The following is a 57,671-nucleotide window of genomic DNA, read 5'->3' as shown; positions in this document are numbered from 1 at the left end:
GTAGTACTTCCACTCGCCGCGGCGCAGCGCACGCTCCCCACGCACCCGCCAGAACAGGTCCCGTTCCTTCGGCTGCTCGCCACGCAGCAGGTACCCGGCCAGGCTGACGCCGTCCAGCGGGTATGCCGGATCTGGCCGGGCACCACCGAGCTCCAGCAGTGTCGCCGTCCAGTCGGGCGAGAACAGCGGCAGACCGCTCACCTGGTGCGGATTGATCCTGGCCGGCCAGCGCAACACGGCCGGGACCCGGATGCCGCCCTCCTGGAGGGAGCTCTTGTTGCCGGTGAGCGGCCACTGGTACGAGAAGCGCTCACCGCCGTTGTCGCTGGCGAAGAAGACCAGGGTGTCCTCCTCCTGCCCGGAGCGCTTCAGCGCCTTCAGCACCTCGCCGACCGAGCGGTCCAGGTCCTCGACCATCTCCTTGTACTTGGCGACCGAGCCCCCGTCGGCATGGAACAGCCCTCCGAGCCCGCCCTCCTTGATCCTCCGGACGATCTCGGCGCTCTCGGCCGTGTCGCCCTCCGCGATCCAGGGCCAGTGCGGGGTGGTGAAGTTGAGGTTCAGCAGCCACGGCTTGTCGTGGTCGCGCTGTACGTATTCGCTCGCCCGCTCGGTGAGGATGCGGGTGTAGTACCGAAGGTCCTTGTACTCGGCATCGCCCTCGTAGAGGTCGTACTCGCCGCCGAGGCCGAGCTTGGAGTAGTACTCCAGTGCCCCGCCGAAGTTGCCGAAGAACTCGTCCCAGCCCGACTTGGTGGGGCTGTAGTCCGGCAGATAGCCGCAGTGCCACTTGCCGATCAGCGCGGTCGCGTACCCCGCACCGCGCAGCAGCGATGCGAGGGTCGGGTGGGTGGGTTCGAGGCCGACCGAGCGGTCTGCGATGGGTTCGGCGAGCCCGCCCTTCGTGCGCCCGGGGTAGCGGCCCGTGTACAGGCTGAACCGGGTCGGCGAGCAGGTCGCGGACCCGGCGTAGGCGTCGGTGAACCGGACGCCCTGCCGGCCGAGCCGGTCCAGGTTCGGGGTGTGGATGTCCGGCGAACCGTAGGAGGAGAGGTCGGCCCAGCCGAGGTCGTCCCCGAGGATGAAGAGGATGTTGGGCCGCCGAGCGTGCCGGCCCCGGGCGGCCCGGAAGGGTTGCTCCTGCGCGGCCGAATCCGCCGGTGAGGCAACGGCGGGCGCGGCGGGCAGCCCTACCGCGGCGGTGGCGGCCGTGGCGCCGACCGCGACTCCGAAGGCGCGTCGCGTCAAAGGAGTACTGGAACTGTTGTTCGTGTCGGAAAGGGGCGTATCTGCTGACATGACTGCTCCAGGACGGGGTCGGCCGTGCAGGGTGACGGAGGCGAGGAGGACCGTCACGCCTGTCGGCAGCTGAGGAAGGACGCGGATGTGGATGTGGAGCGGATGCGGAGACGTACGGGACCGGCTGCCGGGTCCGGAGACGTACGGGAACGGATGCCTGGTCCGGAGACGTGCGGGACCGGCTACCGCCCCCGGACGCTCACTGGGCCGGACTCCTGCTGGCCGGCCGGACGGTTACGGACGTGCGCGAGGCGCAAGGGCGCGAGGGGATGCCGGGTGGCACGGCGGACGCAAGGGGCGCCGAGCGCACCTGGGCGAGGAGGCCGCGGTGCCGCTGAGGGCCGGGCGCCGGAGGACGGGCCGGATGTCGGATGACGAAGCCGGACGGCCGAGTACGGAGCCGGGCTGCCTCGGAGACGGCCGGGGCGGCGGGGAAGGGGGTCGGAAGAAGCGGAACCCTCGCGTGGCGCCGAAGAAATCAGGCGCAGCGACAGATGGCGCTCGAGACACGTCCCAGATCGACGTGACGGCGCTCCACGAGCGTGACCGTGTGATCACCGAGGGGCTGCATGGGGCAGGAGCCTGCCAACGAGTCATGCGCCTGTCAACGCCGGTCTCGCACTCCGGACGGACCCGCGCCGCCGGGCGACGACTGCACCCGACGCCGCAGGGGCGCCGCCCGGTGGCCCACGGTCTTCGCCCGGCGGCGTAGGGGCCCAGCCCGGTGTCCCGCGGTCATGCCCGCCGCCAGGCCGCACCCCCACGCCGCAGGATCCCGCCCGGCACCTCAAGGCCTCCCGGCACCGCCAGGTCTCGGCAGGCCCCCAAGGCTTCGCCCGCCCCCGGTCTCACCCAGCACCGCACGCATCTCACCCGGCACCGCCGCATCTCGCCCGACGAGCACCGCACGGGCTTCGCCCGGCGGTCGCAAGTGGTTCAGCCAGGCGTCACAAGAGGTCTCATACCGGTCCTCCCGTCGCCCGCCCGGTGTGAGGCTCACCACGAAACGAGCGTTCGGCCACCCCGTGCGAGGTCGCGAGGAGGCACCTCACGGAGTGCCACGAACCGGCCCGGTCGCCCCACCCTTCCGTGGCCGGAACCCGTCGGTAACCAGCCGGTGATCCGGGCGACGACTGCCCCGACGCGGCTGCGGCCGGTCGTTCGGCACCGACCGGTGTTCACTCCGTGTCACCGGTCGGTCCGGCTGAGGAGGGGGCTGCGGGGCCGCTTCTTCCGCAGTCCGGCGGGGCGTCCCCAATTCGGACCAGTGGTCGATCTCGCCTACACTCGGTGGCGTGCCTCGTGGTGATGGACGACTCAACCACGACCTGCTCCCCGGAGAGAAAGGCCCCCAGGACGCTTGCGGCGTCTTCGGTGTCTGGGCTCCGGGCGAAGAGGTCGCCAAGCTCACCTATTTCGGACTGTATGCCCTGCAGCACCGTGGACAGGAGTCCGCGGGCATCGCAGTGAGCAACGGGTCCCAGATCCTGGTCTTCAAGGACATGGGACTGGTCTCGCAGGTCTTCGACGAAACGTCTCTGGGATCGCTCCAGGGCCATATCGCGGTCGGTCATGCCCGCTACTCCACCACCGGTGCCTCGGTGTGGGAGAACGCGCAGCCGACGTTCCGTGCGACCGCGCACGGCTCGATCGCCCTGGGTCACAACGGCAATCTGGTCAACACGGCCCAGCTCGCCGAGATGGTCGCCGACCTTCCTCGCAAGGACGGCCGCGCCACCCAGGTCGCCGCGACCAACGACACCGATCTGGTGACCGCGCTGCTCGCCGGCCAGACCGATGCGGACGGCAAGCCGCTCACCATCGAGGAGGCGGCCACCAAGGTGCTTCCCGAGGTCAGGGGCGCCTTCTCCCTCGTCTTCATGGATGAGCACACCCTCTACGCGGCCCGCGACCCGCAGGGCATCCGCCCGCTGGTCCTCGGCCGGCTGGAGCGTGGCTGGGTGGTGGCCTCCGAGTCCGCCGCCCTCGACATCTGCGGTGCCAGCTTCGTCCGCGAGATCGAGCCGGGCGAACTCGTCGCCATCGACGAGAACGGCCTGCGCACCTCCCGATTCGCAGAAGCGAAGCCGAAGGGCTGTGTCTTCGAGTACGTCTACCTGGCCCGCCCCGACACCGACATCGCCGGGCGGAACGTCTACCTCTCCCGCGTGGAGATGGGACGCAGGCTGGCGGCAGAGGCCCCGGTCGAGGCCGATCTGGTCATAGCGACACCGGAATCCGGCACCCCCGCCGCGATCGGTTACGCGGAGGCCAGCGGAATCCCGTTCGGCGCCGGACTCGTCAAGAACGCCTACGTCGGCCGGACCTTCATCCAGCCTTCCCAGACCATCCGGCAGCTGGGCATCCGCCTCAAGCTGAACCCGCTCAAGGAAGTCATCAAGGGCAAGCGACTGGTGGTCGTCGACGACTCGATCGTCCGCGGCAACACCCAGCGCGCACTCGTCCGGATGCTCCGCGAGGCCGGTGCCGCCGAGATCCACATCCGGATCTCGTCCCCGCCGGTGAAGTGGCCCTGCTTCTTCGGTATCGACTTCGCCACCCGCGCCGAGCTGATCGCCAACGGCATGTCCGTCGACGAGATCGCCACGTCGATGGGGGCCGACTCGCTCTCGTACATCTCGATCGACGCGATGATCGAGGCGACGACGATCGACAAGCCGAATCTGTGCCGCGCCTGCTTCGACGGTGAGTACCCGATGGAGCTTCCGGACCCGGAGCTGCTCGGCAAGCAGCTGCTGGAGACCGAGCTGGCGGCAGGCCCTGCGGCGACCGCGGCGGCCGACGCGCTGCGCCGTCCGTGATCCGGACCGTTCGGCAGCCTTCCCACCAGCCCCGTATTTCCACACGAAAGATCCCAGGCAATGTCTGAGACAACAGGTGCTTCCTACGCGGCAGCGGGCGTCGACATCGAGGCCGGCGACCGCGCCGTAGAGCTGATGAAGCAGTGGGTGAAGAAGACGCAGCGCCCCGAGGTCGCAGGCCTTGGCGGCCTCGGCGGGTTCGCCGGACTCTTCGACGCCTCGGCCCTCAAGCGCTTCGAGCGTCCGCTGCTCGCCTCCGCCACGGACGGGGTCGGCACGAAGGTCGACCTCGCCCGCCAGATGGGCGTGTACGACACCATCGGCCACGACCTCGTCGGCATGGTCGTGGACGACCTCGTCGTCTGCGGTGCCGAGCCGCTCTTCATGACCGACTACATCTGTGTCGGCAAGGTGCATCCCGAGCGTGTCGCGGCCATCGTGAAGGGCATCGCCGAAGGCTGTGTGCTGGCAGGCTGCGCCCTGGTCGGCGGCGAGACCGCCGAACACCCCGGCCTGCTCGGCCCGGACGACTTCGATGTCGCCGGCGCCGGTACGGGCGTGGTCGAGGCCGACCGGCTGCTGGGCCCGGACCGTATTCGCAAGGGTGACGCCGTCATCGCGATGGCGTCGTCCGGCCTTCACTCCAACGGGTACTCGCTCGTCCGCCACGTCGTCTTCGACCGGGCCGGCTGGACGCTGGACCGCCAGGTCGAGGAGTTCGGCCGGACACTCGGGGAGGAGCTCCTGGAGCCCACCCGGATCTACTCCCTGGACTGCCTGGCCCTGACCCGCACGACCGAGGTGCACGGCTTCAGCCACGTCACGGGCGGCGGTCTGGCCAACAACCTGGCGCGGGTCGTCCCGGACTCCCTCCACGCGACGGTGGACCGTTCCTCCTGGACGCCCGGCGCGGTCTTCGACCTCGTGGGCAAGGCCGGCCAGGTCGAGCAGCTGGAGCTGGAGAAGACGCTCAACATGGGCGTCGGCATGATCGCGATCGTCCCCGCCGAATCGGTGGACGCCGCACTGACCACCCTGGCCGACCGCGGGGTCGACTCCTGGGTGGCGGGCGAGATCACGGACCGTGGCGCGCACACGACGGGTGCGGAGCTCGTGGGCACGTACGCGCGCTGAGCGCGGGAGCGGTCCGGCGGACGCGCTCTCCGCGACGGCGAGCGAGCCGCGTGAAGTCGAACGGAATGCCGGGCGGGCCGAAGGGTCCGTCCGGCGGCCGGAACCCTCGTCGGCTCCGGACCGGGACAGCACAGAACCCGGTCCGGGACAGGCCCGGACCGGGTTGTTGTGTCAGCGCGAGGTCAAGCGCCGCGGCGCTGTGACGACGGACCGGACTGGTCGTCCTCGTCCTCGTCATCGTCGTCGTTGTACTGATCCGCGTACTGTGCGTACGGGTCATCTTCCTCGTCGTCGTCCTCGAACGGCTCTGCGTTCGGTGGCTGACTCGAAGGTGATGCGCCCAGCTCATTGGCCAGACGCGACAGGTCAGTCCCGCCGCTGCTGTACTTCAGCTGACGGGCGACCTTTGTCTGCTTGGCCTTTGCCCGGCCGCGCCCCATGGCTCGACCCCCTCGGTGACGGGGCTCGACGGCCCCAGAGTCTTGACACGCGTTCATGTTTCAGAACGGACTCTCGGCAGAGAGACCGTGCCTGTAGTGCTTTAACGGTACCTGCTTCCGCGGCCATACGGTACGCCGCCCGCATCACGTGCCCCGGAAGAGGACCCGCGAGGAGCATGTCCTCGCTGGTCAACTGCGATTTTAACCTCTTATTGGCATGCGACCCGCCGACCGGAGTGAGTCTTGTCTCGCCGGTCGGCGGGTGGGCAGGCCGTGCGCCGGTACGACGCCCCGCAGGGCTGTCGGCGCACGCGGCCGGAGCTGCCGGTGGCGTCCGGCCGGGCCGTCGGCGCGTTCGGCCGGCGGGAGCGCTCAGCGGCGGCGGGCTTCCGCCATCCGGTGCTCGGCGATCCGGTCGGCGGCGGCGGCCGGCGGGATGCCATCGTCGTTCGCACGCGCAAAGATTGCCAGGGTTGTGTCGAAGATCTTCGACGCCTTCGCCTTGCACCGGTCGAAGTCGAAGCCGTGCAGCTCGTCCGCGACCTGGATGACACCGCCCGCGTTCACCACGTAGTCGGGTGCGTACAGGATCGAACGGTCCGCCAGGTCCTTCTCGACGCCGGGGTGCGCGAGCTGGTTGTTGGCCGCGCCGCACACCACCGACGCGGTGAGCACCGGAACGGTGTCGTCGTTCAGGGCGCCGCCGAGTGCGCACGGCGCGTAGATGTCCAGACCCTCGGTACGGATCAGCGCCGCGGTGTCGGCCGCGACGGCGACCTCGGGGTGCTTGTCGGTGATGCGGCGCACGGACTCGTCCCGTACATCCGTGATCACGACCTCGGCGCCGTCCGACAGCAGGTGCTCGACGAGGTGGTGGCCCACCTTGCCGACACCCGCGACCCCCACTTTCCGGCCACGCAGCGTCGGGTCGCCCCAGAGGTGCTGGGCCGAGGCCCGCATGCCCTGGAAGACGCCGAACGCGGTGAGCACGGAGGAGTCGCCGGCGCCGCCGTTCTCGGGGGAGCGGCCGGTGGTCCACCGGCACTCGCGCGCCACGACGTCCATGTCGGCGACGTACGTGCCGACATCGCAGGCCGTCACGTAGCGACCGCCGAGCGAAGCCACGAAGCGTCCGTAGGCCAGGAGGAGTTCGTCGGTCTTGATCTGCTCGGGGTCACCGATGATGACCGCCTTGCCGCCGCCGTGGTCGAGACCGGCCATGGCGTTCTTGTACGACATGCCGCGCGCCAGATTCAGGGCGTCCGCGACGGCCTCGGCCTCGGAGGCGTACGGGTAGAAACGGGTACCGCCCAGGGCCGGGCCCAGAGCGGTGGAGTGGATGGCGATGACGGCCTTGAGGCCGCTGGCAAGGTCCTGGCAGAGCACGACTTGTTCGTGGCCCCCCTGATCCGAATGGAACAGGGTGTGCAGTACATCGACAGGCGCGCCGGTCACATCGGTCACTGTGGTGACTCCCAAGTACGAAGCGGCGGAGGGCCCTACTGAAGGTGGGGAGGGCCCGGACCGACCGGCTCGCCCGGTCCGTCCGGGCAAGAGCGTAATTCCTCGGAGCACGCAGATCTGTTCCAGTGCCGAGGATCACCCCCTGCGGGAGTACAGGCGTGACACGATCGCTGCATGTCGGTGGTGTCTTCAGTGCTCGTCCCTTACGCGTCCTACCTCCGGGTGTACGAGCCACTGGCGGCCTTCCCGGAGGCCGAACGTGCCCATTGGGCCCGCTATGCGGGGCGCGGGCGGATCCCGACGGCCCAGGACGAACTGCGCCGTTCCCTGGCCGACTTGGCGGCGACCCCGCCGGTCGGCGTGCCGGCGCACGAGAGCGCCGACGCGTTCGTCGCCGAGGTGGACGGCGTGGTGTGCGTCTGCCCGTGGCGGACCCGGCTGCGCGGCTGGCTGGCGCTGGACGGGCTGGCGGAGATGTTTCCCGGCGCGGTGCTCGACGCGGTGCTGCCGCCGGTGGTGCGCGGGCAGGCCGTGGCCGACCACGAACGGTGGGCGGAGCGCAATCCGGATGCCCGGCCGTGGATCAGGACGGCGGTCTGGCAGGTCCCGGTGCGCTGGTTCGTCCTGTTCTCGGACGAGGAGCGCGAGTACCGGGAGGCGGGGGAGGACGGCGAGCCGCCCCTGATGCGTTACCGGACGCCGATGGTCCAGGCGCGGCGCAGGCTGGCCCGGGGGCTGAAGACGCTGCGGGACTCCATGGACGACGGTCCGCTGACCGAGGGGCTGGTGGACGTCGGGCGGTGGCTGGAGGAGTTCCACCCGCGCGCGCTCGTGGAGCTGGACTACGGCGGGCTGGTGCACGCACTGCCGGCGGAGCAGCTCGCGGGGGACCGGAGCGCCGCGGATGTGGCGCAGGGCATCGCGGCGCTGGGTGCCGGGGACGCCGAGGGGGCGAGCGAGGCGTATGCCCGTCTTGCGGAGCGTTGGAGGGCCGTGAGGGACCGCCAGTTCGCGAACTGATGATCGATGAACCTGTGACCCGCGTGACACGTGAGAGTGAAGAGGCGGAACCGTACCTCAGTGGTCGCGGGACCTACGTCCCGAACCGGGCCTTTGCCTCAAGCGTGATGGATTGCACTTACGGGGCTCTTGCGTCCTTCCCTACTCCTCGTGCCAAAATAGGACAAGGAGTCCGGGGAGGGCTCCATCCGTCCAAGTAAGGGCGGAATGCTCAGCATTGCACTCTATGGGGGGTCTGATGACTCCTGATCGCTCTGTGACTGATCGTCACGGTGGTGTGACTGTCCGCTATGGCATGGTCCATCGGCTTCCGTCGCTGATGAACACCTGGGAGGGCAATTCCATCGGTTTGGCCGACGTGGCTGGACGGATGGTGTAGTTGTAGTGCCGAGGACAAGCCGTTCGTCCTATAACCGACTCGGCCCGCGTCCGCCATTTCGGGCAACGCGGGTCAAGGTGCAGAATTTAGAGGAAAGAACCGAGATGGTTCGGTTCTCCCGAGGAGGCCGCTCATGACCGCTCGCACCCCTGATGCCGAGCCGCTGCTGACCCCGGCTGAGGTTGCCACGATGTTCCGCGTGGACCCGAAGACGGTTACCCGTTGGGCCAAGGCAGGCAAGCTCACGTCCATCCGCACGCTCGGTGGACATCGCCGGTACCGCGAGGCAGAGGTCCGCGCACTGCTTGCGGGTATTCCGCAGCAGCGCAGCGAGGCCTGACATACCCCTGTCGCCGCGTCACAACTGGGCTTTTGGGTCCCCCAACCCGCATAGCCCACCCATAGCTCCATATGACGGGCGCCCGCCCCAACGGGCGCCATACCTGTGCCATACGGGTGCCGTCATGAGATCGCGCTGGACTCCGCCGGGTCCAGCGCGATCTTTTTTGTGCGCGCGGCCGGCTTCGATGCGGGCCGCCTCCCTGGCGTCCGTCCGTATTGCGCCACTGGAAACCGGGCGTCCGGTCGGCTCCGGACCGGTCCTGTGAGGGTGCGGCGGTCTTCCTGAGAGGGGTGCACACCGGCTCCGTGGAGGGCGGATCGGGGTGGGTCGGAGGGTTCCCGGGGGCGCCCTTGCACAGGGGTGCAATTGCACATATTAAATTCGCCAGTTGTAGGAAGGGTGTAAAGCCACACCTTCTGAAAACTGATTCGGTGACACCCGTCACATGGCATGAGTCTTGCCAAGTACGAGCCTGCCACTGCGGCGGAGCGGAACGTCAAGCCATTGGTCACGTGGCGGGAGGACTTTCGTCCTGCGCCCATGTGGGGTCGCGCCGGTCACCGGAGCCCGTTCCGGCACCGCCGGGGGGCGCCGGGGAGGGTGCGGGGATGTGACGGGCCGGCATCTGCGGGCGGTCGGACCGGCTTACGGGGACCGCATCCGACGGCTCAGCGGCCCCGTGCGGGGATCCGGGGCCCGTCACGGGCTCTGCCGTCCGCCCGAGTCGCTCTGTCGCCGGTCCGGACGGCGTGGGGGCGGACACGGGCTCCACGGTCTGTTCCGGCGGCCCGGGGGTGATCGCGGGCCCCACGGCCGCCCCCGGCCGAGTGGAGGCGGTCGTGTGCCCAGCGGCCCGCGCCGGCCGAGTGGAGGCGGACGCGGGCCCCACGCTCTGTTCCGGCGCCCCGGGGGTCTTCACGGGTCGTGCGGTCTGTTCCAGGGCTTCGGGGGCCGCCATGGGCTCCACCGCCCGTTCCGGCGCCCCCGGGGCCACCGGGGGCTCCATGGCGAGCCGCAGTAACCGTGCGCAGACCGCGCAGTGCCGAGTGAGGTGGCGGTAGCCCGAAGCCGCCGCCAGGTGGGCGCGCAGCAGGGCGCGGATCTCGTGCCGGGGCGTCCGCCTGCGAATCGGCGCCGGGACGGGTGCGACGAAGGCCCCGGCCGGCTCGTGGGTGCCGGACCGGTCCGGCTGCAGGTCCTCGCCCGTGGATACCGCCATCCGCGCCACCTCCCGGTGGATGCGCCCCCCACCCGGGAAAACCGGGGGCAGCCCTTGGTTTCTGAGTACTCGTCGGCGGATGCCGGAGTCAAGACGCGCGAAAGCCCGGATCCAGAGGATCCGGGCTTTCGTTACTGCGGTCCTGACGGGATTTGAACCCGCGGCCTCCACCTTGACAGGGTGGCGAGCACTCCAAACTGCTCCACAGGACCAGGTTTTCGCGGCTGCCTTGCGGCTGGCTGCGAAGACAGACTCTACAGGAGGTCAGAGGGTGCGGTCGACCTCACTCCTGGTGGTGGGTCCGTTACGCACCCACCACCGGGCGCTCTACGGGGCGGCGGCGTCGATCGCCTTCACGATCCGCTTGTCGGAGACGGGGAACGCGGTGCCCAGCGCGTGCGCGAAGTAGCTGACCCGCAGCTCCTCGATCATCCAGCGGATGTCCAGGACCTCCTGCGGAACGGGCCTGCCCTGCGGCAGTTGCTCCAGCAGCCAGGCGTACTCGTCCTGCATCTCGTGGACCTTCTCCATGCGCGTGGTGTCGCGCTGGACGTTCGTCGGCATCTGCTGGAGCCGGCGGTCCTCGGCGACCAGATAGCGCATCAGGTCGGGCAGCCTGCGCAGCCCGGTCAGGGTGACGAACCCGGGCGGCACGAGGCGGGCGAGGTGGTCCCGTACGTCCGTGACGTTGTTGATCAGGACCAGGCTGTTGGTGGCCTTCAGCCGGCGCTCGCAGGCCTGCCAGGCCGCCAGGATCTGCTGGACCTGGCCGATCGTGCGGACGGTCAGGTCCACCAGGTCGGCGCGCACCTTGTCGTACAGCTTCCGGAACGACGCCTCGTCCCAGGCGGGACCGCCGTGGGCGGCGATCAGGCGGTCGGCGGCCGCCGTCGCGCAGTCGTCGAAGAGCGCCTGGATGGAGCCGTGCGGATTGCGGGACAGGGCCAGCTTCTGCTGGTTCGTCAGCTTGTCCGAGGCGAACTTCGCCGGATTCACCGGGATGTTCAGCAGGATCAGCTTCCGGGTACCGCGCCACATGGCCTGCTGCTGTTCCGCCTCGGTGTCGAAGAGCCGTACGGCCACCGTGTCGCCCTGGTCGACCAGGGCCGGGAAGGCCTTGACCGGCTGCCCCGCCCTCCGCGTCTCGAAGACCCGGTCCAGCGTGCCGATCGTCCAGTCCGTGAGCTTCGAGCGCTCGACGGACTCCCCGGACGGCCCCGCGGTCGCCGCGGCGGCCTGGGAGAGCGCCTGACGGGCCTTGGGGCGCAGCTGGACCCGCAGCGCCTCCAGGTCCTTGTCCTCGGCGACCTTGCGGCGCCGCTCGTCGACGACCCGGAAGGTGATCTTCAGGTGGTCCGGGACCCGGCTCAGGTCGAAGTCGTCCGCGGTGACCGGGACACCGACCATCCGCTGGAGCTCCCGGGCGAGCGTCACCGGCAACGGCTCCTGCAGCGGTACGGCCCGGTCCAGGAACTTGTCCGCGTAGTTCGGTGCGGGGACGTAGTGCCGGCGGATCGGCTTCGGCAGGGAACGGATCAGCTCGGTGACCACTTCCTCGCGCAGGCCCGGGATCTGCCAGTCGAAGCCCTCGGACGTGACCTGGTTGAGCACCTGGAGCGGGATGTGGACGGTCACGCCGTCGGCGTCCGCACCGGGCTCGAACTGGTACGTCACCCGGAACTTGAGCTTCCCCTGCCGCCAGGAGTCCGGGTAGTCGTCCTTGGTGACGGCGCCGGCCTTCTCGTTGATGAGCATGGAGCGCTCGAAGTCCAGCGCGTCCGGCTCGTCCTTGCGCTTGTGCTTCCACCACGAGTCGAAGTGCGCGCCCGAGACGACGTGTTCGGGAATCCGCTGGTCGTAGAAGTCGAAGAGCGTCTCGTCGTCCACGAGGATGTCGCGGCGTCGGGCACGGTGCTCCAACTCCTCGACCTCGCCCAGGAGTTTGCGGTTGTCATGGAAGAACTGGTGGTGCGTGCGCCAGTCGCCCTCGACCAGGGCGTTGCGGATGAAGAGGTCCCGCGAGGCCTCCTGGTCGATCCGGCCGAAATTGACCTTGCGCTGGGCCACGATCGGTACGCCGTACAGCGTGACCCGCTCGTACGCCATCACCGCCGCCTGGTCCTTCTCCCAGTGCGGCTCGCTGTAGGTGCGCTTCAGCAGGTGCCCGGCCAGCGGCTCGATCCACTCCGGCTCGACCCGGGCGTTGACCCGCGCCCACAGCCGGGACGTCTCCACCAGCTCGGCCGACATCACGAACCGGGGCTGCTTCTTGAAGAGCGCCGACCCGGGGAAGATCGCGAACTTGGCGCTGCGGGCGCCCAGGTACTCGTTCTTCTCGGTGTCCTTCAGCCCGATGTGCGAGAGCAGTCCGGCGAGCAGCGAGGTGTGCACCGACTGCTCCGGGGCGTCGTCCTCATTGAGTTCGATCCCCATCTGCTTGGCGACCGTACGCAGCTGCGCGTAGATGTCCTGCCATTCGCGGATGCGCAGGAAGTTCAGATACTCCTGCTTGCACATCCGGCGGAAGCTGGAGGAGCCGCGCTCCTTCTGCTGCTCGCGGATGTAGCGCCACAGATTCAGGAACGCCAGGAAGTCGGACGTCTCGTCCTTGAACCGGGCGTGCTGCTGATCGGCCTGCGTCTGCTTCTCGGACGGCCGCTCGCGCGGGTCCTGGATGGAGAGCGCGGAGGCGATGACCATGACCTCACGGACGCAGCCGTTCCGGTCTGCCTCGATGACCATCCGGGCCAGGCGCGGGTCCACCGGCAGCTGGGAGAGCTGGCGGCCCAGCGGGGTGAGCCGCTTCTTCGGATCCTTCTCCTCCGGATCCAGCGCGCCCAGCTCCTGGAGGAGCTGCACACCGTCGCGGATGTTGCGGTGGTCCGGCGGATCGATGAAGGGGAACTTCTCGATGTCGCCGAGACCGGCCGCGGTCATCTGGAGGATGACGGAGGCCAGGTTCGTGCGGAGGATCTCCGGGTCGGTGAACTCCGGGCGCGTCAGGAAGTCGTCCTCGGAGTACAGCCGGATGCAGATGCCGTCGGACGTACGGCCGCAGCGGCCCTTGCGCTGGTTGGCGCTGGCCTGCGAGATCCGCTCGATCGGCAGCCGCTGGACCTTGGTGCGGTGGCTGTAGCGGGAGATACGGGCGTTGCCCGGGTCGATCACGTACTTGATGCCGGGGACGGTCAGCGAGGTCTCGGCGACGTTGGTCGCGAGGACGACCCTGCGTCCCGTGTGGCGCTGGAACACGCGGTGCTGCTCGGCGTGCGACAGGCGTGCGTAGAGGGGGAGCACCTCGGTGTGTCTGAGGTTGCGTTTGCCGAGCGCGTCCGCGGTGTCGCGGATCTCGCGCTCGCCGGAGAGGAAGACCAGGACATCGCCCGGACCCTCGGTCTGGAGCTCGTCCACGGCGTCGCAGATCGCGGTGATCTGGTCGCGGTCGGAGTCCTCGCTGTCCTCTTCGAGAAGGGGGCGGTAGCGGACTTCCACCGGATACGTACGTCCGCTGACCTCGACGATCGGGGCCTCGCCGAAGTGCCGGGCGAAGCGCTCCGGGTCGATGGTCGCCGAGGTGATGACGACCTTCAGATCCGGGCGCTTGGGCAGCAGCCGGGCCAGATAGCCGAGCAGGAAGTCGATGTTCAGCGACCGCTCGTGGGCCTCGTCGATGATGATCGTGTCGTAGGCGAGCAGCTCGCGGTCCGTCTGGATCTCGGCGAGCAGGATGCCGTCCGTCATCAGCTTGACGAAGGTCGCGTCCTGGTTGACCTGGTCGGTGAAGCGGACCTTCCAGCCGACCGCCTCGCCCAGCGGAGTGTTCAGCTCCTCGGCGATCCGCTCGGCCACCGTGCGGGCCGCGATCCGGCGCGGCTGGGTGTGCCCGATCATGCCGCGGACGCCACGGCCCAGCTCCATGCAGATCTTGGGGATCTGGGTGGTCTTGCCGGAGCCGGTCTCACCGGCGACGATCACGACCTGGTGGTCGCGTATCGCCTCCAGGATCTCGTCCTTCTTCTGGCTGACCGGCAGCTGTTCGGGGTACGACAGGGCAGGCAGCCGCCCGGCCCGCAGCGCGAGCCGCCCGGCTGCCTTCGTGGCCTGGGCCGCGATCTCGTCCAGCACGGCCTGCTGGGCCTCGGGCTTGCGGATGCGGCGCGCGCCTTCGAGGCGGCGGCCGAGCCGGTGCGCGTCGCGGAGCGGGAGATGCCCGAGCTGGGACTGGAGATCAGCAAAGGAAGTAGACATACGGATCCCAGGATCTCACCCGGGCCCGGGGAACGGCGAACCTATTTCTCGCGGCCTCCGTCACCCGGCCGGTACGGTCGGGAGCGCCGCGATCACAGCACGTACCATTCCGGGCAGTTGATCTCTCCGCCGAGCCCCCTGCCGGAAGGCCTGTCCGCCGTGTCCCGTTCGTCGTGGTGCTGCCTGGTGGCGGCCCTTGCCGTCGTCCTGGGGCTGTTCTGCGGACCGGCGACGGCTTCGGCGTCGGCGCCTCCCCCGGGTCCGTCCACGGCCGCGGCCGTGGCCATGGGCATCGGGCAGGGAGACGGCCTCCCGGGCTGTGGCAGGAAGGGCAAGCACGACGGCACCGAGCCGGCCGTTCCCGGGCGGGCCCACGCGGCCCACGACCAGGCGCCGGGCCTCGCCGAACGGGGCCTGCCCGAGGCCATCGGCCAGGGGCCCTTCCTGCGGCCCGCGCCGATGACGCCGCGCGGACCCGACGCGGCCGCGCCGACCCCCGTGGAACTCTCCGTACTGAGGGTGTAGACGGCCCACGCCTTCCCTGCCGTCCCTCCTCTGTCCTCCCGCATCACCAGCCCGGAGTTCCGCATGCCCACATCCATGCCCAAGCCGTCCCCGAAGCCGTCGTCCCGGACATCCCGCAGGAAGCCGCTGGTCTACGGCGTCGGGGTCGTCGTGGCCGCCGCGCTGTTCGGCTACGTGTCCTACCGGGCGACCGCCCCCGATTCCCCCGGCGGCCGTTCCTCGTCCTCGGTGGTGGCGGGCGTCACCGCGGACCCGGACGAGGGCGTCTACCCGGAACTGGCGAAGCTCGCCCGGCGTGACGCCGGCGACAAGCTTGCGATGGGCCGGGCGGACGCGCCCGTCGTCCTCATCGAGTACGCCGACTTCAAGTGCGGCTACTGCGGAAAGTTCGCCCGGGACACCGAACCCGCCCTCGTGAAGAAGTACGTCGACGACGGCACCCTGCGCATCGAGTGGCGCAACTTCCCGATCTTCGGCTCCGAGTCCGAGGCCGCCGCACGCGCCTCCTGGGCCGCCGGGCAGCAGGGCCGCTTCTGGGAGTTCCACCGCGCCGCGTACGCCGAAGGAGCGAAGGAGAAGGGATTCGGCAAGGACCGGCTGAAGACCCTCGCCCGCCAGGCAGGGGTGCCCGACCTCGACCGCTTCGTCCGCGACACGGACGGCTCGGCGGCCGCCGCAGCGGTGAGCAAGGACCAGGAGCAGGGGTACGGGATCGGCGCGACGTCCACCCCGTCGTTCCTGATCAACGGCCGCCCGATCGCCGGGGCACAGCCGGCGGAGACGTTCACCCGCGCCATCGAGCAGGCGGCGGACCGGGAGAAGAACCTGGGCAGTGCAGGCCAGGAGGGCGCCAAAAGGCCCACCGGCCCGGAAGGCACCACATCTCGGACCGAGAACTCCGCCGCCGAGAGCCCCCGCGCCGAGAGCTCCCCCGCAGCGGGTTCCTCCGCCTCCGAGGACTCCGCGAAGTGACATCGGACATCGGCTACTTCGCCGCGTTCCTCGGCGGGCTGCTGGCCCTGCTCAGCCCGTGCAGCGCCCTGCTGCTCCCCGCCTTCTTCGCGTACTCCATCGACTCCGCCTCCCGGCTGCTCGCCCGGACCGGGATCTTCTACGCGGGCCTGGCCACCACCCTCGTCCCGCTCGGTGCCGCGGGCTCGTACGCCGGACGGTTCTTCTACGGCCACCGCGACGCCCTCGTGCTCGGCGCGGGCTGGCTGATCATCGGGCTCGGCGTCGCACAGATCGTCGGCCTGGGTTTCGCCTCGCGCCGGATCTCCGCACTCAGCGGCCGGATCCGGCCCACGACCGCCCTGTCCGTCTACGCGCTCGGCGCCGTCTACGGCCTGGCCGGTTTCTGCGCGGGGCCGATCCTCGGCAGCGTCCTCACCGTCGCGGCCGTCAGCGGCAGCCCGGCGTACGGAGGGCTGCTGCTCGCCGTCTACGCGCTGGGGATGGCGGTGCCGCTCTTCCTGCTCGCGCTGCTCTGGGAGCGGTTCGAACTGGGCCGGAGGGCCTGGCTTCGGGGCCGCGCCCTGCGCGTCGGCCGCTTCGAGCTGCACACCACGACACTGCTGTCGGGGCTCTTCTTCATCGGTCTCGGCGCGCTGTTCCTCGCGTACGACGGGACGACGGCACTGCCCGGTCTCCTGGACGTGGACCAGTCCTTCGCCGTGGAGGAGTGGGCCCGGGGCATCGGCGAGCACGTGCCGGACGCGGTGCTGCTGGTCGCGGTGGTGGCAGTGGTGCTGCTGGTGCTCGCGGTGCGGTCCGGGCGGGGCCGGGGCGGGAAGGGCGCGGACGGCGCGGACGGCGCGGACCGCGTGGATGGCGCTGACGGAGTGGACGGCCCTGACGGCACCGACCGGGTGAACACCGCGGACCGGGAGGGTGTCTGACACGACGAAGGCCCCGTCCGGTGGACGGGGCCTTCGGGTGGTGGCTGGGGCCGGGATCGAACCGGCGACCTATCGCTTTTCAGGCGATCGCTCGTACCAACTGAGCTACCCAGCCACGCAGCTCATACGGGCTGCAGCGGTCCTGACGGGATTTGAACCCGCGGCCTCCACCTTGACAGGGTGGCGAGCACTCCAAACTGCTCCACAGGACCAAGCTTTGTGCGACTAAGTGTCGCACAGGTTGTGCGTGCCCCCAACGGGATTCGAACCCGTGCTACCGCCTTGAAAGGGCGGCGTCCTGGGCCACTAGACGATGAGGGCAGAACTGCTTGTACAGCTTGCTTCCGCGTCCGTCGCCCGAAGGGAAAGTGAAGAAGCGTGCGACTCCGCTTCCCCCCGAGAGGTTCAGCTTCTCCTTCAACCTTTGAGGTATCAGAACGGTCGAGCCCTGACCGGCGCCCTTGGGCACGTCGGAGACTGTACACGTGGGTTTCGGTGTCAGCCAAACCGAATAGGGGAGGGCGTCGCGTCGGGTCGGCTCTCCTTGGGCAGGTGGCGGCTGACCTCGGCGGTCGTCAGGCCGAGGCCGCCCAGGGTGATCTCGTCCCAGGCCTGCAGACGGCGCGTGGAGCGGTCCAGATAGAGGACCGACGCGAGTACCTGTTCCGGCTTCTTGTTCTGTACGGCACGCAGCCCGCCACCACCGGTGGAGCCCTCGACCATGAGCCGGGTGCCGCCCTCCATGAGCTCGTTCTGCCGGTGGTGCACATGGCCGGCCAGTACGAGGGGGACCGCTCCGTCCGTCTGCCGGGCCGCCTCCGGCTCGTGGGTGACGGCGATGTCCGCCGGGGTGCCCGCGCGCCGCTGGTCGCGCAGCGCGGCGGCGAGCCGCAGGCCCGCCGCCTGCTCGGCCCCCTCGGCCTGCTCCGGGCCCGTGCGGTCCGGGGTGAACTGCGGGTCCCCGATGCCCGCCACCCGCAGCCCGCCGACGTTCACAGTGCGGCCCTCGTCCAGCACGTGCACGTTCCTGAAGCGCTTGTTCCCCTCCAGGTACTTCTGCGTCACCGCCGAGTCGTGGTTGCCGCGGACCCACACGTAGGGCGCGCCCAGATCACTGATCGGATCGAGGAAGCTGTTCTCCACGGCTGCCCCGTGATCCATCGTGTCGCCGGAGTCGATGATCACGTCGATGCCGTACTGCTCGACGAGTGACCCGATGATGTGCCACGCCGCGGGGTTGAGGTGGATGTCGGAGACGTGCAGGACGCGGAGCGTGGCGGGGTCGGGGCTGTAGACGGGGAGCGTCGAGGTGGCCTCGTACAGCCTGGTGACGTTGGTGACCAGCCGGGCGAGTTCCTGCTGGTAGACGTCGAAGTCGGTGACGATCGAGCGGGCGTCACCGACGACGGAGGGGGCGCTGGAGAGCAGCCCGGAGAACTTCGGCTCCAGGACCGACTCGGGGTTCCAGGTGGCGTACGCCCCGACGCCCGAGGCGGTCAGCAGGGTGAGCGCGAGCCCTCCGGCGGCCAGGGCGCGCCGGGGCCTTCGGTAGACGGCGAGGCCGAGCGCGGTGGCGCCGGTGACGACCGCGACGCAGGAGCGCACGGCGAGCTCGCGGGCACCGGCGCCGACGTCGCCGGCGACCTCGTCCTCCAGGCCGGCGAGCCGTTCGGGGTGCTGGACCAGGGCCTCGGAGCGGACCGGGTCGAGGCGGTCGACGTCGACGTCGAGCCGGACCGGGGCGTGGTGAGAGTCCAGTTCGAGGGCGCCGAGCGGGGACACGTTGATCTTGGTGCCGCCACTGAGGGAGGGCCGCAGGGTCATGGTCGTGTCCATCGGGCCCACGGGCGTACGGACACTGCCGACGGCCAGCAGCCCCAGCCAGGCGCCGAACAGCACGACGGCGACCAGGCCGAGCGCGCGGGCGAACGGCCGCGGCGAGACGGCGAGCATGCCGCCGCTGCGGGGACGGCGGCCGGGCCGCCTGCCGGTGCGTGGGCGTGGGCGGAGTCGGACGAGGTGCCGGACACGGGCTGCTGCGGCACGGAACGGGTCGCGGGCCATTGGGCGCGTATGCCCCGGCGGGGAGGCGGCTATGCGCTTCAGGTGCACCGGGGCGCTTCCGGCGCCCGTACGTGACAATGGCGGGGTGCTGGAGATGACGCGGGAAGCGTTCGAGGAACTGGTCGGCGAGGCGCTGGACCGGATCCCACCGGAGCTCACCCGGCTGATGGACAACGTCGCGGTGTTCGTCGAGGACGAACCGGAGTCCGATGATCCGGAACTGCTCGGGCTCTACGAGGGCACGCCGCTGACCGAGCGCGGTGAGTGGTACGCGGGGGTGCTGCCCGACCGGATCACCATCTACCGGGGACCGACGCTGCGGATGTGCGAGTCGCGCGACGACGTCGTCGCCGAGACGGAGATCACGGTCGTGCACGAGATCGCCCACCACTTCGGCATCGACGACGAGAGGCTGCACGCGCTCGGTTACGGGTGAGGGCGAGGGGCTGCCCGTGCCCGGTTACGGGTGGCGAGGGGCTGTGCGTGCCTGGTCTCGGGTGGCGAGGGGCCGCGCGTGCTCGGTTGCGGGTGAGGGCGAGGGGCTGCGCGTGCTCGGTTGCGGGTGAGATGCGGCACACCGCGAGGTGTGAATGAGGTGTGCGGGCCTGTCCGGGGGCGTGTCCCCGGTGGGGCGGCAGGAGTTGGGCACAGCGCTCCCGGCTCGTTTCCGTGTTGCCTCGTCCTTCCTCGCGCCCCCGGAGGTGCCCCTGTGCGCCAGTTCCCCGTTCCCGTCCGTTGGGCGGCCGTCACCGCGGTGACGATCGCCGCGTCCACCGGCTGTATGAGCATCGGCTCCGACGGGGGAAAACCGGCGCCCTCACGCTCCGCCGTGCCCAAGGGGTCGGTGGCCGAGCCGGACGGATCCACGGTGGCCGGTACGGGCCGAGCCCGTACCGGGGGCGGCTCCGGGGCGCACTCCGAGCGCGAAGGGGGCCGGTCCGCCGGTCCGAGCGCCTCTGCCGCCCCCTCGGGCAGCCCCCGTGCGGAATCCGGTGGGTCCGGCCCGGTGAGGGGCGGCCACCCGGCGACGCAGCTGCCCTCGGCGCCGGGCCCCGGGGTCCCCGAGCAGCCGGAGTCGCCGGCCCCGCCCGACCCGGGACCCGGAACCCCCGAGACCCCGCAGCCGCCGGACCCGCCGGAGCCCGAGCCGGAACCCTCCGAGCCGGCGCCGCCGGTGCCCTCGGCCTCGCCGGCGGCTCAGTACCGTGACGGCGCGACGGGAGCGCCGGACGGCGTCTACGCGATGCGGACTCCGGAGGCATCACCGCAGGTGGGACCGGCCTGAGAGGGTGGTCGGCAGGGGGCGGTTTGCGCAATGGGGGTAAGAGTGCGTATGGTTATAGATCGTTTGATCCCATTGCCCGGCGCCGACACAGAAGAGCGCCGTGTGGCGCGTACTCTCCCTTGCCGTGGCTGGACCGCATTGAGGCGGTCGAAATTGCGAAAACACGGAGTTACGGGCGCGTGCCGAGACTCCGGAAGGTTTCGCATTTCGCATGTCAATTTCCAGTTCTGACCACACCGTCATGCCCGAGAACGTCGAGAACAACGTCGAGAGCGCCGAGCTCATCGAGGCCGCAGAGGCCGTCGTCGCCGAGGTCGCAGAGGCCGTAGAGGTCGCCGACTCCGTCGAGACCGACGCCCCGCAGGCCGAGCAGGCCGACACCGACTCCGCCGCCGCCGACGACGCGGACGCCGAGCCGACCATCACGTTCGCCGAGCTGGGCCTGCCCGAGGGCATCGTCCGCAAGCTCGCGCAGAACGGTGTGACGGCGCCCTTCCCGATCCAGGCCGCGACCATCCCGGACGCCCTGGCCGGCAAGGACATCCTGGGCCGCGGCCGTACGGGCTCCGGAAAGACCCTCTCCTTCGGTCTGCCGACCCTGACCGCGCTGGCCGGTGGGCACACCGAGAAGAAGAAGCCCCGCGCGATCATCCTCACCCCGACCCGTGAGCTCGCGATGCAGGTCGCGGACGCGCTGCAGCCCTACGGCGACGTGCTCGGCCTGAAGATGAAGGTCGTCTGCGGCGGTACGTCGATGGGCAACCAGATCTACGCGCTGGAGCGCGGTGTCGACGTCCTCGTCGCCACCCCGGGCCGGCTGCGCGACATCATCAACCGGGGCGCCTGCTCCCTGGAGAACGTCCAGGTCGCCGTCCTCGACGAGGCCGACCAGATGTCCGACCTGGGCTTCCTGCCCGAGGTCACCGAGCTGCTCGACCAGATCCCCGGCGGCGGCCAGCGCATGCTCTTCTCCGCCACCATGGAGAACGAGATCGGCACCCTGGTCAAGCGCTACCTGAGCAACCCGGTCACCCACGAGGTCGACTCCGCCCAGGGCAACGTCTCGACCATGTCGCACCACGTCCTCGTCGTGAAGCCGAAGGACAAGGCGCCGGTCACCTCCGCCATCGCCGCCCGCAAGGGCCGCACGATCATCTTCGTCCGCACCCAGCTGGGCGCCGACCGGATCGCCGAGCAGCTCATCGAGGCCGGCGTCAAGGCGGACGCACTGCACGGCGGCATGACGCAGGGTGCCCGTACCCGCGTGCTCGAGGACTTCAAGAAGGGCTTCGTCAACGCGCTCGTCGCGACCGACGTCGCCGCCCGCGGTATCCACGTCGACGGCATCGACCTGGTCCTGAACGTGGACCCGGCCGGTGACCACAAGGACTACCTGCACCGCTCGGGCCGTACCGCCCGTGCCGGCAAGTCCGGTGTCGTCGTCTCGCTGGCGCTGCCGCACCAGCGTCGCCAGATCTTCCGCCTGATGGAGGACGCGGGCGTCGACGCCTCGCGTCACATCGTCCAGGGCGCGGGTGTCTTCGAGCCGGAGGTCGCCGAGATCACCGGCGCCCGTTCGCTCACCGAGGTCCAGGCCGACTCCGCGAACAACGCCGCCAAGCAGGCCGAGCGCGAGGCCGCCGACCTGACCAAGCAGCTGGAGCGCATCCAGCGCCGTGCCGTGGAGCTGCGCGAGGAGGCCGACCGCCTGGTCGCCCGCGCCGCACGCGAGCGGGGCGACGACCCCGAGGCAGCGGTGGCCGAGGTCGCAGCCGAGGCGGAGGCCGCACTGCTGGCCGCCACCTCCGTGCCGGAGCAGCAGGCTGCGCGCGAGGAGCGTCGCGACGACCGCGGCAACTTCGAGCGCCGGGACAACCGCGGCGGCGACCGCGGTGGTTACCGTGGCGGCAACGACCGTGTCGGCGAGCGCAGCGGCCGTCCGGCCGGCAGCAACGGCTACCGCGGCAGCAGCGACCGTCCCTCGTTCCGTGGCAGCAACGACCGTCGTGAGGACCGTCCGGTCGGCGGCGGTTTCCGCTCCGGTGGCGGTGACCGTCGTGACGACCGTGGCGGCCGCTCCTTCGAGCGTCGCGACAACGACCGTCCGTCGGGCGGCTTCAACCGTGACAACGACCGTCCGTCGGGCGGCTTCAACCGCGACCGTCGTGACGAGCGTCCCTCGGGCGGTTTCCGCTCCGGTGGCGGTGACCGTCGTGACGACCGTGGCGGCCGCTCCTTCGAGCGTCGCGACAACGACCGTCCGTCGGGCGGCTTCAACCGTGACAACGACCGTCCGTCGGGCGGCTTCAACCGCGACCGTCGTGACGAGCGTCCCTCCGGTGGCTTCCGCTCCGGTGGGGGCGACCGTCCGTTCAACCGCGACCGTCGTGACGACCGCCCGGCGGGCGGCTTCCGCTCCGGCGGCGCCGGAGACCGCCCCACCGGCCGTCGTGACGACCACCGCTCCACGGGAACCGGCACGAGCACCGGCTCCTTCGGCCGTCGTGACGAGAAGCCGCGCTGGAAGCGCAACGGCTGATCGTCCGATCGCCTGACTGCTGAACAGGGCCCGCACATCACCTCGGTGATGTGCGGGCCCTGTTCCATTGGACGGGTTGTTCTATTGAACGGGTTCGAATCTCCCTACCGGTGCCTGTGAGGCTGCTGTTAAGGTCGGCCCACTTCACATGGGGAGTTGGGGCCGGGGGGCTTTCACACTTCGCACAGACCGCGGCATGGACTGCCGCGTCCTCCCCGTGTTCGATCGATCACCCGGGAGGGGACTGCTTTGACCACGTTCGTTCGTGGCCGTGCCGCACTGGTGGGGTCCGTAGTGGGGGCGACTGTTCTGACAACGGCCGTGATTCCGGCCGAGGCCGCCCCCACCGCGGCTCCGGCCGTCGTGGCGACCGCCGGTACCTACGGCCTCGACTTCGCCGGCGGACGGCTGAACACCGTGGAGCTGAATCCCAGCGGTGAGCGGATGGTGTACGAGCGTCGGGTGTCGGCCGACGGCGTGACCGTGGGGGAGCGGGAGAGCCGCGGGTACGCGGGTCCCTTCGCCAACGGCGCTCACCTCAGGAGCGTGCCCTGCGACGTGGGTGCCTGCGTGGAGCTGGTCGGCGCGGGCAACGGGAGCTTCGGCGTCGTGTTCGTCGAGGGTGAAGGCGACTACGAGGGCATGGAGAGCATGAATTACAGGCTCTCGGGAACCACGCACTACGGGGGCACGCTTTACCCGGCGGGTACCGCGAAGATCGTGGATCTGACCGGGCGCTCATGGGTCGTCAACGGCGGTTCGTCCGCCGAACAGCAGGCCGGCATGCACCCGAGCTACCGGGCCACCGCCGACCCCGTCGTCCGTAAGCCCACAGCCGCATCCGTCTGGGGCACCACGCTCTGGTCGGCGACCTCCACCGCCGGCGCACTCTCCGCCACCGATCTGGAGCAGCGGAAGGTCGTGCAGACACTCGCCACGGGCGCCCCCTGCGTGATCAAGGAGGTCCGCACGGTCGGACGCTGGATCTACTGGAACTGCGGGACGACCGGCGCGGCCGGGGTGTACGACCGCACGGCGAAGAAGTCGTTCACCGTGCCGTCCGGGCCCGCCCTCGTCGGTGACGGGTACCTCGTCCGGCACGACCGGACCGCCGGGAAACTGCTGCTGACCGACTTCCACACGGGCAAGGCCGCCGCTCCCCGGGCGGTGGCCGACCTGCCCGCCGGGAAGACCGCAGACCAGCGACGGCTGACCTGGGCCGTGGACAAGTTCGGCGGGGACATCGCTTACGTCGATGCCGCGAACTCCGTACACATCGTGCCCAGCGGTGTGCCCGCCCAGCCCGTGGCAAGGATCGCTTCCGACAGTGGCCAGGAGCACATCGACCTCAAGGGCGTGAACGGCCTGCCCTCGTGGCGCGGAACCTGGCAGTTCAACAAGCCCGTCACCTGGACCTACACCGTCAAGGACTGGACCGGCCGTACCGTACGGACCCTCAAGGGTGGTTTGGGCACCGAGGCAGACGCTGAGTGGGACGGCCGGACGGACTCGGGAAAGTACACCGGCAACGGCCGGCACACCTGGACCCTGCGGGCGACGGCCGAGGACGGGTCGGGGACGTACACCACCAGCGCGACCATCGGGGTGGACGGCGGCATCGCGGGCTTTCACGACCAGGGACTTTTCAGCACCGGTGACCTGGTCACCCTCAACCCGTCCGGTGGGCTGACCGTTCAGTTCGGGCAGACATCGGGCAGCTTCTCCGGCAAGAAGACCGGTACCGGCTGGCCGGCCGGCACCCTCGCCGTACCCTTCGCCGACACCGGCAGCGACCGGTGCGCCGAACTGCTCGTACGGATCCCGGGTGGCGAACTGCGCCAGTACACGGGCCGCTGCGGCACATCGGGTTATACGCCGAAGAGCAGCCACACCACGATCGGCAAGGGCTGGCAGCAGTTCGACGTGCTGACCTCGCCCGGCGATCTGAACGGGGACGGCCGGGCCGACCTCCTGGCCCGGCAGACGACCACCGGCGACATGTACCTCTTCCCGGGGGCGGCCGGTGGGAAGTTCGCACCGAAGGTCAGGATCTACACCAACTGGAAGACGTACGCCCGGATCACCGGCGTCGGCGACATCACAGGCGACGGCCGTGCCGATCTGCTCTGCCACGACCGCAAGGGCGGCCTGTGGCGCTACAACGGCCTGGGCAACGGTAAGTTCGCGCCGCGCGCACAGGTGTTCTCGGGCTGGGGGAGCTCGTACAACGCGATGGTGGGCGTCGGCGACCTGACCGGCGACGGAAAGAACGACATCGTCGTACGCGACACGGCGGGCAAGTTGTACCGCAACAACGGCAACGGCAAGGGCTCGTTCGGGTCCCGTACGCAGATCGCCACCGGGTGGGGGCCGTACAAGGGGATCTTCTGAGGGACTGACGGCCTACGCGGCCGGCAAGCGGGGTGTGCCATGCCCCCGGCGAGGGAATCGCTGGGGGCATGACAATCAACCCCCGCGGTGCCCCGTCCGAGGAACCGGCTCCGACCGACGCAGCGGCCCCTTCGCCTGACGGTCCCTCGACCGCCCTTCTCGCGACTGACGCCCTCCCGGCCGGTCCACCCGGCGGTGCTGACGAGGCCAGGCTGGCCGAGCTCGGCTACACGCAGACACTCGCCCGCCGGATGTCCGCCTTCTCCAACTACGCGGTCTCGTTCACGATCATCTCGGTGCTCTCCGGCTGCCTGACGCTGTACCTGTTCGGCATGAACACCGGCGGCCCCGCCGTCATCACCTGGGGCTGGGTCGGCGTCGGCCTCATGACGCTGTTCGTCGGGTTGGCGATGGCGGAGATCTGTTCGGCCTACCCGACCTCCGCCGGCCTCTACTTCTGGGCGCACCGGCTGGCCCCGCCGCGCTCGGCGGCGGCCTGGGCCTGGTTCACGGGCTGGTTCAACGTTCTCGGCCAGGTGGCCGTGACCGCCGGGATCGACTTCGGGGCGGCGTCGTTCCTGGGCGCCTACCTGAACCTCCAGTTCGACTTCCGGGTCACGCCCGGCCGCACGATCCTCCTGTTCGCCGCGATCCTGCTGCTGCACGGCCTGCTGAACACCTTCGGCGTGCGCATCGTCGCGATCCTCAACAGCGTCAGCGTCTGGTGGCACGTGCTCGGTGTCGCCGTGATCGTCGGCGCGCTGACCTTCGTACCCGACTCGCACCAGTCGGCGTCGTTCGTCTTCACGGAGTTCGTGAACAACACCGGCTGGGGCAGCGGCTTCTACGTCGTGATGATCGGGCTGCTGATGGCCCAGTACACCTTCACCGGCTACGACGCCTCGGCCCACATGACCGAGGAGACGCACGACGCCGCGACCGCCGGTCCGCGCGGCATCGTCCAGTCGATCTGGACCTCGTGGATCGCCGGTCTCGTCCTCCTCCTCGGCTTCACCTTCGCCATCCAGTCGTACGACGGAGCCCTGGCCTCCCCGACCGGCGCCCCGCCCGCCCAGATCCTCCTCGACGCCCTGGGCGCCACCACGGGCAAACTCCTGCTCCTCGTGGTGATCGGCGCCCAGCTCTTCTGCGGCATGGCCTCCGTGACCGCCAACAGCCGGATGATCTACGCGTTCTCCCGGGACGGTGCCCTGCCGTTCTCCCACGTCTGGCACACGGTCAGCCCCCGCACCCGCACCCCCGTTGCGGCGGTCTGGCTGGCCGCCATCGGCGCGCTGGTCCTGGGCCTCCCGTACCTGATCAACGTCACGGCGTACGCGGCCGTCACCTCCATCGCGGTCATCGGCCTCTACATCGCGTACGTCATCCCGACCTTGCTCCGCCTCCTGCGCGGCGACGACTTCCGCCCGGGCCCCTGGCACCTCGGCCGCTGGTCCCGGCCCATCGGCATCGTCGCGGTGGTGTGGGTGGTGGTCATCACGGTGCTCTTCATGCTGCCCCAGGTCTCGCCCGTCACCTGGGAGACCTTCAACTACGCCCCGGTCGCCGTCCTGGTGGTCCTGGGTTTCGCCGCCGCCTGGTGGTTCGCGTCGGCCCGGCACTGGTTCCTCAATCCGGATCACAAACGCACGATCGCCCGCAAACCGTCCCGCTGAACGGGGCCGCTGCAACGACGACGGGGCCCGGCAACCGATACCCGATCGGCGGCCGGGTCACGGCGGGCTATGCTCGGGGGTGATTCGCCGAGGGCCGTTAGCTCAATTGGTCAGAGCAGCGGACTTTTAATCCGTTGGTTGTGGGTTCGAGTCCCACACGGCCTACGTCTAAGCCCCAGGTCAGAGATGGTTTCTGGTCTGGGGCTTCCTCGTGTTCGAGGTAGTTGGGCGAACACTCTCGATCCCGCCAGCCGCACCGCCAAGGCCCGGGCTGCATCAACGGGGCGGTTCGAGCTGCAAGCCGGCGAGATGCACCCGGACGCAACGGACGAGCAGATCGCCCGGGCCGCGAAGCACCTGAAGTCGGCGTACTTCCAGCGCTTGGCGCCGGCCTCGGGCATGGCGCGACGGAAGAAGTAGCTCCGCGGTGCTGACGAAGATGTGCGGGCGACCGCGGTACGTCTACACCTGTGCGCGGACGAGCAGTGTGCCGATGTGGCCAGCCTCCGGCGCGTCGAGGACCCGAGCGTCTACGTCCCGAAATGCGGCACGCTCAAGCAGGCTGGTCCACCTACGGGGTGTGTAGCTGTAGCGGTAGGTGAACATCGCCCTCCCGGCAAAGCCCCCCTTGTACATACCCTGCGGGCCGTAGGCGCCAGGGATGGCCGGCGGGTGAGAGAACACCAGGACTCCGTCAGGTTCAAGCCGCTCGGCGAGGAGCGGCAGGAGCTTGGCCGGGTCGGTGAACCACACGGCGCCGAAGATCGAGTAGATGGCGTCGTACCTCTGCGTGCTGTCGCGGAGGTGATCGAGTACTTCCGCGCAGACGAAGTCCACGCCCACGGGGCCCCAGCACTCCGTGGTCTTCTTCACCATGACGGACGAGAGATCCACACCGGTCGCATGGACGCCGCACTGGGCGAGGTACGCCAGAGCGCGGCCGGTACCGCAACCGATCTCCAGCACGGACCGGGGCTCGCCGAGCAACTCGGCCCCCGGGCCGTGCCCGGCGTACTGCGTCCAGTTGAACACCGGCGGCAGGTCGTCCTTGAAGGCGCTGCCTGCGTAGGTGTCCCAGAGCTCGGTCTCGGCTGCGATGTCATGTCGTGCGGGCACGGCACTCCTCCATGGGCGGGAACAGGTGAAGCCCCTGCCCTCCTCGAGGGAGAAGAGCAGGGGCAGCCTAGGGGCGGTCAGTGACTGTCGGGGACCTTGCTGTCGCACGGCGAGCAGTTCGCGCCGTCGATGGCCCACAGCTCGTCGTCGATGGCGAAGCCGTTGGACTGCAGGAAGTCGGCGGTCCGCAGGCGTCGGCCGGCCCCAGGTATTCGAAGAACTGGACGCCCGGCTCAAGGGCTTCGAGTCCCACATCCGCTCATGGCGTCGACAACTAGCGGCCGGCCACCGGCCCGTACAAGACAGCTGGAACCTCGAAGTCGACCGGTCCACCGTTATCCGGGCATGGGAAGAGTCGGTTGTCCCCGGCATGCTCCAGACCGCGGACTACGCCCGTGCGATCTTCGTGCGGTACGCAGAGCTGCACGGATCGATGCGTGACACCGAAGACGCTGTCAGGGCTCGAATGCGGCGCCAGGAGTGGCTGTACACGCCAGGGCGCAGGTTCCACGCGCTGGTGTGGGAAGCGGCCCTTCACGCGCTGGTGTGCTCGCCCTCGGTCCTCACCGCCCAGCTTGACCGGCTTGCGGGCATGGTGGGGATGGACACGGTGGAGCTGGGCATCGTTCCCCTGGGCGCTTCGCTGCGGATCCCTGCAGCCAACGGGTTCTGGGTCCTGGATGAGCGGCTTGTCATCGCCGAGGACTGGCACGCGGAACTCTGGCTGGACGATGCTGATCTCGTGGCCACATACCTGAAGGCCTGGAACACGCTGAGGGAATCGGCGGTGTACGGGGTCGACGCCCAGAGCTTGATCCTGCGAGTACAGCGAAGCGTCCACGCCTACTAGGCGGTCGAAGACAGCAGTTGCCCCGGACGCACGAAAGCGCCCCCACCCGGGCCACACGAAGGGGAGCGGACAGGGGTGTGGTTCATGAGGAGCGTCGGTCAGCGGGCAGGCCGAGGACTGCTGCGGTGCGCGCCGGGTCGGGGCGGTGGGGGTGTCGCACCGGCACATCAGACCGTCCGCCCCCGGCGGAGTCGGACGGGACCATCGACTACTCCCGCAGGCTCCACCTGAACGCCCCGGACCAGGTCGCGGCGGTGCCCGCCACCGTCCTGCTGGGAGCCCTGCGGATGCGCATCGACCCGGAGCGCTCGGCTGACACGACGACATGACGCCGGTGCCGGCCGTGAAGAGGCCGGCACCGGCGTGCACCAGGGTGGTCAGACGAGGAGCTTCGTCTTCGCCCGCTGGTACTCCTCGTCCGTGATGGCGCCCTTGTCCCTGAGGTCCGCGAGTTTCGACAGATCCTCGACGTGGCTGCTCTTCGGCGCACCGCCCCCGTCGGACGTGCCCGCCGCGTCTCTCACGTACGCCTTGAAGGCCGCGTCACGTTCCTTCGCTTCCTTCACGTCGCGTGTCCCCATGGATTTGCCGCGCGCGATGACGTAGATCAGCACGCCCAGATACGGCAGCACCAGGGCCAGGATCAGCCAGCCCGCCTTTGCCCAGCCGCCGAGGTCGTCACTGCGGAAGATGTCCATGATGACCCGGAACAGGAGGAAGAGCCACATGATCCATAGGAAGAACCAGAGCATGGTCCAGAACAGGTTGAGCAGGGGGTAGTCGTCCATCGGTCCACTCCAGGCGCAGCGTCGAATGACTGAACTGAAATCAGTCATATCACCGCATTTATGCATGCGCCCGTTGGAGTTTTCCGCACTCCGCCAAGAGAGGGAAAGGTGGGCGGGCGGGGCGATGCGACGCGGTGTGGCGGCTACTTCTCCGGTACAGGAGTGGCGGAGACGGGGGTCTCGGCCGGGGTCGCGTCGGTGGAGCGGTCCCCGGGCTCGGCCTGCCGCGGAAGCGTGGATGCGGCCTGGGTCTCCGCAGCGCGTGCGGCCGCTGCGGCCTTTCGGCTCTGTATCAGGAGTCCGACGAATCCGGCGAAGAACCCGCTGAGCAGGCCCGATATCGCGTGGTTGACCGCGTTGAGCGATTCACTGTCCGGAAGGCCGATGACCGCGTAGTTCACGCCCGCGCTCATCACGGCCCCCACCAGACCGCCGATGGCCCCGCCGATGGCGGCACCGACTACGGGTGAGGGCGGAGTGGCCGGCGTGGCCGGAGCGGGGGCAGAGGGGGCAGAGGTGAGCGGTGCGGTCATCGTCGGGGGCCCTCCAGACAGGCTGCGATGAGAGGCCGGGAGCAGCCTGGCGGGCGCGGCGACATGCGCGCTCCGGGGCCTGCTCGCACGGGCAGCCCACCGGTCCGGGGGATGCAGCAGTCACCTTGCGGCAGAACACGTGTTCCTTGCAACACCTTCTCGTTTTCAACACTTTGACGACATGGCGAAGATCGTCCGGCGGGAGTGGCCTGCTGCCCGGCCGTCAAAGGCGCTGCGGGGGTGGTTTGTTCAGGTTTGCCGACCTCTATTTGCCACTCTCGGGCGGTGGTTGGAGCGGGGCTGGATGCCGCTCGGGCGTGGGTGTGGCATCGGCGTGGGCGTCGCTGCGGGCAGAGAGTGGTCATGGGCCGGTGCGCGTGGGTGCCGTCGGGCTGCTGTGCGGCCGTCGGGCCGGCCGGGGTGCCGTCTGTGGGGTGTGGGCGCCGAGTGGTCATGAGCGTCCCGAACATGCCGTAGAGTTGTGTTTACCGACGCGGGGTGGAGCAGCTCGGTAGCTCGCTGGGCTCATAACCCAGAGGTCGCAGGTTCAAATCCTGTCCCCGCTACTGAAGAATCAGGCCCGGCATGCATACAGCGTGCCGGGCCTGATTCGTTCGTACGCCGTCGGCCCGCCGGGTCGCTCGGCGCCGAGCCGCGTTCCGCGTACGTACCCCCATTGGCCGACGAGGAGTCGCTTCGCGACCCTGCTCCGGGAAGCCTGGGGTGGTGCGCGGTACCGTCCGCGGCCGTGGGGGTGCACCGGGCAGGAGACCAGCAGGTGGGGAAGCGGGAGACGCGGCGGAAGAGGCGTGCGGGTGGGGTGCGGACCCGCCGGTTCGTCCGGGCGCTGCCTGCGCTGATGATCGGCGGGGGCATGCTGTTCGACGCCCTCACCCCGCCCGCCTTCACGGCCATCCCGCTGTTCGCGGCGGCCCCGCTGATCGCGGCGCCGTTCTTCTCACTGGCCAGCACCGTCCGTACCGGCGCCGCCGCGCTGCTGGCGGTCGTCGCGCTGCGGATCTACAACGGCAACCTGTTCCAGGTCGTGCCCTCCATCGAACTGCTCACCGTCCTCACCGTCTCCGCCCTCGCTGTCGTGATCAACGGTGTCGTGCGGCGCAGCAACGAGCAGCTGGCTTCGGCCCGTGTCATCGCGGAGACCGCCATGCGGGCGGTGCTGCCGACGCCGTCCGACCGGATCGGCGGACTGTATGTCGCCGCACGGTACGAGGCGGCGCAGGCGGACGAGTTCGTCGGCGGTGACCTGTTCTCCGTCACGGACACCCCGCAGGGGGTGCGGCTGGTGGTCGGGGATGTGCGCGGCAAGGGGCTGGACGCGGTGGAGGCGGTGGCGGTCATCATCGGGGCGTTCCGGGAGGCGGCCGAGCAGGAGGAGTCGCTGGAGGGTGTGGCGCAGCGGCTGGAGCGTGCGCTGGCGCGCGAGTCGAGCACGCGTGGCGGCCTCGACGCGGTGGAGGGGTTCGTCACCGCCGTGCTGGCGGAGATCCCGCCGGGTGCGTCCGTGGTGCGGATCGTCAACCGCGGCCACCCCGAGCCGCTGCTGCTGCACACGGACGGGGCGCTGGAGGTGCTCGGGCCTTCGGTGCCGGCGCTGCCGCTGGGGATGGCGCTGGGGGTGTGGCCGGACCGGGCCGACGAGTGGGCCCTGCCCGCCGGGGCGACGCTCCTTCTCTATACGGACGGCCTCTCCGAGGCCCGTAACGCCGAAGGGGTCTTCTACGACCCCGCCGAGCGGCTGCGGGGCCGGATCTTCCCGGGGCCCGAGGAGCTGCTGTCCGCGCTGACCGATGACGTGCGGCTGCACACGGGCGGTGAGTCGACGGACGACATGGCGCTGCTCGCGGTCGGTCGGCCGGCCGAGGGTCAGCCCGACCGGCGCAGGACCGTGAAGATCGTCGGCCTGAGGGATGGCGGCGGGTGAGTCCGGGTCCGGGACCGTGCGGTGGGAGTGGCCGGCCGCGATGCCACCGTCCGTAACCGAAGGGCACCCCTCCGCATAACATTTGACGCAACGTCAGAAAGCGGGTAGTGGCTGAGAGGTGATCAACTCGTCCGTTTCCACCCGGTTGTGTCCCGTAAAGTCCAGGCCAAAGGCCTGAACGATCAGTGGGAACAGCTTGGAATCGGACCCCGGTGTCTATTAACGTTCGATAACGCAGTGCGGTTGTCCCAGCCGTCGTCAGTGGCGGCACCGTGCGCGAGCGCCGAATCCCGCAAGGGAACCGGGGAACCACCTACATGGGGTGAATCGGGCATCTCTGTCTTGTGATGAGACGGAGGAACCCGTAGGAGACCTTCCTGCTCCGAACCCGTCAGCTAACCCGGTAGGCGAGAAGGAAGGAAAGGAGTGCGCCCCCGTGGCGTCCAACAAGCCTGCCCCCGAAGCTCCATCCCGGTTCGTGTCCGAGTACGGCGATGACTTCGCGATCCGGCCCGGTACCTTTGTCGGTGCGGAGCACGAGGCCCCCTACGCGACCGATTACGGGACCGATCGGGGCAGCGGCTTCGGAAACGACTTCCGCGCCGACGACTCCGGGCCCGACAGGACCTGGGAGGAATGGAATCCCACCGAGGACTCCGTCCGTCCCGTGCGCGGCAAGCACCGCGTCGCCAAGCAGCGCAACGGTCTGGCCCGCAGCTCCACCGTCCTCGGCGTCGGCGTCATCGCGGCCGTCGGCGCGGGTGGCATGGCCACCGCCCAGAGCAAGCCGCCGGTCTCCATCTCTCTTCCCGATTCCATCTCGGACAATCTCCCCGACGCCAAGTCCCTCCCGGGCGTCGGCGCACTGTTCTCGGGCGAGTCCGAATCCGAGACCGCGGCGGAGAAGGCCGTCGCCGAGGTCGCTTCCGCCCCGCTGACGACCGCCGGCATCACCACCGCCGAGGCCGAGCAGGGCACCACCGACGCGGGTGAGGCCCTCCGCGCCCGCATCCTCCAGCAGGCGGAGCAGCAGCAGGACGCCGCCGACGCCGAGATCAAGGCCGCCGCCGAGAAGGCCGCAGCCGAGAAGGCCGCAGCGGAGGCGAAGAAGCAGCAGGACGCCGCCGAGGCCAAGGTCGCCGCGGAGAAGAAGAAGGCGGCGGAAGAGGCGGCGAAGAAGGCGGAGGCCCTGCGGCTCGCCAAGCTCGCGGCCAGCTACGCCATCCCCACCTCCTCGTACACGATCACCTCGACCTTCGGCGAGGCCGGATCGATGTGGTCCTCCGGCTATCACACGGGCCTCGACTTCGCGGCGCCCACCGGTACGCCGATCAAGGCGATCCACACGGGCACGGTCACGTCGGCCGGCTACTCCGGTTCCTACGGCTACCGCACGGTCTTGGAGCTGGAGGACGGCACGGAGCTGTGGTTCTGCCACCAGTCCTCGATGGATGTCAGCATCGGCCAGAAGGTGACGACCGGCGACACCATCGGACGCGTCGGCGCCACCGGCAACGTGACCGGCCCGCACCTCCACCTCGAGGTCCACACCCCGGACGGCACCGGCATCGACCCGATGACCTGGCTGCGCGCCCGGGGCCTGACGGTCTGAGGCCTTCCCGCACGCCGGTTCCCGGCGCGTGAAACCCCGGCAGCCCTGACGCTCACCCCCGACGTCAGGGCTGCCGGTCCGTCTCCACGGACGTACGGTCGTCAGCGGTAAAGCTGTACCGGTCATGGAATAGCGGAGTCCGTGGAACGGGTTGTCCCCTCTATGACTTCTCTCCGCAAGCTCGGCTCCTCCGGTCTCCAGGTCTTCCCGCTCGCCCTCGGGGGCAACGTCTTCGGCTGGACCGCCGACGAGGCGCAGTCCTTCGCCGTTCTCGACGCGTACGCGGCGGCCGGCGGCAACTTCATCGACACCGCCGACTCCTACTCGGCCTGGGTCCCCGGCAACGAGGGCGGCGAGTCGGAGACCCTCATCGGCAAGTGGCTCGCCGCACGCGGCAACCGTTCCGACATCGTCGTGGCCACCAAGGTCGGCGCCCACCCCGCGTACAAGGGGCTCTCCGCCACCACCATCAAGGCCGCCGCCGAGGAGTCGCTGAGCCGGCTCGGCACCGACCACATCGACCTCTACTACACGCACTTCGACGACGAGACGGTCCCGGTCGAGGAGATCATCACCGCCCTCGACCAGCTGGTGAAGGACGGCAAGGTCCGCGAGATCGCCGCCTCCAACATCAGCCCCCAGCGGCTGCGCGCCTCGCTGGAGTTCTCGGAGCGCGAGGGGCTCGCCCGGTACGTGGCGCTGCAGCCCCACTACAACCTCGTCTCCCGGGACACCTACGAGGGCGAGCTCCAGGACACCGCCGCCGGTGCCGGGCTCGCGGCCGTCCCGTACTTCGCCCTCGCCTCCGGGTTCCTCACCGGCAAGTACCGCCCGGGCACGGCCGTGGAGAGCGCCCGCGCCGGTAGCGCCGCCACGCACCTGGAGTCGGAGCGCGGACAGAAGGTGCTCGCCGCGCTCGACAAGGTGGCACAGGAGCGCGACGCCGAGATCGCGACCGTGGCGTTGGCGTGGCTGGCCGCGCAGCCGACCGTCGCCGCACCGATCGCCTCGGCCCGTACGGTCGAGCAGCTTCCCGCGCTGGTGGCCGTCGCCGGACTGCAGCTGACGGACCAGGAGCTGGCGGCCCTCACCGAGGCTTCCGCCTGAGGCCTGTCCGACCCTGATCCCGCCGTCCGCCAGGAGGACAGATCGTCCTCAGCCCTGTTGCCCGTACTGCGGCCGGTCGTACGGAGGGTTGGTGCGCGGAGGGTTCGTGTACGCCGGAGCGCTGTAGGGCCGGCCGGGGTACGGATATCCGGAGTGCGGGTACGGGGCGTGGCCGCCGTGAGGTGGGTACGCCCCGTAGCCCGGGGCCGGGGCCTGTCTCTGAGCCTGGCCTTGGAACTGTCCCTGGACCTGTGCCTGGACCTGTGCCTGGACCTGTCCTTGGTACGGCCGGCGCACCGGAGGCACGAACCGGGGGCGCAGGCGGCCCGTGGCCTGTGCCGCGTACACGAGGGCGGGGCCTGCCGTCCCCCTGCGCTGCCACAGGTGGTGCAGCAACTCCCGCTCGCGTTCGGCGAAGTCCGGGCCCGCGGTGCCGCGGCGGGCCTGCCGGCGCAGAAAGGCCAGCGAGGTCGCGAACGACTCGTACTCGGCGACCGCGCGGGCGGCCGCCCTGCCCTGGCCCTTCACTGCTTTCCGCTCCGCCCGCGCCGCGGCGGGTATGTGGGCGTGCGCGGGGTGATGGGCGTGCGCGGGAGCGGATGCCGGGTGGAACGCGTGACCGTGGGGCCCGCTGTGGGGGCCGACGGCCGCGGCTGCCGCCGCGCGTTGGCGTGCGACGTCCCTGGCCATGCCGCGGGCCCGCATCGAGGAGAGGGCGAGGGGCTCGGCCGGGGAAAGCCAGCCCGCCGCGGCGTACACCGGAAGCTCGACGCCGAGGGTGCGCAGCTCGCGCACCCGGGCCCAGACCGCCAGCCAGGTCACCAGTCCGAAGACCGGGACCATGAACGCCCCGTACACGGCGTAGAACCCGTACGGGCCGAACGCGGACGACCCGTTCCACAGGGCGTGCATGCCCATCGCGAGGAGCAGGCCCAGCAGCGGGAGCACGATGCGCCGGAAGTGCTGGTGGCGCGCGCTGCTCGCGGCGATCCCGAAACCGACGCCGGTCAGCACGGTGAAGAGCGGATGGGCGAACGGCGACATCACCGCGCGTACGAAGAAGGTCGCCGCGGTCACGGAGGCGAACCCCGAGCCCGTCATCTGGTCCTCACCGAAGGCGTTGCCCAGGTAGAGGATGTTCTCGGTGAAGGCGAAACCTGTCGCGGTGAAGCCGGCGACGACCACGCCGTCGACGATCCCGCCGAAGTCCCTCCGCCGGAAGAGGAAGAGCAGCAGGACGGCCGCGGCCTTGGCGCTCTCCTCCACGACGGGCGCTATGACCGTGGCGCCCAGCGTGTCCGCGCTGCCCGGGTCGGCCGTGGCGGTGGCGATCCACCGCGTCGCGAAGGAATTCGCGATGATCGCGACCAGGGCCGCCGCGCAGGCACCCCAGGCGAAGGCGAACAGCATGTTGCGCCACGGGCCCGGTTCGACCCGGTCCAGCCAGCGGAACGCCGTCATCAGCACCGGGACGGGCAACACGGCCAGGCCCAGGCCGACGAGGAACCCCTGAGTCCCCGTCTGGTCACGGACCAGGGCGAGGATCACCAGGCCGCAGAGTGCCAGCAGGGTGAAGACGGCGACGACGCGGAGCGTCCTGCTCCGCCGGAGCATGCCGACGCGGCGCGGGTGGTAACGCCACTGGCCCCGGTCCGGCGCGGCAGCCAGGATCTCGCCGACCCGGTGCTCCTCGAGCACCGGGACGGCCGGCTGTGACTGTCGCTGAACAGACCCGTCGGACACCCCACGACCCTAACGAGCGGGACTGACAACGGCCATGGGGCATGGACGACACCCCCGGCAGGCAGCGGTGCGCTCACGAGGTGACGGGCCGGCCGGTCAGCAGCGGGCGAACAGCAGGTCGTGCACCACGTGGCCCTTGTCCAGGCCCTGTCCCTCGAACCGGGTCAGCGGCCGGAACGCGGGCCGTGGTGCGTAACCGCCGTCCGCAGCCGTGTTCTCGAAGCGGGGGTGCCCGGTCAGCACCTCCAGCATCTGCTCGGCGTACGGCTCCCAGTCGGTCGCGCAGTGCAGGACCGCTCCGGGCTTCAGCCGCTGTGCCACCAGATCGAGGAACTCAGGCTGGATCAGCCTGCGCTTGTGGTGGCGGGCCTTGGGCCACGGGTCGGGAAAGTACACCCGCAGCCCGTCCAGCGAGTCCGGCGTCAGCATTTCCCGGAGCAGGATGATCGCGTCGCCGTTGGCGACCCGGATGTTGGACATGCCGTTCCGGTCCGCGAGACGGAGCAGGTTGCCCTGGCCGGGGGTGTGCACGTCGACCGCGAGGATGCCGGTGCCCGGGTCGTCGGCGGCCATCTGCGCGGTGGCCTCGCCCATGCCGAAGCCGATCTCCAGGACCACGGGCAGTCCGTCGAACAGCGCGGGCAGATCGAGGACGCGCAGTCCGTCGATGTCCAGGCCCCACTTCGGCCAGAGCCGCTCCAGGGCGTCCTGCTGGCCGGGGGAGACCCGGCTCCGGCGCGGCTGGAAGCTGCGGATCCGGCGCTCGTGGTGCGAACCGGCCGGATCGGCTGCGGGGCCGCCGGGGAAGCGCGGCTCCTGGCGCAGCCTGCGCTGGCGGTCCAGGGCCGCGGCGCGCAGATCGTCCGGGATTCCGGCGGTCGCGGACGCGGCGCCGTCCGCACCGGTGGAGGCCGTGCCGTCCGCACCGGTGGCAGGTGTGCCGTCCGTCCCGTTGGCGGGCGGATCGGTGGGGAGCGCGCCGGAGGGGAGCGTGCTGTCCGTCTCGGCAGCGGCGTCGCCGGGCGTCGCGGGGGAGGGGTTCAAGGGCTCAGACACAATGCCCTGATTCTACGGCGGGCGGCTTCCACCCCGTCCCCTGTGCTCGGAGCAGCGCCCTGCGTGCCACCTCCCGCCCGATGGGCAGCGCGGCCGTGGCGGCGGGCGACGGGGCGTTCAGCACGTGGACGGTGTGCGGGGCCTCGCGGATCAGGAAGTCGTCCACCAGCGTGCCGTCCCGCAGCACCGCCTGGGCCCTGACCCCGGCCGGGGAGGGGCGCAGATCGTCCTCGGTCACCTCGGGCAGCAGCCGGCGCACGGCCGCCGTGAAGGCGTGCTTGGACAGGGAGCGGTGCACCTCGCCCGCCCCGTACCGCCAGTGTCTGCGGGCGATCCGCCAGGAGCCCGGCCAGCTGAGGGTGGACAGCAGCTCGCGGGGGCGCACGACGGGCCAGCCGTATCCCTCGCGGGCCAGTGCCGGGACCGCGTTCGGCCCGACGTGGACGCTGCCGTCGTGGCCGCGGGTCAGGTGGACGCCGAGGAAGGGGAACGCGGGGTCGGGCACCGGATAGACCAGGCCGCGCACCAGCTCGGGCCTGGTCAGCTCGTAGTACTCCCCCCGGAAGGGCACGATGCGCATCCCCGGGTCGTCGCCCGCCAGCCGCGCCACCCGGTCGCAGTGCAGTCCTGCGCAGTTGACCAGCACCCGGGCCCGCACCACCAGGCCGTCCGCCGTCCGCACCGCGACGCCCCACGGCCGCCGGTCGATCGCGGTGACCTCCGCGCCGAACCTGATCAGGCCGCCGCCGCCCCGCACCTCGGTGGCGAGCCGCTCGGCGACGGCGCCGAAGTCGCACACCCCCGTCGTGCCCACCCGGATCGCGGCGAGGCCCCGCACCCGCGGTTCGTACTCGGCGATCTGTGCGGGCCCCAGCTCGCGCACGGGCAGCCCGTGCTCCCGGCCGCGCTGCACCAGAGCGTGCAGCCGGGGCAGCTCGGACCGGCCGGTGGCGACGATCAGCTTGCCGGTCACCGCGTGCGCGATGCCGTGCTCCCGGCAGAAGTCCGTCATCTCCGCGGCGCCCCGCACCGCGTACCGCGCCTTCAGCGAGCCCGGGGGGTAGTAGATGCCGCTGTGGATCACCCCGCTGTTGCGCCCGGTCTGATGGCGCGCGGGGCCCCACTCCTTCTCCAGCACCGTCACCCGTGTGCCCGGTGCGGTCCGCGTGATCGCATACGCGGCCGACAGGCCGACGATCCCGCCGCCGATCACCAGCACATCGCAGTCGTACGCCGCGTGCGTCATCATCACGCCACCTCCCACCCCGATAGTGCACTGACCCACTGACAACGCACTCAAACCCGTGCGGGCACAGCGTGGCGCATTTGGTGCCTGGCGGGCCCGGGGCGCCGGCCCGGCGCGGGGCGGCTACGCGGGGGCGACCAGCAGCGGGCGGGCGCGCTCCCGCAGCTCGACGACGCGCGGCTCGTCCCCGTAGGGCTCCAGCCGGTGCAGCAGGTCGCGCACGTACTCGGTGGTCCGGGCCGACGAGATGCGGCCCGCCACCTCCACGGCCCGGGTGCCCGCCGCGCAGGCCGCGTCCAGGTTCCCCGACTCCAGTTCGGCGACGGCCGACACGACGAGCCGCAGACCGTGCGAGCGGACGAACTCCTCGGTGGGCCGGGACAGCGCCTGCTCGGTGAAGCGCCGCACCTGCCGCGGCGCCTTCAGATCGAGGTGGCACTCCGCGGCGTCGGCCGCGAACCGGTCGTACGAGTAGAAGCCCAGCCACGACGGGTCCGCGTCGCCGTCCCGCGAGCGCTCCAGCCACCCCTCGGCGGCCTTCAGCGCGGCCCCGGCGGCCGGTGCGTCGTTCGCCTTCGCGTGGGCCCGGGCCTCCACGAGGCGGAAGAAGCTCATGGTGCGTGCCGTCGCGAGGCCGCGGTTGCGCTCGACCGCCGCCTGCGCGAGGTCGACGCCCTCGTCGGCGAAGCCGCGATAGGTCGCCTGAAGTGACATGGACGCGAGGACATAACCGCCGAGCGGTACATCGGCCGCGGCCCGCGCCAGGCGCAGCGCCTGGATGTAGTAGCGCTGGGCGGCTTCCTGCTGACCGGTGTCGAAGGCCATCCACCCGGCGAGCCTGGTCAGTTCGGCCGCCGCGCCGAACAGCGCCCGGCCGACCTCGTCGCTGTACGAACCCAGCAGCAGCGGTGCCGCGTCGACCCGTAAGCACTCCGGGACCATGGACGAACGCCAGTCCCCGCCTCCGTACTTGGAGTCCCAGCGGCGTGCGTCCTGGGCGGCCTCGCGCAGCTTGGACACATCGCTGTGGCCGACCCGCAGCGGCGAGACGTCGTGCGCGGAATCCGGACCGGGCTGGACGGGGATGGACAGACCGTGCCCGGGAGCCGTCGGCGCGCCGCGGCCGGACATCAGCGACGTGCCGGGCCCTGCGGACGCGTGGTGTCCGGGGGCCGTCGCCGGCGGCTGCGCCGACGCGTCCTGAGCCGGTGCGGAGCCGGGTCCGCTCTGCTGCCCGTGGGTGCCGGGTGGAAGTGACGTGCCTGGCGCGGTCACTGCCCCCTGCGCCCCCGATGCGCCCCGTGCGCCGTGTGTGCTGTGTGTACCGAGGATCGCCGCCACGGCCGCCGTCGACGCACGTGCCACCGACGGGTCGGCGGGGGATATCAGCCAGCGGGACGCCGGGGTCGCGTACGCACTCACCGAGAACGAACCGGCCAGCGACTGCCAGATGCCGCCACTGCCCGCCCGCCGCCCGGCCAGATCCAGCCGGTACAGCTCGGTCGCCGAACGGACCGCCTCACCCACATCGCGCGGGAACGCCAGACCGACCTCCGGCGCCGGGTCGGCATCGGCCAGCCCGATCTCGTGCAGCGGGACCGGCCGGCCGAGCTTGGCGCCGATCGCCGCGGCGATGAGATGAGGCGCGGCGCCCTGGGGCACCATGCCCTTGGAGACCCAACGGGCCACCGAGGTCTTGTCGTACCGAAGTGTCAGTCCGCGCTGCGCCCCGAGGTCGTTGACACGCCGGGCGAGCCCGGCGTTGCTGATTCCCGCGAGGGCGAGAACGGTTCCGAGTTTCTCGTTCGGCCCGCGTTGCTCCCTGGACATGCGCCACCCCTCGACACACAGACGGCAGCCGCGTCACCGATGCGGCGCGCGGCATTCGTACCGGGTTCTCCCCAGGGACGAACCCCGGCACTCCGGCCGCACACGCATTTGGCCGAGCCCCGAGGAATATGCCGCCCTGCTGAGAACATCAGTAAACCCAGCGTAGTTCGCCGCATCCCTACCGTTAAGGGCCGGACGTCCGTATGGCGGGATTGTTGTCCGTACCGGCCACCGAACGGCGAACAGCGGGGAGCCGGGCGGCGCGAGGGGCCGGAGGGGCGGAGCGGGCGAGCGGGAGGCGAATGCCGCGCGAAGGAAGGGCGGAGGAAAAGCGGGGGTGCGGAGGAGGCTCTGTGGAGCCTGCCCACGCACTTTCGCGGAGATCGCCGGGGTGGCGTCCCGGTTGGGGTGGTCGGCGGCCCCGGACGCGGTGCCCGGAGCGGGGGCGGGGATGTGGTCCGGACCGCATCCCCGCCCGCCGACCAGCGCGGACCCGCGTACGGGAGTGCGTCCGGAGCCCTGCCCGTGCGGTCTCTGCGGCTGCCCCCGGAGCTCTCGCCGGAGGCCTTGTCCGGGGTGTCCCGGGGGTGTCTGCGCGTGCTCCTGGTGTGTGGCCGTGCGCCCGGCCGTGCGCTCTGGCCCGGCCCTGGCGGGAGCGCTTGCATGGATGCTGCGTGGGTCGGCCCGCTGCACTGGACGCGGCGGGCTGGGGGAACACCGTCGCCTCATTCCCCGCAGGCGGCGGACCGGTCCGGGGGGCGGACCACGCCTCCCGGGCCGTGCGTGGAGCCGCTGCGGGGCGGGTCGCCGGGGCGGGTCCGTGGATGGCGGAGGAGCCTTTCCCGGGCTTGGGTGCGGCGCACCGCAGGCCCGGGCTCAGCTCGGAACAAAGAGGGGTGAACGGGGGCAAAGATTGCCGCTGCGTGCCGGCTGATCGGTTCCCGTGCTCCCTGAGATTGGCCTGATGTCGCCGGTCGGTCGGGGTTGGGCCGACGGGTTCGCGGACATCTCGGCCGCCGCCCGGCCGACGCGTCGGCCGTGGCCGGATCCGGGCCGTTACTCCGTGCCGCGTGCGGGGAACGCAACGCGCGGAATCCGTAACTCCGTTGCCGTCGGGCCCGACGCGCGCGGGCCGTTCACGGAATGCCAGGTCCAGCGGTCGCGCTCCGGCCTTTGCCAGGGGCGCATGCGCTCACGACGTGCGCCGTCCGTAGCCACTCCTGCACGCCGTTGTCGTGGCAGCATGTCCGCAACGGCGCCGCGCGTTACCGGAGTTCTCCCGATACTTCCCTGCTGCGCCGTTTTGTCCACAGCCTGTGGAGGCGGCGATGCGTTGGTTGGTGGGCTGGAGCAGTATCGCCGCGAGCTTCGGCACGGCCGGAGCGGTCAGCGGCAACGACGAGGGGCGCACGATGCACCCCGTGGGCTCCCAACTCCTGTGGGGGGACCCCGATCCCCTCTGGGCGGTCGGCGACTGGCGGCCCGACGAGATCCGCACGGTCCGGGTGGACACCGCCGAGGGCGCACCCACCGCACGCCTCGCCGTCCTCGGCTGCTGCGGTGCCTCGGACGAACAACTGCGCGTCGGCCTGCTCGCCGCCCGCGGCGGCGCGCTGCGGCACCTCACCGCGTGGACCGGCAGCTACACGGCCGTCGTCCAGATAGGCCGACGGATCACCGTGGCCGGAGACCTCGCAGGAGCCCGCCCGGTCTTCTACACGCCCTGGGCCGGCGGCACGGCCTACGCCACCGCCGCGCTTCCCCTCGCCGACCTCATCGAGGCCCAGCTGGACATCGGGCACCTCGCCGCCCTGCTCGCGTGCCCCGAGACCCCGGAGGCGCTGCGCGACGGCACCCCGTACGAGGGGGTGAAGCGCATCCCGCCCGGGCACGCGCTGATCCTCCGCGAGGGCTCGCGGGAGATCACGGGGTACGAGGCGGTGGCCTCCCTCGCCGTGGCCGCGCCCGAACTGGATCCGGTGAGCGCCGTCGACGGGGTGCGCGACGCCCTCGTCGAAGCGGTGCGCGCCAGACTCCTGGCCCCGCGCCACGCCCCGGAGACGCTGCCCCCCGACCCGGGCCCCGTTCCCGGCATGGGCCCGGCCGAACGCCGTGCCGCCCGGGGCGCGCCCGTCCCCGGAATCGGCTCCGACCTCTCCGGGGGCAGCGCTTCGGCGACGCTCGCCCTGCTCGCCGCCGGGCTTCCCGGTCTGCCCGGCACGATCCTGGGCCACGGCACGGGAGCGGGGGAGCGGCTGCTCGCCGTCACCTTCAACGACCTGACGACCCGCGCCCACGAGGACGAGCTCGAACGCGCCCGCGTCATCGCCGCCAACCCGAGGCTGCACCATGTCGTGGTCGCGGCGGGCGAAGAGGCCCTGCCCTACGCCGACCTGGAACTGGAGAGCGGCCCGCTGACCGACGAACCCGCCCCCTCCCTCGTCCTCGTCGAACGCAACCGCCGCCGCCTCTCCGCCGGCAGCGCCGACCATTTCGTGGGCGACGGCGCCCGGCAGGTGCTCGACGCCCATCCGGCCCGCCTCGCCGATCTGCTGATCGACCGCAGACGCCGCCATCTGCTGCGCCCGGTCGCCGCGCTCGCCAAGGCCGAAGGCCCTTCCGCGCACTCCCTGTTCGTGCCGCTGACCGTCTACCGGGCGGCCCGCCGGCTGGCCCGTACGTCCTACCGCACCGGTCTCGAAGCGGCGGCCGACCGCCTGCCCGACGCCAACCGCCTCACCCCCGGCCTCGACACCCCCGCCGACGCCTCGCTCGCCGCACTGGCCTGGTCCCGTCCGGGCCCCGCGGCCCGGTGGCTCACCGGAGAGGCGCTGGCCGAAGTATCGGTTCGTCTCCAGGAGGCGGCGATCCGTCCCACCTCCGTCCAGCGTCCGGGCGAGGCACGGGCCCGGGCCTCCCTCGCCCGGCACGCAGCCGGTCACCGCATCCTGGAACAGGCCGCCGAGGTCCGCAGCCAACGGCTGCACGCCCCCTTCCTGGACAACCAGGTCGTACGCGCCGCCCGCGCGCTCCCCGAATCCCTGCGGGTCCAGCCGGGCGCCCGCGCGGCGATCCTGCGCCGGGTCCTCGCGGGCGCGGGTATCCACGAGCTGCCGCCGGGCTGGGGCACTCCGTCCCAGGCCACCTCGACCGCCGTCACCCGGACCGGCCTGCGCGCCTCACTGCCCGAACTGATCGCCCTCTTCGACGCCCCGCTGCTCGCCGACGCGGGTCTGGTCGAGGCCCGCGTCGTACGCAAGGCCCTGCGCGCGGCCTCCGAGGGGGAACCTCTCCCCCTGGACGGCCTGGCCGACCTCGCCTCCACGGAACTGTGGCTGCGCCGGCTCGTGTCGCGGCGCGGTACCTGCTGGACGGGGACGGCGGCGCCCCGGCAGCGTGCGGTCGCCGGCGGGGTGGCACCGGCCCGGCGGTCGCTGCAGGGGTAGCCCGGGGGCCGGGGGCCGCCGTTCGGAGCCTGCGGCCCGGGGGCCGGTGGTCGCCGCAGGGGTAGTCCGCAGCCCACGGCCCGGCGGTCGCTGCGGGGGGTGGCCCGCAGCCCGTTCCCGCTGTGCGCGATGTGATGCGGCGGCCTCCGATGCCCCGCTGTCCGAGCGGCGGGACACAATGGCGGGGTGCGGTATCTGATCCTGGGTGTCACGGAGGCGCGAGACGAGAGCGGCACCGCGCTGTCCCTCGGCGGTGCGCGCCTGCGCTCGCTGCTCGCTGCTCTCGCCCTGCGGGCAGGCCGCGCCGTGCCGGTCGCCGAGCTCGTGGACGACGTCTGGGCGGACGAGCCCCCGGCGGACGCCACCGCCGCCCTCCAGGCCCTGGTCGGGCGGCTGCGCCGGGTGCTGGGCAAGGACGCCCTGGCCAGCGACCCCGGCGGCTACCGCCTCGTCGCCCGTCCGGACGATGTCGACCTGTACGTCTTCGAGCGACTGGCCCGGCAGGGCGGCTCCGAGCTGGAGGCCGGCGCCCCGGCCGATGCCGCCCGCACCCTGCGTACCGCACTCGCCCTCTGGCGCGGCCCCGCCCTGGCCGACCTGCCCGACGGGGACCACGGCCACGCCCTGCGCCCGGAGGCACACCGGCTGGCCGCACTGGAGCGCCGTATCGAGGCCGACCTGCGGTGGGCGGCGGCCGAGGGGACTCCGTCGGCCGGCATACGACGGGCGGCAGCCGAGGGGACTCCGTCCGACAGCGAAGCCGTCGAAGCCGCCCCGGCTCCTGCCGCCGACTCCGTCGCCCCGGCCTCCGCCGACCCCGCCGACCCCGCCGGTCTCGTCGCCGAGCTGACGGAACTGACGGCCGCCCACCCGTACGACGAACGCTTCCGGGCCCAGCTCATCCGCGCCCTGCGCGCCGACGGCCGGCAGGCCGACGCCCTCGCGGCGTACGAGGACGCGCGCCGTACGCTCGCCGACGGCCTCGGCACCGACCCCGGGCCCGAACTGACCGCCCTCCACCAAGAGCTTCTCCTCGCCGCTCCCGGCCCGCCCGAACCGGCGCCCGCCCGGGGCAACCTCCGGCCCAGACTTACCTCGTTCGTGGGACGCGAGCCCGAACTCCGCGCCATCCGGGACGATCTGACGCGGTCCCGGCTGGTCACCCTCACCGGGCCGGGCGGCACGGGGAAGACCCGCCTCGCCGAGGAGTCCGCAGCCCACGAGAACCGCACGGCCACGGCCCCACGAGACGTCTGGCTCGTCGAACTCGCCCCGGTGGAGGACCCCGAAGCCGTTCCCGGAGCCGTACTCTCCGCGCTGGGGCTGCGCGAGACGTCACTGCTGCGGGACAGCACCCACGAGGGGTCCCTGCCGCGCACCAGCCCGGTCGACGTCCTGGTCGACCATCTTGCGCACGGTTCCCGCGCCCGGTCCGTTCTCCTCATCCTCGACAACTGCGAGCACGTCATCGACGCGGCCGCCGCACTGGCCGAAACGCTGCTGACCCGCTGCCCGGATCTGCGCGTCCTCGCCACGAGCCGCGAACCGCTCGGTGTCCGCGGCGAGTCCGTACGGCCGGTCGACCCGCTCCCCGCCGACCCGGCCCTGCGCCTCTTCACCGAACGCGCGCGGGCCGTACGCCCCGGATTCGACCCAGAACACGAGCCCGCGCACGATCCCGAGGCCGTCGCCGAGATCTGCCGCCGCCTGGACGGGCTGCCGCTCGCGATCGAACTCGCCGCCGCCCGCCTCCGGTTGCTCGGGCCGCGCCAGATAGCGGACCGGCTCGACGACCGGTTCCGCCTGCTGACGGGCGGCAGCCGCACCGTGCTGCCCCGCCAGCAGACCCTGCAGGCCGTTGTCGACTGGTCCTGGGACCTCCTCGACGAGGACGAACGCACCGCACTGCGCCAGGTATCCGTCTTCGCGGGCGGCTGGGACCTGGCGGCCGCGGAAGCCGTCGTCAGCACACCGCCCGGACCCGGGAGGAACACCGCCGCCGACACCGCGGACCTGATCGGTGCCCTGGTCGACAAGTCCCTCGTCGTCGCCGCCCCGACCGGGGACGGCACCATGCGTTACCGCCTCCTGGAGACCATTCAGGAGTACGCCGCGGAGCGCTCAGCCGAGACCCCGGAGACGCGGGCGGCCGCCGGGAACGCACACACCGCGTATTTCACCGCGCTCGTGGAGGAGGCCGAACCGCTCCTGCGTTCGGGGGAGCAACTGCCCTGGATCCAGCGCCTGGAGACGGACCTCGACAACATCCGCGCCGCCCTCCAGCGCACCACGGCGGCCGGTCTCCCCCGTGAGGCGGAAGCGGCACGGCTTGTGCTGGGCATGGCCTGGTTCTGGTGGCTGCGCAACTACCGCCCCGAAGGTCTCACCTGGACCGAGCGCACCCTGGCCCTCGGCCCGGAACCCGCCGACGACACGGATCCCCGGTACTGGCCCTGGATGAACCTGCAGATGCTGCGGTTCTTCTTCGCGATGGACAGCGGGCCGTCGGATCAGGACCAGAACGACTCCCGGGTCCAGGAACTCATGGGCCGCCTGGCCGTGGCGTTCGCCGCGTCCGGGCCCCAGGGCGGCCGGTTCCCCGGACTGCTCTGGCCGATGACCTCGTTCCTCACCTGGACCACGGTCGACGTACGGCGGAAGATCGACGTGGCCGTCGACAACGCCCGTATCCACGGCGGTGACTGGGAGTACGGCATCACCCTGATGTTCCGCACGCACATGGTCGTCGACATGCCCGGCGGCATGCCCGGCGTCGACGAGGACCTCGCCGAACTGCGCGTGCTGAGCCGCCGCATCGGCGACCGCTGGATGCGCGCCCAGGTGGCGAGCGCCGCGGCCGAGGCGGGCATGATGCGCGGACGGTACGACGAGTCGCGTGCGGCCTACGAGGAGGCGCTGCTGCTCGCCCGCGAGGTCGGAGCCCATGCCGAGGCCCCGTTCCTGCTGGCCCGGCTCGCCGAACTCTCCTACCGCACCGGCGACCTGGCCGCCGCCGAGGAAGGCCTGGACCGGTCGGAGTCCGAGGCGGAGCGCCACCGGACGCATGACGCCACTTCGTACGTCCACTATCTACGGGCCCTCATGGCGCTCGACCGCGGCGATCCGGTGACCGCCCGACGGCAGCTCACCTCCGCCCAGAAGGAGAACGGGCGCGGTGGCCCGGCGTCGCACTTCGTCGTCATCCAGGAAGGGCTCTCGGCCCGGATCGCGATGTACGAACCGGAGCCCGCGGGCGGCCCCGCCGCCGGGGCGCGCGGACTGACGGCGGCGTTGGTCGCGGCGAAGGAGGCGCAGTGCGCCGAGATCGTCACGGGGTACCTGGCGGACGGTGCGGCGATCGTGCTGCCGAAGTTGGGCCGCCCCGCGGAGGCCGCTCGCGTCCTGGCCGCCGCCGACAACTGGCGGCTGGCCGGCCACAGGTCCGCGGCGGAGCAGTCCGAGGTGGACGCCGCCGAGCGGCAGGCCCGAAAGGCGCTGGGCACCCTGCGGTACGAGGAGGAGCGCGCCGCGGGCCGTGAGCTGACCCTCGACGACGTCATCGTCCTGATGAAGGGTGTCGCCGCAGAGCTTCCGTGAGCGCGGGAGGCACGCAGACCTTCCGTACTCACGGAAGGCACACGGAAGGCACGCAGACCTTCAGCGAGCGCGGGAGGCACGGTTGGTCCTGAGGCCAGGATCCGCCCGGGGTACGGCGTACGAGACGCTTCCGCCCGGGCCTGGCGCTCCCGCCCCGGCCCGACGCCCGCGCGGCCGGCTCCCGCCCCGGCCCGGCGCCCGCGTGGCCGGGCTCCCGCCCGGCCACGCGCTCCTGCCGGTCAGCGGCAGCTGATGCGTGATTCGGCCCAGTCGGCGAGGGCGATTCCGCCGAACGGCGTCGTGGGCTCCACGACGAGATGGATCCGCTCCTGACCCTCGATGCCGACGTTCACGGGAACGGCCGGGTCGTCGCCGTTCATCACCGGGGACTGCCACAGCCGCACCCCGTCGTCGTCGAACACCGAGAACCGCACCGAGCCGAGCCCCATGGTCATGTCGTCCACGCCGACCATCGCCTCGTAACGCGTGCACGGGCGGTTCAGCTGGATGTAGACCGAGGAACGGCTGTGGACCGTCACCCCGTGCGCGTACCGCGTGCCGCCGATGGACATGCCCGAACGCTGCCAGACCCAACTGCTCTCGCCGAGCACCACCTCGGGGCCGGTGTGGTCGCCGAGCAGCGTGTAGTCCAGCTCGCTGACCTGGTACACCTCCGGCGCCGGTGCGGGCGGGGGAGCCGGGGACGGGGGTGGTGTGGGCTTCGGCGCGGGCGGCGGGGGCGGAGGCGTGGGGGTGGGCGTCGGCGTCGGAGTGGAGGTGGGCGTCGGTGTCGGCTTCGGAGTGGGGGTCGGCGTAGGCGTGGGCGTGGGCGTGGGTTCCGGCGTCGACGGTGCAGGCACCGCGGGCGCGGGGAGTGTCGGTGTCGGCTTCGGTGTCGGCTTCGGCGGTGCGGGGGTCGGCACCACGGGCGCCACGGCCGGGGGCCTGACGACGGGCTTCGCCTCGGGGCGCGGCTGTTCGTCCCCGACCAGCGCCCACACCAGCCCGGCCGCGGCGGCGACCGCGACCGCCGCGGCGATGCCGGCCTTCACCGGAGCGCCGAGTCCCTCGGGGGCGGCTGCGCCACCGGCCGAACCCGCGGACGAGCTCCCTCCGGTCGCTGCGGCTGCGGCTCCCGCACCGGCGGCACCGGCAGCTCCGCCCGCCACGATCCCGGCGGCCTTGAGCGCGTACCCGGCAGCGAACCAGCCGATGACCGCGACCGGAAGCAGCGCGGGAATCCCGGCGTTGACGTGGGCAAGTTCGCCCGCAGCGAGCCGGCACTTCGCGCACTCGTCCAGATGCCCGCGCAGGCCGCGCTCGGCCCGCATGCGCAGACCCCCGCGGGCATAGGCGCCGAGCCGGTCGGCATAGCGCGCGCAGTCGCCGCCGGAGGTGAGCGCCTGGCTCACATGGGCTTGCAGATAGGCCTGCTTGAGCCCTTCACGGGCGCGGCTGGCCAGCACCGACGTGGCGTTGGCCGTCAGCCCGAACAGCGGGGCGACGTCGCTGGGCGACTCCTCCTCGACGGTGGTGTGCCACAGGACGGCCTGCCAGCGTTCCGGGAGGCTGCGGAACGCCTGCATCGCCATCGACTGCTCGGCCTCGTGCATCGCCATCACATCGGCGCCGAGATCGAGCGTGTCCGCGTCCGAGACCTCCGAGGTGCGCGACGCCTGCGCGGCGAACACCGCGAAGTCGTCGACCAGGTGCTCGCGCTTCGCGGTCTTCGTCCACGCGGCGGCGACGTGCCGGACCGCGGTCATCAGGTAGGCCCGCACGGCCTCCTCGGGGCCCTTGCCGCCCCGTACCGCCTGCAGGGTCCTGGCGAAGACCTCGGCCGTCAGGTCGTCGGCCGTGTGCGCGTCCCGGCAGCAGGTGCGGGCATAGCGGCGTACGGCGTCGGAGTGGCGGAGGAACAACTCCTCGTACGCGAGGTCGTCGCCGTCCCGCATCCGCTGGATGAGCTGGGCGTCGGAGGGCGCTTCCCCGGCTGGTGTGCTGCTGGGCACCCGTTGCTTGGGCACCGCGGCTGCGGCGTCGTCCGTGTCCGCGGGGCGCTCGACCGGAGCGGGCGGCCACGGTCCGGGCAGGACGGTGCCTCCGCCCTCTTCCGCGGCCCCCGGGCGTCGAGGCCCGGCCTGGTTCGGCACCTGGTGCCCGGGCAGCCCGGCCGTCTCCGTGCCGCCGCCCGCGGTGGAGACACCGTCGAGCGACTCTTCCTGTTGCCCGTCACCGCTCATCGCGGACGCCCCCGTATGCGCTTTCGGACCCGAACACCGGGCAAGCGTGCCACAGAGCGCGGAAGCGGAGCTCCCCCAGCCCCGCCAACCACTCATCCGGGGCGTTCTCTCGAATGAGAGCACTAGCGGGTACTCATTCGGGGAAGAAGTAACGGGATTTGTTGACGGGGCAGTTGGGACGGAACACGACGAGCGCGGCGGAAGTACCCCATCCGGACCGGGACCGCCTCCTCCGGACGAACCGTCTCATCCGGGCGCGCGTCTGCCTCAGTTGGCGCCCGCCTCAGTCGGGCGGACGTCTCGGCCGGACGCGGACCGTCAGCAGGCTGCGGACCTCCTCATCTGGACGAGGACCCGGAGCCCATCCGGGCGAGGCACTGCTCCAGCCGGACCGGACCGCCCTCCGGACGGGACCGCTTCATGCGGACAGGGCAGGACCGGACCGCCTCATCCGACCGGAACGGGACTGCTCCCACCGGAGAGGGACAGTCACCTCCAGAGAGCGGCCGCCCGCACCGGAATGGGACAGCCCCCTCCGGAGAGGGACAGCCCCCACCAGAGAACGAAGGACCGCCACCTCCGGAGAGGGGCCGCCTCACCGGAGAAGGACAGCCCGCTTCCGGAACGGGCCGCCCCCTTCGGGCGCGGACGTTCCCCGTCCCGCCGCGGGCCGTGCTCACGCAGGCCGTGAGCGCAGGCCCTCCAGGAGGATGTCCAGCAGCCGGGCCGAAGCAGCAGCCTGCTGAGCCGCGTCGGGCAGCGAGGGTGCTGCCGTGGCGATCACCAGCAGCACATCGGCCACCGTCACATCACGGCGCAGCTCACCGGACGCCCGCGCCCGGTCGACCAGCCGGCCCACGACCTCCAGCAGATCGGCCGCCCCGGCGCCGAGGTCCTCGCTGCCGTCCTCCGGTACGGAACGGCGCTCGGCCACCCGCACACCCGCCTGGACCGGAGCCTGGCCGGCTTCCTGGCGCTGCTGGGGCACCCGGGGTTCGCCCCAGGTCTCACCCGTCGTCGCTTCCGACGCCCGTACGGCATCCGAGTCGCCGGCCACCGCCGCGTCGTCGGCCTCCACGCCGACCCGCAGTATCTGTGGAGGCAGCAGCCGGCCGGCGCCCGAGGCCACCGAGGTCCGCAGGAAGCGCGACAGCGCCGACCACGGCTCCTCCTCCTGGCCCAGCGCGGACCGGGCCTGGTCGGTCAGCCGGGAGGTCTCCTCCTCGGCTATCCGTCGCACCAGCACGTCCTTGCTGGGGAAGCGCCGGTACACCGTGCCGACGCCGACCCGGGCGCGACGCGCCACGTCCTCCATCGGAGCGCCGTACCCCAGCTCGCCGAACACCTCGCGTGCGGCCCGCAGCACGTGCTCCAGATTGCGCTGCGCGTCCACACGCAGTGGTGCCGAGCGGTTGTGGGTGCCGGCTCCGCCGGCCTGGTTGCCGAGCGCGGCTCCCAGCGTGCTCACGGCCGCCGACGGTGCGATGGTCCCGCTGGACCCGACACCGTTCACCGTACCGACTGCCCCGATCCGTCCGTTTCCTTCGGACGTGACCGCAGCAGTCGGCCAATGCGATTCCTGAATATCCATAACTGTTCCCCCGGTTATGACGTCTCCCCCCGGAGACTCCCGCCGTGTCAGTCGAGGGTGGACCGATGGTCACCGTCCGACACCCCGACGACATACGAACATAGTTGAGCCAGGGTCAATTCAGAAGGGGGCAGCTCGCCGGGAGCGCCCCCCGATGGGGCCACGCACCGGCCGGTCGCCGGTCCGCACCCCTCCCGTCGGCCTTCCCGTAACCCCTGACCTGCGGGCTTCCGCATTCACGGTACGGACGCCGGCCGCAGGCCCGTAGAGAACCTCCGGTCACACAATTTGCCGGGGCTGTGGACAAACTCCGGCGCACGTTGCGTCATGGGGTGGTGATGGCTTCAGATTCCGGGGGAACACCCCCCGGCCCCCCGCCGGGTGTGCGCATTCTTGTCGTCGGTGGGGGCTATGTCGGGATGTACACGGCGCTGCGTCTCCAACAGAAGCTGAAGCAGAGACTGAGAAGCGGTGAGGCGGAGATCGTCGTCGTCACCCCCGACCCTTATATGACCTATCAGCCGTTCCTTCCCGAAGCCGCCGCCGGTTCCATCTCACCGCGCCATGTCGTCGTGCCGCTGCGCCGGGTCCTGAAGCACTGCACCCTCGTCGTCGGGGAGGCCCGGCGCATCGATCACGCCAAGCGCGCCGCCACCGTCACCACGCTCGCCACGGGCGAGGACGGCACCGGCGCCGTCGAGATTCCCTACGACGAGCTCGTCCTCGCCCCCGGATCCGTCTCACGCACCCTCCCGGTCCCCGGCCTCGCCGATCACGGTGTCGGCTTCAAGACCATCGAGGAGGCCATCGGCCTGCGCAACCACGTGATCGAGCAGATGGACATCGCCTCCGCCACGCGCGATCCCGCCATCCGCGACGCCGCCCTCACTTTCGTCTTCGTCGGCGGCGGCTACGCGGGTGTGGAGGCGCTCGCCGAGCTGGAGGACATGGCCCGCTACACCTCGCGGTACTACCACAACATCAAGGCCGAGGACCTGAAATGGATCCTCGTCGAAGCGACCGGCCGGATCCTGCCCGAGGTCGGTGAGTCGATGGGCAGGTACGCGGTCCGGGAGCTGCGCGGCCGCAACATCGACGTACGCCTCGACACCCGGCTGGAGTCCTGCGAGGACCGGATCGCCGTGCTCAGCGACGGCTCCCGCTTCCCGACCCGCACGCTCGTGTGGACCGCCGGAGTCAAACCCGCCCCGCTGCTCGCCGCCACCGACCTGCCCCTCGACGAACGCGGCAGGATCGTCTGCACCGCCCGGCTCACCATCGACGGGACCGAGCACGCCTGGGCCGCCGGCGATGCCGCCGCCGTTCCCGACCTGACCGCCGGAGAGCCGGGCCGGCGGACCGCACCCAACGCCCAGCACGCGGTCCGCCAGGCCAAGGTCCTCGCCGACAACCTTGTCGCGGCGATCGAGGGCCGTCCGCTCAAGGAGTACCGGCACAGCTACGCGGGATCCGTCGCCTCGCTCGGCCTCCACAAGGGCGTCGCGCACGTGTACGGGCGCAAGCTCAAGGGGTATCCGGCCTGGCTGATGCACCGCATGTACCACCTGAGCCGCGTCCCGACGTTCAACCGGAAAGCCCGGGTGCTGGCCGAATGGACCCTCGCCGGGCTCTTCAAGCGCGAGATCGTCTCGCTGGGCTCACTGGAACACCCCCGGGCAGAGTTCCAGATCGCCGCGGGCAAGCGCCCCCGGCCGGACGACGACGACTGTCAGTAGGGTCCGACACACTGGACGTGTGACCATAGGTGGGCTCACATCTGCACAGAGTGACCCGGCCGGCAGCGACCGACAGTGACCACCGAAGAGGACCGTCCCAGGGGTAACAGACCGCCACCACATACTTGTGACGCCCCGGCAGAGGAAGCAGCCCGCCCGAGCGGACCAGACCGACACACGAGGCCAGAAATTCCGTGAACTTCACGCGTTGGAGCGCCCGCCTACCCGGAACGCAGCGCCGAGCCGCCCGGGACGACCGCAGTCCCGTACCGGCGGCCCGCGCAGAGTACGCACAGGCCGACACCGGGTCGGGCCCTCCGGACAGCGATCCGGACGGCCCCGGTACCCGGTCCGCCGCACCCGCCCTGGAGGACCTCTCCGCCCGCGACATCCTCGGCCAGCTGCCCGCCCTCGTCGCCCTGGTGCACGGACCCGGCCACCGCATCGCGTACGTCAACGACGCCTACACGGCCGCGTTCGGCCCCCGACCCTGCGGTGCCCCCGCAGCGGAAGCGATGCCCGAACTCACCGAGCTCAGCCTGCTGCCGCTGATGGACCAGGTCCTGCGCAGCGGCACGCCGCGCACGGTCAAGTCCCGCAAGGCCGGCAGCGGAAACTCGTACACCGTCACCTGCACCCCCGTACGGCGCGACGAGGAGAAGGGGCACGGGAGCGGCGTCCTCGTGTACGCCGTCGATGTCACCGACCACGCAGAAGCGGCCGAGCGACTGCGCACCAGCGAGAGCCGTCACCGCGAAACGGCCGTCACCCTTCAGCGCTCGCTGCTCCCGCAGGAGCTGGAACAGCCCGACGACCTGCGGATCGCCGCGACCTACCAGCCGGGCGGCACGGACGCCGCGGTCGGCGGCGACTGGTACGACGTCATCACCCTCGGCGCGGGCCGCACGGCGCTGGTCATCGGGGACGTGATGGGCCGCGGGGTGCGCGCCGCCGCGGTGATGGGCCAGCTGCGCACGGCCGTGCGGGCCTACGCCCGCCTCGACCTCCCCCCGCACGAGGTGCTCCAGCTGCTCGACGGGCTCGCGGCCGAGATCGACGCCAGCCAGATCGCGACCTGCGCCTACGCCGTCCACGACCCCAACGAGGGTCTGCTCGTCTACTCCTCGGCGGGCCACCTCCCGATCCTCGTGCGCGACGAGGACGGCACGGTCCACCGGGCCGAGGACCCGACCGGCCCCCCGCTCGGCACCGGCGGCTGGATCCACACCTCGGGCACGATCGCACTGCCGCCCGGCTCCACTGCCGTCCTCTACACGGACGGTCTGGTCGAGCGCCGCAGCGAGGACATCGACGAGGGCATGGCCGCGCTGGAGCGCGCGCTGTCCGGTGCGAAGGGAGCGCCGCAGGTGGTCTGCGACCGCCTGATGCGTTCCCTCAACATCACCGCGGAACACGACGACGACGTGGCGGTGCTGGTCGTCCAGCACCCCGCCCGCACGGGCGCGACGGCGGAGCTGTTCCACAACGCCTCGCTCGATCTGCTCGGCGGCATCGAGGCGGCCCCACGCGCCCGCGCCTTCGCGACGGGCGTGCTGACGTCGTGGCGCTTCCCGCCGGAGCTGTGCGACCTGGGCGTCCTTGCCGCAGGTGAGCTGGTGGCCAACTCCCTGCAGCACGGGACGCCGCCGATGCGGCTGGCCCTGCGGCGCACGGACCGCAGGCTGATCATCGAGGTGACCGACGGCGACGACCATCTGCCGCGCCGCCGCCGCGCCGAACCCGGGGACGAGGCGGGCCGGGGCATCTCCATCGTCGCGTCGATCGCCACGTCCTGGGGCAGCCGTCGCACCCCCGGTGGCGGCAAGGCGGTCTGGTGCGAGTTCGCCCTGCCGCATTAGCGGACGGGAGCCGGCCGGCCCGGCCCGTCAGTGAACGGCGGCGACCGGCGCCGGCCCATCGGCGGACGCGTTCTCCGGCAGCGACACGGCCACCACCCGCGACGGCACGGCCGCGAGCGAGGGCTGGTCCTGTACGGGGGTGAGCCGTCGGCCGAGCCGCAGCGCCACCACCGTGATGCCCAACGAGAACAGTACGAAGGTCACGATGTACGGCCCGTGCAGTGAGGCCCCCATCGGACCGCCCACGGCCGGCCCGACCGCCAGCGCCAGCTGCTTGCACAGCGCGAACGCCGAGTTGTACTGACCGACCATCGACTCCGGCGCCAGATCGGCGACCAGCGGCGCGACGGTCGGCGACAGCATCGACTCGCCGAGCCCGAACAGCGCGTACGTGGAGATCATCGCGGCGGTCGCCATGGTCTGGCTGCCGTGTCCGAGACCCGCGTATCCCGCCACGATCCAGGCGAACGCCCAGATCAGGCCGACCAGGGCGATGACCCGGCTGCGCTTGCGGCGCTCCACCAGGCGCAGCACCACGAACTGGGCCACGACGATGACAGCGGTGTTGGCGGCCAGCGCGATCCCGAGCGTCGAGGGCTGGATCCCGGCGGCCTCGGTGCCGTACGCCGCGAGCCCGGACTCGAACTGTCCGTAGCAGGCGAAGAACACCACGAAGCCCAGCACGCACAGCTGCACCATGGCCCGGTGCGACAACAGGACCCGCAGCCCACCACGCGGAGCGGACCCGTCGGCCGTCGCTTCCTTCACTACGGCAGGGGTGTGCGGCATCCGCACGGTCGCCGCGATGGCGCCGAGCACGAGGAACATAACGGCTTCGACCAGGAACAGCAGAGTGAAGGACGAGGCCCGGCTCGTGTCCACGATCAGTCCGCCGACCAGGCCGCCGATGCCGAGCCCCAGGTTCTGCAGGAAGAACTGCATGGCGAACGCGCGAGTACGGGTGGTGGTGTCGGAACACCGGACGAGCATCGTGGCGAGGGCCGGCTGCATGACGGCCGTGCCCGCACCCAGTACCGCTGCCGAAAGGACGGAGGCGGTGACCTGTGAGGAGAAGCCCAGCGCGACAGCGCCCAGGGAGGCGACGACCGAGGCGACGACCAGCACGGGCAGTGGCCCGCGGCGGTCGATGACCCGGCCGGTGAACGGAAGCACGGCGAGCGCTGCCATGGCGAAGACCGCCAGTACGACTCCCGCCGTACCGGCGCCCAGATCCCGCACCTGCGCCACATAGACGTACAGATACGGAACGGTGAACCCCAGCCCGAACGCGCTCAGCGCGCTCCCCAGCTGGATCCGCCGCAGTGCTGCACCCATTTCCCTGGTCACACTCACCTACCTCAAGGTCTCGAAACCACGTCATCGAACGACTCGAACCCGAAGACTTTAGCACTAAAGTTAGAAGCTCAACAATACAGACCGAAGGACTTCGATGGCTATGGAGGGCGTGCCATACTGCCCGCCATGTCTGACACCACGGAGCCCGAGCTCCAGGAGCCGAGCCTCGACGAGCAGATCGCCGCCTACCAGCGCGAGTTCCACGACCTGGACCCGCAGGTCGAGCAGGTCGTCTCGGCCCTCGGCAGGCTGAACCGCCGTATGAACGTGGCGTACGGGCGGCAGGTCGCCGCCCTCGGCATCAGCAATGCCGAATGGGAGGTCCTCAAGACCCTCGTCCTGTCCGGCGCCCCGTACCGGCTGGGCCCCGGCGAACTCGCCAAGCGGCTCGGTCTCACCCCGGCCGCGATGACGCACCGCGTCGACCGCATGGCGGGCGAGGGCCTGGTGACCCGCGACCGCGACGAGAACAACCGGGTGCGGGTCATCGTCGAGCTGACGGACGAGGGGCGTACGAAGTGGCTGGAGGCGATGCGGATGGCCTCGGACTTCGAGGAGGACCTGCTCCAGGACCTCTCGGGCGACGAGCGAGGAGTCCTCGGCGAGATGCTGATCCGCCTCCTGCGCCGCGTCGAACACGCCCAGCCCGACGCCGGCGGCCGCCTCAGCGACCTGGGCTGAGACCCCCCGGAGAGGGCGCTGGCCGGGGTGGCCGGGGAGGGGTTGACACGGCCCGCCGGGATCCGTAAGGTTCTTCGAGTTGTCACCGAGCCGGAACGGTTCACCGACAATCGATCCGCCGCGAATGCGGCAACCAACTCTCAGCTTGATCTCCCACTCGGGAGCAATTTCGGCATGCCGGAATTGATCGCGAAGACTCGATTATGAGTCGCCGGGAAAATTCGCTAGAGTTTGGACGTCGGAACGGCCCAACAGCCGGGAAGACAAACCCCGCTGACGGGGAATCGGACACGAAAGAGTCTGATAGAGTCGGAAACGCAAGACCGAAGGGAAGCGCCCGGAGGAAAGCCCCAGAAAATGTTCTGAGGGTGAGTACAAAGGAAGCGTCCGTTCCTTGAGAACTCAACAGCGTGCCAAAAGTCAACGCCAGATATGTTGATACCCCGACCTGCTTCGGCAGGTTCGAGGTTCCTTTGAAAAGTCCTAACAGGTCTCTGGCCTGGTAGGCAATGCACACAGCGAGGATTCAGTGGACGACCGGTCCTATTCCGACTCGGTCGTTCCGCTCTCGTGGTGTCTACCCGATTACGGGA

39 protein-coding genes, 6 tRNA genes and 1 riboswitch (1 of these 46 running past the window's edge) are annotated in these 57,671 nt (G+C 71.1%); of the genes, 24 read left to right on the top strand and 21 right to left on the bottom strand.

Translation table 11 applies throughout. The features are described 5' to 3' along the window. On the bottom strand, positions 1–1,299 hold the 5' portion of the coding sequence (locus ABT025_RS00225; protein ID WP_350988105.1) for a sulfatase family protein. Its footprint begins 156 nt before the window's first position; only the first 1,299 of its 1,455 coding nucleotides appear in the window; the start codon lies at positions 1,297–1,299; its stop codon lies beyond the left edge, outside the window. Between the two features lie 478 nt (positions 1,300–1,777). Then, positions 1,778–1,870 carry a putative leader peptide gene (locus ABT025_RS00220; protein ID WP_350988103.1) on the bottom strand — a complete coding sequence of 31 codons (93 nt, stop codon included), beginning with the start codon at positions 1,868–1,870 and terminating at the stop codon, positions 1,778–1,780. Between the two features lie 724 nt (positions 1,871–2,594). Here ABT025_RS00220 and purF point away from each other — a divergent pair. Both purF and purM read left to right on the top strand, forming a co-directional pair. Continuing rightward, on the top strand, positions 2,595–4,121 hold the full coding sequence (purF, locus tag ABT025_RS00215) for an amidophosphoribosyltransferase (protein ID WP_350988101.1): 1,527 nt from the start codon (positions 2,595–2,597) through the stop codon (positions 4,119–4,121). Positions 4,122–4,181: 60 nt separating this feature from the next. After that, positions 4,182–5,255, top strand: coding sequence for a phosphoribosylformylglycinamidine cyclo-ligase (gene purM / locus ABT025_RS00210; RefSeq protein ID WP_350988099.1), 1,074 nt, complete (start codon positions 4,182–4,184; stop codon positions 5,253–5,255). A 182-nt stretch (positions 5,256–5,437) separates the two neighbouring features. On the opposite strand, the gene ABT025_RS00205 is transcribed toward purM, so the two are convergent. Next, positions 5,438–5,695: a DUF3073 domain-containing protein gene (locus ABT025_RS00205; RefSeq protein ID WP_123460581.1), complete on the bottom strand. Its 258-nt coding sequence runs from the start codon at positions 5,693–5,695 to the stop codon at positions 5,438–5,440. A 372-nt stretch (positions 5,696–6,067) separates the two neighbouring features. Continuing rightward, entirely contained in the window at positions 6,068–7,159 is a 1,092-nt protein-coding gene (locus tag ABT025_RS00200; protein WP_350988097.1) for a Leu/Phe/Val dehydrogenase, read from the bottom strand. Between the two features lie 174 nt (positions 7,160–7,333). Here ABT025_RS00200 and ABT025_RS00195 point away from each other — a divergent pair, with 174 nt between their 5' ends. Both ABT025_RS00195 and bldC read left to right on the top strand, forming a co-directional pair. Continuing rightward, positions 7,334–8,179, top strand: a complete 846-nt coding sequence (locus tag ABT025_RS00195) for a DUF8083 family protein (RefSeq protein WP_350988095.1) — start codon at positions 7,334–7,336, stop codon at positions 8,177–8,179. 512 nt (positions 8,180–8,691) lie between these two features. Beyond that, positions 8,692–8,898, top strand: a complete 207-nt coding sequence (gene bldC / locus ABT025_RS00190) for a developmental transcriptional regulator BldC (protein ID WP_003949541.1) — start codon at positions 8,692–8,694, stop codon at positions 8,896–8,898. 511 nt (positions 8,899–9,409) lie between these two features. On the opposite strand, the gene ABT025_RS00185 is transcribed toward bldC, so the two are convergent. The 3 genes from ABT025_RS00185 to hrpA all read right to left on the bottom strand — a co-directional run bounded on the left by ABT025_RS00185 (position 9,410) and on the right by hrpA (position 14,368). Further along, positions 9,410–10,120, bottom strand: a complete 711-nt coding sequence (locus ABT025_RS00185; protein WP_502971862.1) for a DUF6274 family protein — start codon at positions 10,118–10,120, stop codon at positions 9,410–9,412. A 137-nt stretch (positions 10,121–10,257) separates the two neighbouring features. Next, a tRNA-Asp gene (locus tag ABT025_RS00180) sits at positions 10,258–10,332 on the bottom strand. Positions 10,333–10,447: 115 nt separating this feature from the next. Further along, positions 10,448–14,368 (bottom strand): ATP-dependent RNA helicase HrpA, encoded by a 3,921-nt coding sequence (gene hrpA / locus ABT025_RS00175; protein WP_350988093.1) that lies wholly within the window; start codon positions 14,366–14,368, stop codon positions 10,448–10,450. Positions 14,369–14,527: 159 nt separating this feature from the next. Between hrpA and ABT025_RS00170 the strand changes: the two genes are divergently transcribed. The 3 genes from ABT025_RS00170 to ABT025_RS00160 all read left to right on the top strand — a co-directional run bounded on the left by ABT025_RS00170 (position 14,528) and on the right by ABT025_RS00160 (position 16,791). Then, positions 14,528–14,893, top strand: a complete 366-nt coding sequence (locus ABT025_RS00170) for a hypothetical protein (RefSeq protein WP_350988091.1) — start codon at positions 14,528–14,530, stop codon at positions 14,891–14,893. A 63-nt stretch (positions 14,894–14,956) separates the two neighbouring features. Further along, a complete protein-coding gene (locus ABT025_RS00165; protein ID WP_350988089.1) occupies positions 14,957–15,865 on the top strand; it encodes a DsbA family protein in 909 nt (302 codons plus the stop codon). Continuing rightward, complete coding sequence (locus tag ABT025_RS00160) at positions 15,862–16,791, top strand: cytochrome c biogenesis CcdA family protein (protein ID WP_350988087.1); 930 nt, start codon at positions 15,862–15,864, stop codon at positions 16,789–16,791. Before ABT025_RS00165 ends, ABT025_RS00160 begins: the two co-directional genes overlap by 4 nt. 38 nt (positions 16,792–16,829) lie before the next feature. Here ABT025_RS00160 and ABT025_RS00155 read toward each other — a convergent pair. The 4 genes from ABT025_RS00155 to ABT025_RS00140 form a co-directional block, all read right to left on the bottom strand. Continuing rightward, positions 16,830–16,906: transfer RNA gene (locus tag ABT025_RS00155), tRNA-Phe, on the bottom strand. A 22-nt stretch (positions 16,907–16,928) separates the two neighbouring features. Further along, positions 16,929–17,003: transfer RNA gene (locus ABT025_RS00150), tRNA-Asp, on the bottom strand. Between the two features lie 36 nt (positions 17,004–17,039). After that, positions 17,040–17,112, bottom strand: a tRNA-Glu gene (locus tag ABT025_RS00145). A gap of 177 nt (positions 17,113–17,289) precedes the next feature. Next, the gene (locus ABT025_RS00140) at positions 17,290–18,855 is read right to left on the bottom strand and encodes a metallophosphoesterase family protein (RefSeq protein WP_350988085.1); all 1,566 of its coding nucleotides are present in this window, start codon (positions 18,853–18,855) and stop codon (positions 17,290–17,292) included. Between the two features lie 85 nt (positions 18,856–18,940). Here ABT025_RS00140 and ABT025_RS00135 point away from each other — a divergent pair, with 85 nt between their 5' ends. The 6 genes from ABT025_RS00135 (at position 18,941) to ABT025_RS00110 (ending at position 26,911) form a co-directional block, all read left to right on the top strand. Further along, positions 18,941–19,291: a metallopeptidase family protein gene (locus tag ABT025_RS00135; protein WP_350988083.1), complete on the top strand. Its 351-nt coding sequence runs from the start codon at positions 18,941–18,943 to the stop codon at positions 19,289–19,291. 273 nt (positions 19,292–19,564) lie between these two features. Further along, positions 19,565–20,140 carry a hypothetical protein gene (locus tag ABT025_RS00130; protein WP_350988081.1) on the top strand — a complete coding sequence of 192 codons (576 nt, stop codon included), beginning with the start codon at positions 19,565–19,567 and terminating at the stop codon, positions 20,138–20,140. Positions 20,141–20,381: 241 nt separating this feature from the next. After that, on the top strand, positions 20,382–22,679 hold the full coding sequence (locus tag ABT025_RS00125) for a DEAD/DEAH box helicase (protein WP_350988079.1): 2,298 nt from the start codon (positions 20,382–20,384) through the stop codon (positions 22,677–22,679). A gap of 249 nt (positions 22,680–22,928) precedes the next feature. Then, on the top strand, positions 22,929–25,070 hold the full coding sequence (locus tag ABT025_RS00120) for an FG-GAP-like repeat-containing protein (protein ID WP_350988077.1): 2,142 nt from the start codon (positions 22,929–22,931) through the stop codon (positions 25,068–25,070). A gap of 68 nt (positions 25,071–25,138) precedes the next feature. Beyond that, a complete protein-coding gene (locus ABT025_RS00115) occupies positions 25,139–26,746 on the top strand; it encodes an amino acid permease (protein WP_350988075.1) in 1,608 nt (535 codons plus the stop codon). Positions 26,747–26,837: 91 nt separating this feature from the next. Next, positions 26,838–26,911 (top strand) — tRNA-Lys (locus ABT025_RS00110). Positions 26,912–27,208: 297 nt separating this feature from the next. Here the strand turns inward: ABT025_RS00110 and ABT025_RS00105 are convergent. Further along, positions 27,209–27,862: a class I SAM-dependent methyltransferase gene (locus tag ABT025_RS00105; protein WP_350988073.1), complete on the bottom strand. Its 654-nt coding sequence runs from the start codon at positions 27,860–27,862 to the stop codon at positions 27,209–27,211. Positions 27,863–27,896: 34 nt separating this feature from the next. Here ABT025_RS00105 and ABT025_RS00100 point away from each other — a divergent pair, with 34 nt between their 5' ends. Then, positions 27,897–28,712 (top strand): DUF5753 domain-containing protein, encoded by an 816-nt coding sequence (locus ABT025_RS00100; RefSeq protein ID WP_350988468.1) that lies wholly within the window; start codon positions 27,897–27,899, stop codon positions 28,710–28,712. Positions 28,713–28,837: 125 nt separating this feature from the next. Next, positions 28,838–29,041: a hypothetical protein gene (locus ABT025_RS00095; protein ID WP_350988071.1), complete on the top strand. Its 204-nt coding sequence runs from the start codon at positions 28,838–28,840 to the stop codon at positions 29,039–29,041. A 48-nt stretch (positions 29,042–29,089) separates the two neighbouring features. Here the strand turns inward: ABT025_RS00095 and ABT025_RS00090 are convergent, their stop codons facing one another. Both ABT025_RS00090 and ABT025_RS00085 read right to left on the bottom strand, forming a co-directional pair. Continuing rightward, a complete protein-coding gene (locus ABT025_RS00090) occupies positions 29,090–29,500 on the bottom strand; it encodes an SHOCT domain-containing protein (RefSeq protein WP_350988070.1) in 411 nt (136 codons plus the stop codon). Between the two features lie 143 nt (positions 29,501–29,643). Next, positions 29,644–30,033: a hypothetical protein gene (locus tag ABT025_RS00085; RefSeq protein WP_350988068.1), complete on the bottom strand. Its 390-nt coding sequence runs from the start codon at positions 30,031–30,033 to the stop codon at positions 29,644–29,646. Positions 30,034–30,525: 492 nt separating this feature from the next. Between ABT025_RS00085 and ABT025_RS00080 the strand changes: the two genes are divergently transcribed. The 4 genes from ABT025_RS00080 to ABT025_RS00065 all read left to right on the top strand — a co-directional run bounded on the left by ABT025_RS00080 (position 30,526) and on the right by ABT025_RS00065 (position 34,694). After that, positions 30,526–30,599 (top strand) — tRNA-Met (locus ABT025_RS00080). A 254-nt stretch (positions 30,600–30,853) separates the two neighbouring features. Further along, positions 30,854–31,975 carry a PP2C family protein-serine/threonine phosphatase gene (locus ABT025_RS00075; protein WP_350988066.1) on the top strand — a complete coding sequence of 374 codons (1,122 nt, stop codon included), beginning with the start codon at positions 30,854–30,856 and terminating at the stop codon, positions 31,973–31,975. A 271-nt stretch (positions 31,976–32,246) separates the two neighbouring features. Beyond that, positions 32,247–32,400, top strand: a riboswitch (cyclic di-AMP (ydaO/yuaA leader). Between the two features lie 11 nt (positions 32,401–32,411). Continuing rightward, positions 32,412–33,587, top strand: coding sequence for a M23 family metallopeptidase (locus tag ABT025_RS00070; RefSeq protein ID WP_350988064.1), 1,176 nt, complete (start codon positions 32,412–32,414; stop codon positions 33,585–33,587). 162 nt (positions 33,588–33,749) lie between these two features. Further along, positions 33,750–34,694 carry an aldo/keto reductase gene (locus tag ABT025_RS00065; protein ID WP_350988062.1) on the top strand — a complete coding sequence of 315 codons (945 nt, stop codon included), beginning with the start codon at positions 33,750–33,752 and terminating at the stop codon, positions 34,692–34,694. 48 nt (positions 34,695–34,742) lie between these two features. Here ABT025_RS00065 and ABT025_RS00060 read toward each other — a convergent pair whose 3' ends face one another. The 4 genes from ABT025_RS00060 to ABT025_RS00045 all read right to left on the bottom strand — a co-directional run bounded on the left by ABT025_RS00060 (position 34,743) and on the right by ABT025_RS00045 (position 40,569). Continuing rightward, positions 34,743–36,437 carry a PrsW family intramembrane metalloprotease gene (locus ABT025_RS00060; protein WP_350988060.1) on the bottom strand — a complete coding sequence of 565 codons (1,695 nt, stop codon included), beginning with the start codon at positions 36,435–36,437 and terminating at the stop codon, positions 34,743–34,745. 96 nt (positions 36,438–36,533) lie between these two features. After that, a complete protein-coding gene (gene trmB / locus ABT025_RS00055) occupies positions 36,534–37,496 on the bottom strand; it encodes a tRNA (guanosine(46)-N7)-methyltransferase TrmB (protein WP_350988467.1) in 963 nt (320 codons plus the stop codon). Then, positions 37,486–38,742, bottom strand: coding sequence for an L-2-hydroxyglutarate dehydrogenase (lhgD, locus tag ABT025_RS00050; protein WP_350988058.1), 1,257 nt, complete (start codon positions 38,740–38,742; stop codon positions 37,486–37,488). Before lhgD ends, trmB begins: the two co-directional genes overlap by 11 nt. 120 nt (positions 38,743–38,862) lie before the next feature. After that, positions 38,863–40,569, bottom strand: coding sequence for an NsdA family TPR-like regulatory protein (locus ABT025_RS00045; protein WP_350988056.1), 1,707 nt, complete (start codon positions 40,567–40,569; stop codon positions 38,863–38,865). A gap of 1,328 nt (positions 40,570–41,897) precedes the next feature. Between ABT025_RS00045 and ABT025_RS00040 the strand changes: the two genes are divergently transcribed. After that, positions 41,898–44,015: an asparagine synthase-related protein gene (locus ABT025_RS00040; protein ID WP_350988054.1), complete on the top strand. Its 2,118-nt coding sequence runs from the start codon at positions 41,898–41,900 to the stop codon at positions 44,013–44,015. A gap of 186 nt (positions 44,016–44,201) precedes the next feature. Then, positions 44,202–47,612, top strand: a complete 3,411-nt coding sequence (locus ABT025_RS00035) for an AfsR/SARP family transcriptional regulator (protein WP_350988052.1) — start codon at positions 44,202–44,204, stop codon at positions 47,610–47,612. Between the two features lie 239 nt (positions 47,613–47,851). Here the strand turns inward: ABT025_RS00035 and ABT025_RS00030 are convergent, their stop codons facing one another. Both ABT025_RS00030 and ABT025_RS00025 read right to left on the bottom strand, forming a co-directional pair. Further along, a complete protein-coding gene (locus ABT025_RS00030) occupies positions 47,852–49,855 on the bottom strand; it encodes a sigma-70 family RNA polymerase sigma factor (RefSeq protein ID WP_350988050.1) in 2,004 nt (667 codons plus the stop codon). Between the two features lie 676 nt (positions 49,856–50,531). After that, positions 50,532–51,446, bottom strand: coding sequence for a TetR/AcrR family transcriptional regulator (locus ABT025_RS00025; protein ID WP_350988048.1), 915 nt, complete (start codon positions 51,444–51,446; stop codon positions 50,532–50,534). Between the two features lie 419 nt (positions 51,447–51,865). Here ABT025_RS00025 and ABT025_RS00020 point away from each other — a divergent pair, with 419 nt between their 5' ends. Together ABT025_RS00020 and ABT025_RS00015 are read left to right on the top strand one after the other, a co-directional pair. Next, the gene (locus ABT025_RS00020) at positions 51,866–53,182 is read left to right on the top strand and encodes an NAD(P)/FAD-dependent oxidoreductase (RefSeq protein ID WP_502971867.1); all 1,317 of its coding nucleotides are present in this window, start codon (positions 51,866–51,868) and stop codon (positions 53,180–53,182) included. 194 nt (positions 53,183–53,376) lie between these two features. Continuing rightward, positions 53,377–55,041: an ATP-binding SpoIIE family protein phosphatase gene (locus ABT025_RS00015; RefSeq protein WP_350988044.1), complete on the top strand. Its 1,665-nt coding sequence runs from the start codon at positions 53,377–53,379 to the stop codon at positions 55,039–55,041. A 27-nt stretch (positions 55,042–55,068) separates the two neighbouring features. Here ABT025_RS00015 and ABT025_RS00010 read toward each other — a convergent pair whose 3' ends face one another. Then, positions 55,069–56,376, bottom strand: a complete 1,308-nt coding sequence (locus ABT025_RS00010) for an MFS transporter (RefSeq protein WP_350988466.1) — start codon at positions 56,374–56,376, stop codon at positions 55,069–55,071. A gap of 147 nt (positions 56,377–56,523) precedes the next feature. On the opposite strand from ABT025_RS00010, the gene ABT025_RS00005 reads away from it, so the two are divergent. Beyond that, entirely contained in the window at positions 56,524–57,078 is a 555-nt protein-coding gene (locus ABT025_RS00005) for a MarR family winged helix-turn-helix transcriptional regulator (protein WP_350988043.1), read from the top strand. Positions 57,079–57,671: the final 593 nt, after the last annotated feature.

The sequence above is a fragment of the Streptomyces sp. NPDC002809 genome (genome assembly GCF_040295435.1).
Taxonomy (GTDB): Bacteria; Actinomycetota; Actinomycetes; order Streptomycetales; family Streptomycetaceae; genus Streptomyces.
Note: the sequence above shows the minus strand (reverse complement) of the source record. Positions and strands in the feature narration are given on the sequence as shown.

Bases quoted from the DNA above. Each gene is read 5' to 3' on its own strand.
- ABT025_RS00165 (WP_350988089.1), top strand. From the start codon at position 14,957: ATGCCCACATCCATGCCCAAGCCGTCCCCGAAGCCGTCGTCCCGGACA.
- ABT025_RS00140 (WP_350988085.1), bottom strand. From the start codon at position 18,855: ATGGCCCGCGACCCGTTCCGTGCCGCAGCAGCCCGTGTCCGGCACCTC.
- ABT025_RS00010 (WP_350988466.1), bottom strand. From the start codon at position 56,376: ATGGGTGCAGCACTGCGGCGGATCCAGCTGGGGAGCGCGCTGAGCGCG.
- purM (WP_350988099.1), top strand. From the start codon at position 4,182: ATGTCTGAGACAACAGGTGCTTCCTACGCGGCAGCGGGCGTCGACATC.
- bldC (WP_003949541.1), top strand. From the start codon at position 8,692: ATGACCGCTCGCACCCCTGATGCCGAGCCGCTGCTGACCCCGGCTGAG.
- ABT025_RS00025 (WP_350988048.1), bottom strand. From the start codon at position 51,446: ATGGATATTCAGGAATCGCATTGGCCGACTGCTGCGGTCACGTCCGAA.
- ABT025_RS00090 (WP_350988070.1), bottom strand. From the start codon at position 29,500: ATGGACGACTACCCCCTGCTCAACCTGTTCTGGACCATGCTCTGGTTC.
- ABT025_RS00195 (WP_350988095.1), top strand. From the start codon at position 7,334: ATGTCGGTGGTGTCTTCAGTGCTCGTCCCTTACGCGTCCTACCTCCGG.
- lhgD (WP_350988058.1), bottom strand. From the start codon at position 38,742: ATGATGACGCACGCGGCGTACGACTGCGATGTGCTGGTGATCGGCGGC.
- ABT025_RS00005 (WP_350988043.1), top strand. From the start codon at position 56,524: ATGTCTGACACCACGGAGCCCGAGCTCCAGGAGCCGAGCCTCGACGAG.
- hrpA (WP_350988093.1), bottom strand. From the start codon at position 14,368: ATGTCTACTTCCTTTGCTGATCTCCAGTCCCAGCTCGGGCATCTCCCG.
- ABT025_RS00115 (WP_350988075.1), top strand. From the start codon at position 25,139: ATGACAATCAACCCCCGCGGTGCCCCGTCCGAGGAACCGGCTCCGACC.
- ABT025_RS00205 (WP_123460581.1), bottom strand. From the start codon at position 5,695: ATGGGGCGCGGCCGGGCAAAGGCCAAGCAGACAAAGGTCGCCCGTCAG.
- ABT025_RS00065 (WP_350988062.1), top strand. From the start codon at position 33,750: ATGACTTCTCTCCGCAAGCTCGGCTCCTCCGGTCTCCAGGTCTTCCCG.
- ABT025_RS00125 (WP_350988079.1), top strand. From the start codon at position 20,382: ATGCCCGAGAACGTCGAGAACAACGTCGAGAGCGCCGAGCTCATCGAG.
- ABT025_RS00220 (WP_350988103.1), bottom strand. From the start codon at position 1,870: ATGCAGCCCCTCGGTGATCACACGGTCACGCTCGTGGAGCGCCGTCAC.
- ABT025_RS00045 (WP_350988056.1), bottom strand. From the start codon at position 40,569: ATGTCCAGGGAGCAACGCGGGCCGAACGAGAAACTCGGAACCGTTCTC.
- ABT025_RS00020 (WP_502971867.1), top strand. From the start codon at position 51,866: ATGTACACGGCGCTGCGTCTCCAACAGAAGCTGAAGCAGAGACTGAGA.
- ABT025_RS00085 (WP_350988068.1), bottom strand. From the start codon at position 30,033: ATGACCGCACCGCTCACCTCTGCCCCCTCTGCCCCCGCTCCGGCCACG.
- ABT025_RS00185 (WP_502971862.1), bottom strand. From the start codon at position 10,120: ATGGCGGTATCCACGGGCGAGGACCTGCAGCCGGACCGGTCCGGCACC.
- ABT025_RS00030 (WP_350988050.1), bottom strand. From the start codon at position 49,855: ATGAGCGGTGACGGGCAACAGGAAGAGTCGCTCGACGGTGTCTCCACC.
- ABT025_RS00040 (WP_350988054.1), top strand. From the start codon at position 41,898: ATGCGTTGGTTGGTGGGCTGGAGCAGTATCGCCGCGAGCTTCGGCACG.